The sequence below is a fragment of the Anaerobiospirillum thomasii genome (genome assembly GCF_900445255.1).
GTDB classification, from domain to species: domain Bacteria; phylum Pseudomonadota; class Gammaproteobacteria; order Enterobacterales; family Succinivibrionaceae; genus Anaerobiospirillum_A; species Anaerobiospirillum_A thomasii.
This window is the reverse complement of sequence record NZ_UAPU01000007.1, coordinates 853700-911370: the sequence shown is the minus strand read 5'-3', so window position 1 is coordinate 911370 and position 57671 is coordinate 853700. Positions and strand designations below refer to the sequence as shown.

52 protein-coding genes, 4 tRNA genes and 1 other RNA gene (2 of these 57 running past the window's edge) are annotated in these 57671 nt (G+C 42.7%); 36 read left to right on the top strand and 21 right to left on the bottom strand.

Going from position 1 to position 57671, the window contains the following annotated elements; all coding sequences use genetic code 11:
* Positions 1-250 carry the start of an ABC transporter substrate-binding protein gene (locus tag DRZ93_RS11200; RefSeq protein WP_113746624.1) on the bottom strand. 1316 nt of this gene lie to the left of the window's left edge, so 250 of the gene's 1566 nt are visible here — the first part of the coding sequence; its start codon is at positions 248-250; the stop codon falls past the left edge of the window.
* A gap of 353 nt (positions 251-603) precedes the next feature.
* Between DRZ93_RS11200 and DRZ93_RS11195 the strand changes: the two genes are divergently transcribed.
* From DRZ93_RS11195 to DRZ93_RS11175, 5 genes are all read left to right on the top strand, one after another.
* On the top strand, positions 604-1347 hold the full coding sequence (locus tag DRZ93_RS11195) for a transporter substrate-binding domain-containing protein (protein ID WP_113746623.1): 744 nt from the start codon (positions 604-606) through the stop codon (positions 1345-1347).
* A 75-nt stretch (positions 1348-1422) separates the two neighbouring features.
* Complete coding sequence (locus DRZ93_RS11190; RefSeq protein ID WP_113743550.1) at positions 1423-2094, top strand: amino acid ABC transporter permease; 672 nt, start codon at positions 1423-1425, stop codon at positions 2092-2094.
* Positions 2095-2199: 105 nt separating this feature from the next.
* Positions 2200-2769 (top strand): LysE family translocator, encoded by a 570-nt coding sequence (locus DRZ93_RS11185; protein WP_172458219.1) that lies wholly within the window; start codon positions 2200-2202, stop codon positions 2767-2769.
* A gap of 152 nt (positions 2770-2921) precedes the next feature.
* The gene (locus DRZ93_RS11180) at positions 2922-4556 is read left to right on the top strand and encodes a phosphoethanolamine transferase (RefSeq protein WP_113746622.1); all 1635 of its coding nucleotides are present in this window, start codon (positions 2922-2924) and stop codon (positions 4554-4556) included.
* A gap of 363 nt (positions 4557-4919) precedes the next feature.
* Complete coding sequence (locus DRZ93_RS11175; RefSeq protein ID WP_172458217.1) at positions 4920-6560, top strand: phosphoethanolamine transferase; 1641 nt, start codon at positions 4920-4922, stop codon at positions 6558-6560.
* A 45-nt stretch (positions 6561-6605) separates the two neighbouring features.
* Here DRZ93_RS11175 and DRZ93_RS11170 read toward each other — a convergent pair whose 3' ends face one another.
* Positions 6606-7169, bottom strand: a complete 564-nt coding sequence (locus DRZ93_RS11170; protein ID WP_281268132.1) for a PP2C family protein-serine/threonine phosphatase — start codon at positions 7167-7169, stop codon at positions 6606-6608.
* 619 nt (positions 7170-7788) lie between these two features.
* Between DRZ93_RS11170 and DRZ93_RS13900 the strand changes: the two genes are divergently transcribed.
* Together DRZ93_RS13900 and DRZ93_RS13895 are read left to right on the top strand one after the other, a co-directional pair.
* Complete coding sequence (locus DRZ93_RS13900; protein ID WP_113746619.1) at positions 7789-8157, top strand: reverse transcriptase family protein; 369 nt, start codon at positions 7789-7791, stop codon at positions 8155-8157.
* Positions 8158-8159: 2 nt separating this feature from the next.
* A complete protein-coding gene (locus DRZ93_RS13895) occupies positions 8160-9038 on the top strand; it encodes a reverse transcriptase domain-containing protein (RefSeq protein WP_113746618.1) in 879 nt (292 codons plus the stop codon).
* Between the two features lie 73 nt (positions 9039-9111).
* Here DRZ93_RS13895 and DRZ93_RS11155 read toward each other — a convergent pair whose 3' ends face one another.
* Together DRZ93_RS11155 and DRZ93_RS11150 are read right to left on the bottom strand one after the other, a co-directional pair.
* The gene (locus DRZ93_RS11155) at positions 9112-9648 is read right to left on the bottom strand and encodes a prolipoprotein diacylglyceryl transferase (protein ID WP_113743559.1); all 537 of its coding nucleotides are present in this window, start codon (positions 9646-9648) and stop codon (positions 9112-9114) included.
* A complete protein-coding gene (locus tag DRZ93_RS11150) occupies positions 9635-10762 on the bottom strand; it encodes a hypothetical protein (RefSeq protein WP_113743560.1) in 1128 nt (375 codons plus the stop codon). The genes DRZ93_RS11155 and DRZ93_RS11150 overlap by 14 nt, the downstream gene beginning before the upstream one ends.
* Before the next feature lie 271 nt (positions 10763-11033).
* On the opposite strand from DRZ93_RS11150, the gene DRZ93_RS11145 reads away from it, so the two are divergent.
* Positions 11034-11342 (top strand): EscU/YscU/HrcU family type III secretion system export apparatus switch protein, encoded by a 309-nt coding sequence (locus DRZ93_RS11145; protein ID WP_113743561.1) that lies wholly within the window; start codon positions 11034-11036, stop codon positions 11340-11342.
* Positions 11343-11381: 39 nt separating this feature from the next.
* Here DRZ93_RS11145 and DRZ93_RS11140 read toward each other — a convergent pair whose 3' ends face one another.
* The 3 genes from DRZ93_RS11140 to DRZ93_RS11130 form a co-directional block, all read right to left on the bottom strand.
* Positions 11382-12500: a S1C family serine protease gene (locus DRZ93_RS11140; protein WP_113743562.1), complete on the bottom strand. Its 1119-nt coding sequence runs from the start codon at positions 12498-12500 to the stop codon at positions 11382-11384.
* A gap of 159 nt (positions 12501-12659) precedes the next feature.
* Positions 12660-14048, bottom strand: a complete 1389-nt coding sequence (locus DRZ93_RS11135; RefSeq protein ID WP_425450904.1) for a Do family serine endopeptidase — start codon at positions 14046-14048, stop codon at positions 12660-12662.
* A gap of 32 nt (positions 14049-14080) precedes the next feature.
* Positions 14081-14821, bottom strand: coding sequence for a Z-ring associated ZapG family protein (locus DRZ93_RS11130; protein WP_113746617.1), 741 nt, complete (start codon positions 14819-14821; stop codon positions 14081-14083).
* A gap of 477 nt (positions 14822-15298) precedes the next feature.
* Between DRZ93_RS11130 and rplM the strand changes: the two genes are divergently transcribed.
* The 3 genes from rplM to DRZ93_RS11115 all read left to right on the top strand — a co-directional run bounded on the left by rplM (position 15299) and on the right by DRZ93_RS11115 (position 17193).
* Entirely contained in the window at positions 15299-15727 is a 429-nt protein-coding gene (rplM, locus tag DRZ93_RS11125; protein WP_113743564.1) for a 50S ribosomal protein L13, read from the top strand.
* Between the two features lie 14 nt (positions 15728-15741).
* A complete protein-coding gene (rpsI, locus tag DRZ93_RS11120; RefSeq protein ID WP_113743565.1) occupies positions 15742-16134 on the top strand; it encodes a 30S ribosomal protein S9 in 393 nt (130 codons plus the stop codon).
* Between the two features lie 456 nt (positions 16135-16590).
* Positions 16591-17193 (top strand): stringent starvation protein B, encoded by a 603-nt coding sequence (locus DRZ93_RS11115; protein ID WP_113746616.1) that lies wholly within the window; start codon positions 16591-16593, stop codon positions 17191-17193.
* Positions 17194-17325: 132 nt separating this feature from the next.
* Here the strand turns inward: DRZ93_RS11115 and DRZ93_RS11110 are convergent, their stop codons facing one another.
* Positions 17326-19086, bottom strand: coding sequence for a penicillin-binding protein activator (locus tag DRZ93_RS11110; protein ID WP_172458216.1), 1761 nt, complete (start codon positions 19084-19086; stop codon positions 17326-17328).
* Between the two features lie 289 nt (positions 19087-19375).
* Between DRZ93_RS11110 and rsmI the strand changes: the two genes are divergently transcribed.
* Positions 19376-20224 (top strand): 16S rRNA (cytidine(1402)-2'-O)-methyltransferase, encoded by an 849-nt coding sequence (gene rsmI, locus DRZ93_RS11105; RefSeq protein WP_113746614.1) that lies wholly within the window; start codon positions 19376-19378, stop codon positions 20222-20224.
* A gap of 52 nt (positions 20225-20276) precedes the next feature.
* Positions 20277-20639: RNase P RNA component class A (gene rnpB, locus DRZ93_RS11100), an RNA gene on the top strand.
* 1 nt (position 20640) lies between these two features.
* On the opposite strand, the gene DRZ93_RS11095 is transcribed toward rnpB, so the two are convergent.
* The 5 genes from DRZ93_RS11095 to DRZ93_RS11075 form a co-directional block, all read right to left on the bottom strand.
* Positions 20641-21150 (bottom strand): glucose PTS transporter subunit IIA, encoded by a 510-nt coding sequence (locus DRZ93_RS11095; RefSeq protein ID WP_113743569.1) that lies wholly within the window; start codon positions 21148-21150, stop codon positions 20641-20643.
* Positions 21151-21158: 8 nt separating this feature from the next.
* Positions 21159-22814 (bottom strand): putative PEP-binding protein, encoded by a 1656-nt coding sequence (locus DRZ93_RS11090; protein ID WP_113743570.1) that lies wholly within the window; start codon positions 22812-22814, stop codon positions 21159-21161.
* On the bottom strand, positions 22815-23573 hold the full coding sequence (gene cysZ, locus DRZ93_RS11085) for a sulfate transporter CysZ (RefSeq protein ID WP_113746613.1): 759 nt from the start codon (positions 23571-23573) through the stop codon (positions 22815-22817). It lies immediately after the preceding gene.
* 196 nt (positions 23574-23769) lie between these two features.
* Positions 23770-24099: an early set domain-containing protein gene (locus DRZ93_RS11080; protein WP_113746612.1), complete on the bottom strand. Its 330-nt coding sequence runs from the start codon at positions 24097-24099 to the stop codon at positions 23770-23772.
* A 321-nt stretch (positions 24100-24420) separates the two neighbouring features.
* Entirely contained in the window at positions 24421-25140 is a 720-nt protein-coding gene (locus tag DRZ93_RS11075; protein WP_172458214.1) for a DNA mismatch repair protein MutH, read from the bottom strand.
* Between the two features lie 195 nt (positions 25141-25335).
* Here DRZ93_RS11075 and rppH point away from each other — a divergent pair, with 195 nt between their 5' ends.
* The 7 genes from rppH to DRZ93_RS11040 are packed head-to-tail and all read left to right on the top strand — an operon-like array spanning position 25336 to position 32696.
* Positions 25336-25863, top strand: a complete 528-nt coding sequence (rppH, locus tag DRZ93_RS11070) for an RNA pyrophosphohydrolase (RefSeq protein WP_113743574.1) — start codon at positions 25336-25338, stop codon at positions 25861-25863.
* Positions 25864-25878: 15 nt separating this feature from the next.
* Positions 25879-28149 carry a phosphoenolpyruvate--protein phosphotransferase gene (gene ptsP / locus DRZ93_RS11065; RefSeq protein WP_113746610.1) on the top strand — a complete coding sequence of 757 codons (2271 nt, stop codon included), beginning with the start codon at positions 25879-25881 and terminating at the stop codon, positions 28147-28149.
* 22 nt (positions 28150-28171) lie between these two features.
* A complete protein-coding gene (locus DRZ93_RS11060; RefSeq protein ID WP_113743576.1) occupies positions 28172-28966 on the top strand; it encodes a thymidylate synthase in 795 nt (264 codons plus the stop codon).
* A 1-nt stretch (position 28967) separates the two neighbouring features.
* A complete protein-coding gene (locus tag DRZ93_RS11055; RefSeq protein WP_113743577.1) occupies positions 28968-29231 on the top strand; it encodes an FAD assembly factor SdhE in 264 nt (87 codons plus the stop codon).
* Positions 29231-30571 (top strand): DEAD/DEAH box helicase, encoded by a 1341-nt coding sequence (locus tag DRZ93_RS11050; protein ID WP_113746609.1) that lies wholly within the window; start codon positions 29231-29233, stop codon positions 30569-30571. Before DRZ93_RS11055 ends, DRZ93_RS11050 begins: the two co-directional genes overlap by 1 nt.
* Before the next feature lie 12 nt (positions 30572-30583).
* Entirely contained in the window at positions 30584-31750 is a 1167-nt protein-coding gene (gene nagA, locus DRZ93_RS11045) for an N-acetylglucosamine-6-phosphate deacetylase (protein WP_113743579.1), read from the top strand.
* Positions 31751-31754: 4 nt separating this feature from the next.
* Positions 31755-32696, top strand: a complete 942-nt coding sequence (locus tag DRZ93_RS11040) for a MurR/RpiR family transcriptional regulator (protein WP_113743580.1) — start codon at positions 31755-31757, stop codon at positions 32694-32696.
* A gap of 38 nt (positions 32697-32734) precedes the next feature.
* On the opposite strand, the gene DRZ93_RS11035 is transcribed toward DRZ93_RS11040, so the two are convergent.
* Both DRZ93_RS11035 and DRZ93_RS11030 read right to left on the bottom strand, forming a co-directional pair.
* A complete protein-coding gene (locus DRZ93_RS11035) occupies positions 32735-33568 on the bottom strand; it encodes a tetratricopeptide repeat protein (protein ID WP_113743581.1) in 834 nt (277 codons plus the stop codon).
* Positions 33569-33577: 9 nt separating this feature from the next.
* Positions 33578-35308 carry a DUF3413 domain-containing protein gene (locus tag DRZ93_RS11030; RefSeq protein ID WP_172458212.1) on the bottom strand — a complete coding sequence of 577 codons (1731 nt, stop codon included), beginning with the start codon at positions 35306-35308 and terminating at the stop codon, positions 33578-33580.
* A 320-nt stretch (positions 35309-35628) separates the two neighbouring features.
* Between DRZ93_RS11030 and DRZ93_RS11025 the strand changes: the two genes are divergently transcribed.
* The 12 genes from DRZ93_RS11025 to DRZ93_RS10970 all read left to right on the top strand — a co-directional run bounded on the left by DRZ93_RS11025 (position 35629) and on the right by DRZ93_RS10970 (position 48567).
* The gene (locus tag DRZ93_RS11025) at positions 35629-37287 is read left to right on the top strand and encodes a VWA domain-containing protein (RefSeq protein ID WP_172458210.1); all 1659 of its coding nucleotides are present in this window, start codon (positions 35629-35631) and stop codon (positions 37285-37287) included.
* A 288-nt stretch (positions 37288-37575) separates the two neighbouring features.
* On the top strand, positions 37576-38667 hold the full coding sequence (queA, locus tag DRZ93_RS11020; RefSeq protein WP_113743584.1) for a tRNA preQ1(34) S-adenosylmethionine ribosyltransferase-isomerase QueA: 1092 nt from the start codon (positions 37576-37578) through the stop codon (positions 38665-38667).
* A gap of 5 nt (positions 38668-38672) precedes the next feature.
* On the top strand, positions 38673-39797 hold the full coding sequence (gene tgt, locus DRZ93_RS11015; RefSeq protein WP_113743585.1) for a tRNA guanosine(34) transglycosylase Tgt: 1125 nt from the start codon (positions 38673-38675) through the stop codon (positions 39795-39797).
* A gap of 33 nt (positions 39798-39830) precedes the next feature.
* Positions 39831-40175, top strand: coding sequence for a preprotein translocase subunit YajC (gene yajC / locus DRZ93_RS11010; protein ID WP_113743586.1), 345 nt, complete (start codon positions 39831-39833; stop codon positions 40173-40175).
* A 69-nt stretch (positions 40176-40244) separates the two neighbouring features.
* Positions 40245-42122 carry a protein translocase subunit SecD gene (gene secD, locus DRZ93_RS11005; RefSeq protein ID WP_113746606.1) on the top strand — a complete coding sequence of 626 codons (1878 nt, stop codon included), beginning with the start codon at positions 40245-40247 and terminating at the stop codon, positions 42120-42122.
* A gap of 13 nt (positions 42123-42135) precedes the next feature.
* Positions 42136-43083 (top strand): protein translocase subunit SecF, encoded by a 948-nt coding sequence (gene secF / locus DRZ93_RS11000; RefSeq protein ID WP_113743588.1) that lies wholly within the window; start codon positions 42136-42138, stop codon positions 43081-43083.
* Positions 43084-43227: 144 nt separating this feature from the next.
* Positions 43228-44181, top strand: a complete 954-nt coding sequence (locus DRZ93_RS10995) for a hypothetical protein (RefSeq protein WP_113743589.1) — start codon at positions 43228-43230, stop codon at positions 44179-44181.
* A gap of 73 nt (positions 44182-44254) precedes the next feature.
* Positions 44255-44674: an HIT family protein gene (locus DRZ93_RS10990; RefSeq protein ID WP_172458208.1), complete on the top strand. Its 420-nt coding sequence runs from the start codon at positions 44255-44257 to the stop codon at positions 44672-44674.
* 189 nt (positions 44675-44863) lie between these two features.
* Entirely contained in the window at positions 44864-45217 is a 354-nt protein-coding gene (locus tag DRZ93_RS10985) for an ArsR/SmtB family transcription factor (protein WP_113743591.1), read from the top strand.
* Positions 45218-45226: 9 nt separating this feature from the next.
* Complete coding sequence (locus DRZ93_RS10980) at positions 45227-46423, top strand: cysteine desulfurase family protein (RefSeq protein WP_113746605.1); 1197 nt, start codon at positions 45227-45229, stop codon at positions 46421-46423.
* A 10-nt stretch (positions 46424-46433) separates the two neighbouring features.
* Positions 46434-47762, top strand: a complete 1329-nt coding sequence (locus DRZ93_RS10975) for an aminopeptidase PepB (RefSeq protein ID WP_172458206.1) — start codon at positions 46434-46436, stop codon at positions 47760-47762.
* A 55-nt stretch (positions 47763-47817) separates the two neighbouring features.
* Positions 47818-48567 carry an NAD-dependent deacylase gene (locus DRZ93_RS10970; RefSeq protein ID WP_113743594.1) on the top strand — a complete coding sequence of 250 codons (750 nt, stop codon included), beginning with the start codon at positions 47818-47820 and terminating at the stop codon, positions 48565-48567.
* 44 nt (positions 48568-48611) lie between these two features.
* Here the strand turns inward: DRZ93_RS10970 and DRZ93_RS10965 are convergent, their stop codons facing one another.
* From DRZ93_RS10965 to DRZ93_RS10940, 6 genes are all read right to left on the bottom strand, one after another.
* Positions 48612-49943 carry a TolC family outer membrane protein gene (locus DRZ93_RS10965; protein WP_113743595.1) on the bottom strand — a complete coding sequence of 444 codons (1332 nt, stop codon included), beginning with the start codon at positions 49941-49943 and terminating at the stop codon, positions 48612-48614.
* Between the two features lie 189 nt (positions 49944-50132).
* A tRNA-Ala gene (locus tag DRZ93_RS10960) sits at positions 50133-50208 on the bottom strand.
* Between the two features lie 17 nt (positions 50209-50225).
* Positions 50226-50301: transfer RNA gene (locus DRZ93_RS10955), tRNA-Ala, on the bottom strand.
* Positions 50302-50313: 12 nt separating this feature from the next.
* Positions 50314-50389, bottom strand: a tRNA-Ala gene (locus DRZ93_RS10950).
* 17 nt (positions 50390-50406) lie between these two features.
* Positions 50407-50482, bottom strand: a tRNA-Ala gene (locus tag DRZ93_RS10945).
* A 260-nt stretch (positions 50483-50742) separates the two neighbouring features.
* Complete coding sequence (locus DRZ93_RS10940) at positions 50743-53175, bottom strand: penicillin-binding protein 1A (RefSeq protein WP_146741117.1); 2433 nt, start codon at positions 53173-53175, stop codon at positions 50743-50745.
* Positions 53176-53565: 390 nt separating this feature from the next.
* Between DRZ93_RS10940 and DRZ93_RS10935 the strand changes: the two genes are divergently transcribed.
* The 4 genes from DRZ93_RS10935 to ispG form a co-directional block, all read left to right on the top strand.
* A complete protein-coding gene (locus DRZ93_RS10935) occupies positions 53566-54555 on the top strand; it encodes a bile acid:sodium symporter (protein ID WP_113743598.1) in 990 nt (329 codons plus the stop codon).
* A 244-nt stretch (positions 54556-54799) separates the two neighbouring features.
* Positions 54800-55906, top strand: a complete 1107-nt coding sequence (rlmN, locus tag DRZ93_RS10930; protein WP_113743599.1) for a dual-specificity RNA methyltransferase RlmN — start codon at positions 54800-54802, stop codon at positions 55904-55906.
* 2 nt (positions 55907-55908) lie between these two features.
* Positions 55909-57270, top strand: a complete 1362-nt coding sequence (locus DRZ93_RS10925) for a helix-turn-helix domain-containing protein (RefSeq protein WP_113746602.1) — start codon at positions 55909-55911, stop codon at positions 57268-57270.
* Between the two features lie 13 nt (positions 57271-57283).
* Positions 57284-57671: the 5' end (the start) of a flavodoxin-dependent (E)-4-hydroxy-3-methylbut-2-enyl-diphosphate synthase gene (ispG, locus tag DRZ93_RS10920; protein WP_113746601.1), read on the top strand. 716 nt of this gene lie beyond the right edge of the window; only the first 388 of its 1104 coding nucleotides appear in the window; its start codon is at positions 57284-57286; the stop codon falls past the right edge of the window.

The window sequence follows — 57671 nt, the reverse complement described above, 5'->3', positions numbered from 1 at the left end:
GAGGTACAACTTCAGTGTTGTCCTTCTTAAAGCCCATAAGACCTTCGTAGATGTTTGATGAGACGTTGCCTGAATCAAAGTCATCAACTAAGGCTGGATCAAGACCTAGCGGATCGGTTGATGTTGCATAGAAAATATTGTCCTGAGGCTTTCTTGACAGAGCTGCATTGGCTGAAAATACAGAGGCGCCAAAAGCTACTGTCATGGCAGCTACCATCATCTTGGTTTTGCTGATATGTAAAAATGACATCGTGCTTTCCTTAAAGTAAGAATTATCAAAATAAACACATATGGTGCATTAGGCTAGATTTTGTGTCACGCAAAGTAAAATATCAATAAGTTACGCCCAAAACTGGACATTTTTCTGCAAAACTGTAAATAAAAACGATATAAATGTGCAAGTTTGATGATTATGTACTATTTTTAAGCAAAGAGCACTATAAGTGTGCAAAGCTATAGTCCAAAGTGGTGTTTGTATAGCAAAAGCGTTAAATACCTAGCTTTATAGATGGTAAAAACATTCAAACATGAAGCTCTTTGATGCCTGTATGTTATATTGAGGAGTATTGTAGATTTAATGCTTTAGCACATTAGGAGAATTTTATGAAAGTTAAGCAGATTTTTGGCATTACAGCCCTTGCCTCTGCAGTGTTCTTTTCATCATCAGCCATGGCCGAAGGCGAGTTTATAATTGCCTGTGATGCTGCCTATGCCCCATTCTCATGGGAGGAGAACGGCAAATACCGCGGTATCGATGTTGAGGTGCTAGATGCTGTAGCTGAAGCTACAGACTTTGACTATGAGTTAAAGCCAATGAACTTTGATGCTGTAATTCCAGGTCTTATCTCAGGTCAGCTCGACGGTGCCATTGCCGGTATCAATATGAATGACGAGCGCAGAAAGATTATGGATTTCTCTGAGGGCTATTTTGACTCAGGTCTGTCCGTCATTGTGCGCAAAGGCTCAAATGTAACTAAAATTGAAGATTTGCAGGGCAAGAAAGCCGCTGTAAAGAAAGGCACCACAGGCGCTTTGTTTGTAGAGCAGAACGAGTCCAAGTATGACTTTGATGTTGCCTACTATACATCATCTCCAGAGACCATGATGGCAGTTAAAAACTCCAACGCCGACTTCCTTTTAGAAGATTATCCTGTAATAGCCTATCAGATTAAGATTGGTGTGCAGGAAGGTCTTGAGATCGCTATTCCTCGCGTGGCCGGTACTCCACAGTACGGTTTTGCTGTAAAGAAGGGAGCCAACCAGGAATTACTCAAGAAATTCAATGCAGGCCTTAAGAAAATCAAAGAAAATGGCACCTACGATAAAATTGTAAGTCAATATCTCTAAATTTTATTGTAAAATAACTGCCCGACAAATGTCGGGCTTTATTTATGCGCTAAATTAAAGATACTGTGGTTTAACATGAGTGACTATTTTGAGCTTTTAATTGAATGTCTGCCTGATCTGATGGCAGGTCTTGGAGCTACACTGCTTGTGGCTGTGGCGTCCATGTTCTTTGCTTTTATTATAGGTATGGTACTGGCATTGATGGGGTTATCAAACTCTATTTATCTGCGCTCAATCTATCACTCCTATGTAGCCTTTATCCGTGGCGTACCAGTTCTGATCTTTGCTCTGTTCTTATTCTTTGGTGTAGGCGGCCTTTTAAATATACAGTTCAATCCTATAGTTGCAGGTATTATTACTCTGTCAATCAATGCCTCAGCTTTTCTTGCCGAGATTTTCAGAGGCGGTATTCAGGCTGTTGACAAAGGTCAGGTTGAAGCCTCACGTTCGCTGGGTTTTGGCTATTTGAACACCATGCGCTATATTGTGCTGCCTCAGGCTCTGCGCATCATGGTCCCGCCAATTATCAATCAGTTTATCTCAACTTTAAAAGACACCTCTATTCTGTCTGTAATTTCTGTACGTGAGCTGACCATGAACTCTCAGATCATTATTGCCCGAAACTTCAGACCTTTTGAGGTATATTCATACACTGCCATTATCTATTTTATTGTTATTCTTATAATTGCACTGTTTGCCAAATATATTGAAAAGAAGCTCAACTCATCAAGAGCACGCAGCAAATAGCAAGAGCGCATAAGAGTAGGGCGGCACAGGATGCTGCAGGATTAAAGACGGATCATGCTCTCTGGCATAATTTTTTATAAGACATTTGTCGTATCGTCTACGCTTATGTCTTTAACCCCAGGTATTGATACTGCTGTTGCTACACGTATGGTCGTAGCAGGAGGCAGAAGCGCCGGCATTGCTGCAGCCTTTGGCATAGCTCTGGGGGTGCTCTGGCAGTCAACACTTGCAGGACTTGGCCTTGTGGCCATTTTTACGGCCATGCCCTATGTCTTTAATATTGTTAAATATGCAGGTGCAGCCTATCTTATCTATCTTGGTATACGCGCTCTGTATGACAGTGTAAGACGTATTCAGGCAGAAGATAATCTGCCATCTGTCAAAGCCTCCCGCGCCTTTGCAGCCGGCTTTTTAGGTGATGCTCTCAATCCTAAAATCACTATCTTTATAGTTACTTTTTACCCACAGTTTATAGATACAGCACACCTTGATGATCTGCTGCCATATGTGCTTTTAGGCGCTACCTATGCCTTTATAGCTCTTATCTGGTATATCATCTATGCTTTTATAGCTATGAAGCTTTTAGGTCGCCTTGGCAGAAACTTTGGCATTATCATGACACGCGTGTCAGGCCTTGTGCTTTTGGGTATGGGATTGCTTTCATTTTTTAACTGATAGGCATCTTCTTTATAAACATCGCAATATCAGCATTTTAAAAACATATGATTAGCTAAAAAATATCAACAAGACAAAAAATAGCACAGACTTAGGAACTTTTAGACTAAGGGTTCAGTCATACTTTAAAATTAAAAAATAAGGATATACAAATGTCTTTTATCAATTTTAAAGCTATGAGCCGTAACTATCTGTTTATTGCTGTTGCGGCGGCTATTGCCTTTGCCACGGTCTATAATGCGCAGTTCTGGATGCATGTAAATCAGATCTACACTGACAGTGACAATCTAAGTCTGCTCTTTAAACTTTTAACCCCTGTGGCTATAAGCTCTCTTGTAGCTATAGCCTTTATTACACTTTTTTCCTACAGATACGTGCTAAAACCTGCACTTATTATTTTATGTCTTGTCAATTCAATGGTTACCTTTGCTGCTGTTAATTACGGCGTAATCTTTGATACAGACATGATAGCCAATATTTTTCAGACTAATGTCTCTGAGGCCTCATCATATTTTTCATTATCTGCTGTGCTGTATTTTATCTTTTTAGGTCTGCTGCCTGCTATTTTTATCTACAGACTTAAGATAAATTACGGTCAGTCAGTTTTAAAAAATATGGCTCTGCGCATAGGTACTCTTGCAGTGCTGTCAGTACTTGCTTTGTCAATAGTGCTGCCAAATTATCAGCTTTACTCATTTATAGGCCGTAACAACAAGATACTTATAAAAGAGATACAGCCTTTTTCCTATATTATTGCCAGCACCAAATACGTAAAGAACACTTATTTTCCTCAAAAGATGGAATATGTAAGTCTTGGTGACGATGCCAGGGTACTCTCAAGCTCTGACAGGCCAAAGCTTATGTTCTTTGTGGTTGGCGAGACTGCAAGAGCGCAGAACTTTGGTTCTCTGGGCTATGAGCGTAATACCAATGTGTATACACAAAAAGAGCATGTCATTAGCTTTGCAGATGTTAAATCCTGCGCCACTGCCACAGCTAAATCTGTACCATGCATGTTCTCTGATTTAAAGCGTGAGAGCTTTGATGATGTTCAGGCTCAGTATCGTGACAATCTGCTTGATGTTATAAAAAAGGCAGGTATTGATGTAACCTGGTATGAAAATGACGGTGGATGCAAGGGCGTGTGCAAAAATATCAAGACCATTGAGATACAGGCTGACGAGAGCAGGGAGCTGTGCACAAATGGGACCTGCAAGGATGAGGTATTTTTAAAATATGCCCAGGATATTACACAAAATGTACACAAGGATACAGTTGTAGTTTTTCATCTTATAGGCTCACACGGTCCTAAATATTATGAAAGATATCCAAAGAGCTTTAAGAAATTTACTCCTGACTGCAACAGAGCCGATGTGGAAAACTGTTCTTTAGAGGAAGTTAAAAATGCCTATGACAATACAGTTTTATACACTGACTATGTTTTATACTCTCTTATCCATGAGGTTCTTGAAAAGAATATAGATAAATATGATCCTCTGCTTTTGTACATATCAGATCATGGCGAGTCATTAGGTGAAAACGGTCTGTTTTTACACGGCACACCTTATATGATAGCACCTGAGTATCAGACAACTATTCCAATGCAGATCTGGATGCCTCAGCAGACAGCTTCTGACCTGAGTCTTGATGTTAAGTGCTTAAGAGAAAATACAGCAGGCAGAGATCTTTCCCATGACAATCTCTTTCATACAGTGCTGGGGCTACTGCAGGTACAGACAGAAGTGTACAACTCAGATCTTGATGTCATGAAGATGTGCCGGGGCTAGCTTTTGTTACAACAGGACTTTTAACATAGTCTAAGGCCTGTTTTACAGCTTTGTGCAAAAGGCAGTATAAGTCATATAAAACAGCCTGTTTTGTCATTTTACAGACATGGCAATACATATTTATAGCTCTGTCTGTTATATAATTACCTTTATAGCTCTGTCTGTTATATAATTACCCTTGATTTTAAAGTCTGTTTTTTAAATAGCTAAGCTTTTGCGGCTATCTGTCTTGGATAAAGTCATAGTTATATGCAGTATGTACATCATAAATGTATAGCAGCATAAAGCTATGAGCCTTATTTGAGTATATGCTCGATGCGGCAGTCATGTCAGTCAGACATTAAGTTTACAAAGGATAAATTAATGGTAGCAAGAAAACTAAAAGGTTTGACCCGTCACTATCTGTTTATTGCTCTTTGTGCGGGTATTATCTTTGCAACTGTCTATAATATACAGTTCTGGACGCATGTAAGCTCTATCTATCAGAGCAATGATAATTTAACCACAGCGTTTAAAGCTCTGACTCCATTTGCCATCTTATCATTAATAACTTTGATCTTTGTGGCTGCTTTCTCCTACAGACTGATACTAAAGCCTGTTCTTATCATACTGTGTCTTGTCACATCTCTTGCCACCTATGCTGCTGTAAACTATGGTGTGATCTTTGACAATGACATGATGGTCAATATTTTTGAGACTGATTCAGCTGAAGCCACAGCATATATTTCAGTATCAGCTGCCCTGTATTTTATCCTTTTAGGTCTGCTGCCTGCCATTTTCATCTTTAGACTTAAAATAAATTATGGCACATCCATTATAAAAAACATGCTGCAGCGTATTGCGGCTGTGATTGTGCTTGGCGTTGTCGCTGTGGCCATTGTGCTGCCCAACTTTCAGATCTACTCTTTTATCGGCCGTAACAATAAGATCCTGTTAAAAGAGATTCTGCCTTTTTCCTATATGGTGGCGAGCACCAAATATATAAACAATACATATTTTCCTGAGAAGATTGAGTATGTCTCCTTAGGTGATGATGCCAAGGTGGTCTCAAGCTTTGACAAGCCAAAGCTTTTATTTGTGGTGGTAGGCGAGACAGCCAGAGCTGAAAATTATGGGGCTCTTGGCTATGCACGTGATACCAATGCCTATACACAGCAAAAAGATGTAATCACCTATGCAGATGTAAGCTCCTGTGCTACAACCACAGCCAAATCTGTACCATGCATGTTTTCTGATATGCAAAGAGAGAACTTTGATGACAGTACTGTACGTTATCGTGACAATGTTTTAGATATTATGCAAAAAGCCGGTATTGATGTCACCTGGTTTGAAAACAACGGTGGCTGCAAAGGCGTATGTAAAAATGTCAAAACCATCGAGATAAAGAAGGATGAGAGCAAGGAGCTGTGTGCAAACGGCTACTGCAAGGATGAAATCTTTATAAAACATGCTCAGGATCTTGCCTCCAGGGTCACTGAGGATACTGTAGCTGTCTTTCATTTTATAGGTTCACATGGCCCTAAATATTATGAAAGATATCCAGAGCACTTTAAGAAATTTACTCCAGACTGCAACAGGGCTGATGTTGAAAACTGCTCGCTTGATGAGGTGAAAAACGCCTATGACAATACCATTTTATATACAGACTATGTTTTATATTCATTAATCACTAAGGTTCTTGAACAGCACATGGACAGATATGATCCTGTGCTTTTATATATCTCTGATCATGGCGAGTCATTAGGTGAAAACGGTCTGTTTTTACATGGTACTCCATATATGATAGCACCTAAATATCAGACTCATATTCCTATGCAGATCTGGATGCCAGAGCAGACAGCATCTGATATGCATATTGATTTAAAGTGCCTTAAGGATAAGTCAAAGGATCAGGAACTCTCTCATGACAATCTGTTCCACACTCTGCTTGGTCTTATGCAGGTGCAGACTGGTATATACAAAACAGATCTTGATGCCCTTGAGCTTTGCAGAGAGCACAATTAAAGATATAAACTGCTCCAAAGCCTTTTATAAGGCTTTGGGGCAGAGCTATTTTAGTTTAAAGCATAAGGCTGTAATATCATCTGACTGATAGGCAGTGCCGCGGAATGAATCAATCTCCTTATTGATGGCATCTAGCATATCCTGAGGCATGAGCTTTTCATGTTCTCTGACTGTTTTTAGAATATGCTCGACACTGAAAAACTCTGCTTTGCTGTTCTGCGCCTCTGAGATGCCGTCTGAATAGATAATAAAGCTATCACCTGATTTTAAATCAAAGCTGTATTTTTCATAATGCACATCTTCAATGGCGCCAATGGCAGGACCTGAGACAGTATCGAGCTCATATAATGTGTCATTGTTGTAGACAATAGGGAAACAGTGACCTGCATTTGCAGCCTCGCAGTGACGTGATCTCGCATCAACCTTGACCACAAATAAAGTTACAAACATCATGTTGGGATTACGCTCAGCCAGGGTGTTGTTGATGTGATACATAACCTCCTCAAGAGGCAATCCCTGACGCAGAGACAGACGCAGAGTGGTCATGGTCATAGACATGAATAAGGCAGCAGGTATGCCTTTGTCAGAGACATCGCCTACAGTAAAGATGTATTTGTCATCACCCAGGGCAAAGGCGTCAAAAAAGTCGCCGCCAACTTCTTTTGCTGGAATAAGATAGGCTGCAGATATCAGATCTGCTGTATTGTGCGCGAGGCATGCACACTTTCCAATGGGTGAAAGTCCCTAGACCGGTAGCAGAGACAAGGTCAAAGCCGAACGCTAGACGGACACCGTGAGGTGTTGGTCGGAGGGAGCGGGCTAGCATAACTCAACGAGCTGACGAATAAAAATCAGATCAGGCATCAATTCGTAGGTGATTTTGCAATACAAGAAGTAGCCTAAATTCTGCCGTAAATTTTGGTGTATATCCTGCGGTGATAAGTTAAAGGAAGATATAGCTTACCCTTGGAGGTCTGTATGGTGAAAGCCATGGAGAAGTTGTATGAGGCCATAGTATGTCGTGAGTATCGACGAAGGGCTAAAGCATCAAATATGTCAAATGAAGTAGAACCCAATCTAGTTGAAATCTGAAAACACGGACACCACGAAGCGGAAGTAGCCTTAGTAATGGCAAGATAAGCTGGTGGAGACTAGCTAGGCAGGGATATAGCAACAAAGTAGCAGAAGGACATGGTAACTTTAGAGCAAATACTTTTCGTATGAGAACATGCTGAATGCCTGTAAAGCTGTAATCAGAAATAAAGGATCAGCAGGTATAGACGGGGTCAAATGCCAAGATCTTGTTAAATGGTTTTACGACCATCCATACATTGTCTCAAAGTCCATAGAGGATGGCTCGTTCAAGCCGTCACCAATAAAAAGGGTGTACATACCTAAAGACAATGGGGAAAAACGCCCACTAGGCATATCAACGACTGTTGATCGTACTGTGCAAAACGCCATAGCAAATAAGCTCATAGAGCTATATGACCCGAAATTCTCGGACAGTAGCTTTGGCTTTAGGCCGGGGCGTGGATGTCACGGTGCAGTAAACAGAGTTCTCCAATACGCCAATGAAGGCTACATCTATGTGTAGACATGGATTTGGCAAAGTTCTTTGATACAGTAAATCACAGTAAACTATTGCAGGTCCTATCCAACGAGATAAAGGACGGAAGGGTAATATCGCTAATTCACCGCTATCTGAGGGTGAAAATAATAGACGGAAACAAAGCAATCAAGAACAAAGTCGGACTCCACCTGGGCAACAATTTCTCACCGGTCTGTGCAAACATCCTCCTAAACGAACTCGACCAAGAGCTTGAAAAGAGGGGCGTCAAATTTGTAAGATATGCTGATGACTGCATGTTGTTTGCCAAGAGCGAGAGGGCTGCTAGGAGAATACTAGAAAGCACAACTAGGTTCATAGAGAAGAAACTCTTCCTAAAAGCAAACCTGGATAAAACTAGCGTTGGAAAGCTTGGTTATGACACAAAATTCCTAGGCTTTGAATTTCGCAATACAAAAGACGGATGGACCACTGTGCTTCACAAGAAGAGCAGAAAGAAATTCGTGGAAAAGATGCGGACTATCCTCACTAGGAGGTGCCCCAAAGGAATCGAGAAGACACGCAACACTTACAATACCTTTTTGAGAGGCTGGTATCAGTACTTTAAACCTTGCATTAGTAAGTCCACTATGAAAACCGAAGAGCAATGGATAAGAAGGAGAATATGTCAGATACTCATTGTGGCATGGAAAAGGAACTACACATGCTACAAGAACCTGCTCGGGTACACTAAAGGTAAACAAGAGGAGCGCTGTCGTATGGTAGCTTTCTCCCACCTAGGCAAATGGGCAAAGGCGAAGCACTCTAATTATATACTGACAAACAAGCTCCTACATAGGGAGCTTGGATGGCAGTGTGTCGCTGACCTTGTAGAGGGATATACAGTACAAGATCAGTATTTTGTTTAATGGGAAAGCCCACTGCTATGAAGTGGCACGGTGGGTTTGACGAGAGGGGCGAAAGGGCCTAAAGCCTATCCCCCTACTCTACTCCCATTCTGTAGAGTATGAAGATAACAAGGGCTATAAGAGGGCCTTCGGCTATGGCCTCATACAGCTGTGAAGGGTGGCGTGGAATCTCGCCGCCACCTTCAAAGATAAAGGCAAAAGGCAGAGAGCTGGGCCTGCCATAAAGCTCGCCGTTTAAAAAATTAACCACACGTCCTGCAGGAAGCAGCAACATGGCAGTTAAGGCGGAGCGGTCAAGATTTTTTAAAAAAGCTTCGCGATCTAGCACATAGATCATGACTATACACAAAACCAAGGCACCATGAAAAGACATGCCCCCTTTGTAGAGCTCTAAAATCTCAACAGGGTTGTTTATATAGTATACAGGCTCATAGATAAGGGCATAAAAGAGCCTGCCACCTACAATTACAGCAATAGCAGTATATAGGGCTATAAAAAAACGGTAGGCAAGAGATCCTGCCTGCAAAAAAGGATGTTTTACAAGAGCAAATACTATAAAGCCTGCAGCATAGATAAGACCATATACTGACAGGGCATTAAACAATAGCATTTTTGTACAGATAGGTATTAAATACCATCTGACCTAGAATTTCAACATCGGAGCTGTAGCGCATTTTAAGATTACGCAACAGTGTTGATCTGTTCTGAAAATTCTGCAGCGGTGTAAGTTCAAAAACTCTTAAAATATTGTTGATAAGGCCCATATAAGGACAGGCATGCTTTATATACATTATCTTATCGGCATTTTCCGGATCGATAAGCGGAGTGAGAAGGGCATGACCTAAAGCGTCCTGAATGTCATCAATTTCAACATCAAGATCAAGCCGCTCTTTAAGACGGCGCTTTATAATCTCAAGCATGGCCTTGGCTATGATACTCTCAAGCACCATGAGCATTCTGAGCTGATAATTGCTCTGCTTTCTCTGAATAAGCTCTTTTATCATATCAAAGTTGATACTGCCTGTATTCTCAGAGTGCGAGATACTTATATCAAGATCATTTAAAAAGCGCTCATCAAGGGAGAGGGGCAGAAACTGTAGCCAAGGCAGATTGGCTTTTTTGGCCATTTTATTAAAGATATAGAAATAAACATCGTCATTTATTTCAGTAAGCATTTTTTCATATTTTCTGTAGGCCTTCAAATCCTCATAAGGTGAGTAGGTATCACACAGAAAATACAGATATCTGTCAGATTTGTTTATATATTTGCCTAAAGCTTTTTCAAGAATTCGGTGAAAGAAGACATCAAAACACTGAGGGGCGTCTTCATCTACAGTATCACTGTAATGACTCTGCTGCAGATAATTGATTCTGTACTGCAGTTTGAATATATCTTTGAAGATTATGCGTAAGACAATATTGGCATAATTGTACTGCGGAAAGCCGTTGTATACAGTATCAATATCAATTTTAGATGATATGCTCTCATCATTGAGCATTTCATTGACACTGATTTTGGCTTTTTCCTTTTTTTGAATTTTGGTGCGATTTTTGGCGTCAGCTTTAAGTTTTGAGAGAAAATCAGGATCCTTTTGTAAAAGGATATCGTAGCGACCCACTCTTTCAACGGTGCGATGCTGAATCTTGCCTGTCTTTTTATTACGATAGGCTTCAACTATATAGACATATTTACTGTTGCCGGACTGTCTAATATGTACGTACATAATTTACCATTCGAAAAATAAATAAAGGAAGAACTCAATGCTTAAAAAAAAAGAAACCGGGTTAATATTTCAAAGTTTTTTGTCATTTTAAGAAAAAAACAATAAAAAATACAGAAAAAAATATGCTGATATTTAAAAAATTAGGGAAAATTCAAATAAATTCATGCACTATGTTAATAAAAATATGATCTTATGTAACAAAAATTAAATTAATCAAAAAAACAATTTTTGATTATAATGCATACAATGGGGGCATCAAGAGACATAGGTCATGAGTGAAAAGATAGAACAACCCACCTCCAAACGCCTGCGTGATGACCGTGAAAAAGGTGATATAGCCAAAAGTCAGGAAATACCCTCAGCGACAATAGTTCTTGCCGTTATTGCCTATTTTATTGTCAACAGCGACAGCGTTTTTACCAAGCTTATAGACTGCTGCAACTATACATTCACCACTGCAACATCAATACCTTATGATAAGGCCCTGCCACTTATAGGAGCAGTTGTTGTAGATACATCTGTTGCAATTAAATGTGTGTTAAATGGTATATTAAAAAGATTTAGAATATATTTTATTTGATAAAACTTAGCCTTTACTTAGAATAATCTAATATAAAGCCTAATCTATGTTGGCCTTGTCTTCAGTGAGCGTTATATCAACAGTTTTTATTTTTTCCTCACCTTTGTCATTTTTGCGCAACACCTTAAAGGTCATGACAGTACCGGGGCGGGTGCTTGAGATGCTATCGATTAAAGAGCGCAGATTGCCTATTTTCTTGCCATCAACCTCAATTATGACATCACCAACTTTAAGATCGGAGGTGGCGGCAGGGCCCAAAGGATCTATATAGCCAATTCTGATACCAACTGAAAACTGCTCTGATAAAGGCTGTGTACCATCATCGCTGATGCCAAGATAGCCACGTATAACGCGGCCGTGTTTTATAATCTCATCAAGAACATAGACCACAAGTTTGGTAGGTACAGCAAAGCCTATGCCATAGACTCCATACTGATAATTGTTAAAGGAGGCTGTATTGATGCCTATAAGATAACCTTTGGAGTTGACTAGGGCTCCACCTGAATTACCCTGATTGATAGGGGCATCGGTCTGAATAAGATCCTGCAGACCTTCTCTTATATTCATTTGATCGCGTGTTAAAAGACCAGAGCCTGTTCTTGCTGTAGCTGAGACTATACCATGGGTTACAGTCTGACCGAGGTTGTTGGGATTGCCTATGGTCAGAGCAATATCACCAACCTGCGGAGTCTCTTTTAGATTGATGGGAATTGGCGGCAGGTCACTGGCATTAATTTTGAGTACTGCAATATCGGTGCGTCTGTCATAGCCTACTACAAAGGCCTGATGTATTTTTCCATTGTGCTGCTGTGCCCAGATTGAGGTATTAGGTTCAATGACAGATGGTATAACATGATAATTGGTGACTATATAGCCATTTTCAGTCATGATGACGCCTGAGGCAGAGGTCATGATCTCTGCGGCATCTGCTGTAGCTGATGAGTAATTGTTGTTAAGCCTCTGTACGTAGATATTGACAACACTTGGAGCCGCCTTGGCCACGGCATAGGAAAAACCTTCTGTGTCCTGGCCTTTGGAGTAGATAATCTCTCCTATATTGCGACCGACATTGGGATTTATGATAAGTGTGGCTATGCCAGCAGTCAGACCTGCAGCTATAGGAATAATGCCAAAAAGTAGTATATTTCTTTTTTTCATAACGTAGCCTTACCCATGTCAGCTGTGTAGAGAGTCAGAGATTGTGCTTTTATTTTAACATTGTTTGTAAAGAGCTTAAAAAAATACTGCCACCTTCTGTCTTGATGGCAGTATTTTATCAAGGAAGTCAGAGACTAAAGTCTGACATAAAAAGTGAGCTTATCTTACTGTGATAAATACAGTGGTTGAGCCTCTTTGTACCCTGATGGCACTTACTTTGCCTTTGGCAGAACCAAGATACTTTTTAAGATCGGCAATATTCTTTACAGTATTACGGTTGACGCCTGTAATGATATCGCCCTGACGCAGACCAAGGGCTGCAGCCTGTGATCTCTTGTCAATCTTGGTAATCTCAACACCGCTGTTATCATCAGTGTTGACAAATTCAGCTCCTTCAAGGGCCTTTGAGATTTCCTTTACAGCCTCAGCTTCCATTTCCTGAGCCTGTGTGAGTTTGACATCAATCTTGATATCCTTGCCATCTCTGAAGATGCCAAGAGTTAATGAGGTGCCGGCCGGCTGTGTGGCCACCTTGGCGCGCAGTTCACCAAATGATGAAATTCTCTTGCCGTTGACAGAGGTGATAATGTCACCTGGCTTGATACCGGCCCTGTCAGCAGCGCCATCTTTTACCACTTCATTGACAAAGGCGCCTGAGTTTTGATTAAAGCCAAAGTTCTTGGCCAGATCAGATGTAAGCTCAGTGCCTGTAATTCCAAGCTGACCGCGTCTTACCTCACCATAGTTTTTAATTTGATCAACAATGGTCTTTACCATGTTTGATGGGATGGCAAAGCCAATACCTATATTGCCGCCGTTAGGACCTAAAATAGCAGTGTTGATACCTATAAGCTTGCCGTCTAAATCAACTAGGGCACCGCCTGAGTTACCTGAGTTGATGGCGGCGTCGGTCTGAATGAAGTTCTCAATATTCTCAATATTAAGACCTGATCTGCCAAGGGCTGAAACAATACCTGAGGTTACAGTCTGACCTAAACCAAAAGGATTGCCTACAGCTACAGTAAAGTCACCTACCTGCAGAGTATCTGAATCTGCAAATTCTAAAGCTGTAAGGTTGTCAAATTCCTTGAGCTCAAGCAGAGCCAGATCGGTGTGCGGATCCTCGCCTATCTTTTTGGCATCATACTCGCGGCCGTCAGATAAGGCGACACGGATTTCATCGGCGCCGTCTACCACGTGGAAGTTGGTGACAATATAGCCTTTTTTAGAGTCGATAATAACACCTGAACCTAGGGCTCTGAACTCACGCTGCTGCGGGGTCATGAGCTCTGGGAACATAAAGCGGAACTCTTCTGGAATATTAAAAGATGGTCCTGCTATTTCTTTTTTTCCTTTGATTACAATATTTACCACACTTGGCAATACTTTCTGAAGCATAGGGGCTAGTGTGGCTCGACCCTGTGTGCTGGTGCCTACAGCATCAATGATGGCTGATGAGGTCTGGGCACTTACTGTTGTACTTAATAAGGCACCACTTAAGGTAAGGGCTAGGGCCATTGCTCTTAAATGCTTAGAATTTTTAATCATTTATGTTCTCCTTAAAGAGCGTACGTAGTTTATTAAATCTTTGGCTGTTCCTTGACTTCAATCTCTTTATCCTCAGCAGTGGAGCTGCTGTCACCTTCTGTCTCAGAGCTTGAATCTTTACCCTGCGATGGTATATCTAAAGATTTTGAGGAGGCAGCCATCTCGGCAACACGGGCAACATTTACATCATCGATAATATTGTTGATACCGCTGTCTACGCCTTTTGTATCTGTGGCAACATCAGTCTTTGACTCTATCTCTGCACTTTTGGTCTCAACATTGTCGTTAATCTCTTGTGTGCCTGTATCATCAGCAGTGCTCTGTACCTTAACAGAGGCAGTCTGTGTGGCAGTATCTGCACTGTCCTTGTCAAGCTCTGCCTGTACATCAGGAATGAAAGACTCTTTTGTTTCTGTCTCAGGTACAAAGGCCTTTGTTTTGTCTGATGATTTCTTCTTTACTTTCAATGCTGCTAAATCCTGCTCATTGTCATCATCTAAAAACTCTGTTTCCTGAGGAATGAAACGTTCGGCATTGTTCTGCATAAATTTGGCATAATTAATATAAACCTTGTTTAAAAGTGAGAACTGTTCCTGGGCGTTTTCAAAGAACTCAACGATCATTCTGTCTTTATTGGCGTTGGCTCTTTTTATTTTGGTCATCTCATCTATAAGTTTATGTTTAGCTGAGAATTTGGTCATGGCCACAAAGGCAATTAGACCACCTAAAATAAATCCAACAACAAAAGCTAGTGATATAAGCATCATATCCATGGTGTATTTCCTCTTCCTGACTATAAATATATTATCTCATCAAACTTAGAAAAAAATTAGTAGCTCAAATCAAATAAACTATTTAAAAATTAACGGTTTTCACGCCTACTGACTAATATTTATACATGCACTGCACTGTCTGCAGAAAATAAGACTGCAAGGCCTTCTGGACAAAAGACAAGGCTCTTATCAGCCTGTGATGGGCACACAGCTCTTAAAGACACATAATTGAGTACAGGATACAGCTGTGAATATGCAAGACAGATCAGTAAAAAAATGTCTTCATAGCGTGCAAGATTTATAAAAATTTATGTAACTTAATGTTAAAAACGTGTATAATATTTGCGCCCCTCTATGTTGTATTTTTGGCTTCCCACCCAAACATACAAAGCGGATGTAAGATTGCTTATATCTGTTAGGTTAAGAGACCAGATTTATCTGGATGTTTAAAGGATTTTTCCTTAAAAGGGTTTTTTAATGAGAACTTATGTAGCAAAGCCATCAACTATTAAGCGTGATTGGTATATTGTCGATGCCGAGGGTCAGACCTTAGGTCGCATCGCAACTGAAATTGCTTTACGCCTACGCGGCAAGCACAAGCCAGAGTACACTCCTTTCATGGATACTGGTGATTATATCATCGTTATCAATGCTTCAAAGGTAAAGGTAACTGGCAACAAGACTGCTGATAAGATGTACTATCGTCACACTGGTTATCCAGGTGGCCTGAAGTCAGAGTCATTTGAGAAGTTAATTGCACGCAAACCAGAGCAGATCATTGAGACTGCTGTTCGTGGCATGCTTCCAAAGGGCCCATTAGGTCGCGCTATGTTCCGTAAACTCAAGGTATATGCTGGTGAGACACATAATCATGCTGCTCAACAGCCTCAGATTCTCAAGTTTTAAAGGAGCAATAGCAAATGGCTGATACACAGTTTTATGGCACTGGCCGTCGTAAGAGTTCAACTGCACGTGTTTTCATCAAGCAAGGCACTGGCAAAATGATCATTAATGGCCGCACAATTGAGCAGTATTTTGGTCGTCCAACATCTCGTATGGTTGTATATCAACCATTAGAGCTTCTTGAGGTTCAGGATAAGTTTGATCTGTACATTACTGTAACCGGTGGTGGTATTTCAGGTCAGGCTGGCGCTATCCGTCACGGCATCACCCGTGCTCTTATGGAGTACGATGAGAGCTTCCGTCCAGCACTGCGTAAGGCTGGTTATGTAACTCGTGATGCTCGTTCTGTTGAGCGTAAGAAGGTTGGTCTTCACAAAGCTCGTAAGCGTCCACAGTACTCAAAGCGTTAATTTTCGTTTTAAAGTATTTTATAAACCTCTGGGAGAACCCGGAGGTTTTTTTTATTAAGATTTTAATAAAAAGTACCGTAAAAATAAGGTTTTATATTTAAGCATTTTTAAATATAATTAAAGTATAAAGCTATAGGCTATGACTTTGGCCCTGTGTGGCTTGAGCAGATTAACTATGCTTTAGCATATGTTCTAAAGCATATTGTATTGTTATTCGTATTTAGAATCTTTTAAAATTATCAGTATTTGACAGGCTGGGTTGTGCCTTAGTGTAGTGACCCCAATCCTTTTAGACAAATAAGGCTGTATAAGCCTTGCAGCACATGACCTGTGACAGGGGGAAGATAAAAGGGTTTGAGCTTGAGACTTTGTATAAAAGAACATCATACGTCAGTCTTAAAGCTTATTGTCAGACTTTGCGATGAGAGTTTTTTACAGGACTTATAAAGGAGGATAGTGCCATCCTTTGCTGTGCAGCAGATTGTGTATGGTGCTTTGTTATCGATGAAAGTAAGAAATATAAATACCTTATGTCCTTATATTTTCAAGGCCTTTTATGACTGGCTTGTAGACAGTGATGTCACTCCACACCTTTTAATCAAGGTACAGACAAAGGGTGTAATTGTCCCATCGCAGTTTAGAGAACAGGATGTTATGGTTCTATCCATCTCTCCATCAGCTGTGCGCAATTTTGATATAGGTCCTAAATATCTGTCATTCAACACCCGTTTTTCAGGTGTGGATGAGTATATTGTCATTCCTTACAAAGCCATGTGCGATCTTATTGCCCATGAAGATCAGGTGGCATTCCCAATCAATATGTGGATGCAGCAGGATCTTGAAGATGATGAGGAAAATCAGGAAGACTCATATGAAAATGAGTACATGCAAGAGGAAGATGAGAACTGCGAGGATAGTGCAGATGACAGTGCTATCTTCAGAACTGTAGATGATATCAATGATGCAGAAGATAGTGCCGAGAAAAACAAGAATAAAGATAATAGCACTGATGGCGCATCTGATGATGGCTCCATGTTTACAATTGTAGACAAGGATTAGTTAAAATTTGTCTTAATGCCATTGATGTGGCGTAGAAAAAGGCCTGTTTTCATTATGAAGACAGGCCTTGTAGTTTTTATGTTAAGAGCATTTGTACAGCCTGCACTTTATAATGCGCAGGCAGTTTTGTTATTAAAATCTGCCTTTGACATCAGATCCAATCTTGTACCACATTAGTGATCTTTCAAGCAGGTTCTTATCGCCTACTATAATATCGCCAGTCAGACCATGGAGTAGATCCTCTTTTGATGAGGTAAGCTTGTCAAGGTTGAAGGCAACATTGATGGCATCATAGGCTGCAGCAAAGATCTGCAGAGTCAGGGTATCAGCCTTTGGCATATTCTTGGTGGCAGAGGCTTTTAACTGACTGTCAGTAATAAGCCATGGCATCTGACCTATGGTGGCACCATTTAGAGCAATTTCAAGACCTGTGTTATTAAGGCCATCATAGCTCTCAGAGCTTAGGTAGACAGGCATTTTAGATGGCAGCATAGCCTTGATGACATTAGCCTCACGTGAGCTTGCATTTATATACACACTGTCAGCCTGATTATAGGCACAGGTTCCAAGATCGGCCTTGGCGCTTTCCTGATTGTTAAAGCGGCAGGTATTGGCCAGTGAGTTGCCTGTACTTGCAAAGGTGCGGTTGAATCCTTCAATTACACGCTCGGCACGTGATGAGTTATTGGTAATAAGCAATGGCTTTTTATAGCCGTCAGAGAAGATCTTAGCGGCGGCATTGGTAGCCTCATAGTCAGGGCCAAGATCAAAGTAGTACATATTGGCGTTATAAGTGCCAGGCTCATTCATGGCAATGGTGGTAATTGAGTTGCTGGCAGCCACTAAAGCTTCTACCTCTGGCTTTAATACAGGGCCAATGATATAGGATGTGCCATTGGTCTTGAGCTTGGCCATAATCTCCTGCATAGACATGATATTGGTGTCATACAGATCAACATAGACCTTGGCCTCACGATCCTGCAGTGCAGCAATTACACCAAGTTTGGCAGGCTCACCGACATTTTTGGCAAAGCGGCCGGTAAGAGGTACAAGCACAGCCACTCTTTTACCATCGGCAAGCGGAGCTACAGCAGAGGCACTTTGTGTCATCTGCACAGGCTCTTTACTGTCTGTTGCAGCTGGGGCTGAGTTGATGGCAGTTAATGGGTGATCTGCATAGGTTGTAGCCCATGAGGCAAAAAGCTGCTGTTTTAAATTGGTAGTTCTTGAGCTGTTGATAAGAGCATACTCATAATAGCCCTTTTCAAGCATATCATCACTGGTGGTGGCAAGTTCGGTGAGTGTCTGTGCATCAAGCATATTTAAAATAGATACAGCTTTTTTAAGTACACTGTTTTTTTGTGTGCCATCAACAAAATTGTACAGATCTTTTTGTGCATTAAAGCCTTTAATCAGATAGCTGTTATCTTTGCTCTGCTTGTACTGTGAGATAGCAAGATTTGAAAAAAGCTGATAGTAATAGACTGCAACCTGCTTTGGCAAAGACAGGGTATTGACCTTATCCATGGTATCAAGGCCCTTTGTATACTGACCTGACAGTGAGTATACAAGTGACTGCATAATCATTATCTGATCCTGCTGCAAAGGAGTTATGGCTTTGGTTAAAAGCTCATCTATGGTCTGTCTGGCAGCAGTAAGATCGTTGTTTACAGCATAATAGCGTGTCTTTAAAATTAAGGCTGCAAACTGCGACTGTTCATCGGCTCGTGAGGCCAGATCTACATAATTCTCATTTGGATTTAGCTGTGAAAAGGCCTTGGCTGTACTGATGGAGACCTCAGGTTCAGTAAGATTTGATACACAGCCTGATAAGGAGGCGCACATGGCCAGAGCCACAATACTGAGTTTAAACTTCTTTGAGTATGATTTCACGACAAACCTCATAATTATATAGTCCTTGTGTTCATGTGATTATATCAAAACTAAACAGGCTTAATCTTTAAAAATATACCAATGCACACTTACTGATAAGAGCAAAATTTGCAAATACAGTGCAAAGAATGGTCTATGGCATAATTTTGCATGGGCTAAAAGAACTTGGGGCCTTGGTTTTAGACAGCAAAAAGCTTTGGCAGGAAGCTTAGATATACCTGCAATGACATACACTGCTTTAATTTGTTAGAATGCAAAGTAGATTTATTTTGTAAGTTAAGAGTCTGAAATGGAAAGCGCACTGTATATTGTTCCTACACCTATAGGCAACAGAGATGATATAACCAAAAGAGCCATTGACGTGCTAAATGCGGCAACTTTAATTGCAGCAGAGGATACAAGACACTCACGCAGTCTTTTAGATATGCTGGGCATTGGCCATAAAAAGATGATCTCCTGTCATGATCACAATGAACAGGAGCGCGCCAGCATGATAATTGATGAGGTGCAATCTGGCGGTGTCGTGGCCCTTGTCAGTGATGCAGGCACCCCTCTTATTTCCGATCCTGGCTATAAAGTTGTATCCATCTGCACCAAGGGTGGCATAAAGATCATACCGCTGCCAGGCGCCTGTGCCGCCATCTGCGCTTTATCTGCAAGCGGCCTACCTACAGACAGATTTTTATTCAGAGGCTTTTTGCCTGTAAAGAACAAAGAGCTTGGTGAAACTCTTTTGGATATAAAGGCGCAGAGTGTCACTGTTATAGTCTATGAATCACCGCGCCGCATCAAGGATACACTGACAGTAATACATGAATTAATGCCAGATCGCCCACTATGTGTAGCCCGTGAGATAAGCAAACTCTTTGAGACTTTCTACAGAGGCACAGCCTGTCAGATTTTAGAGGTTCTAAACAGCTCTGATAATCATGTCAAAGGTGAGTTTGTGCTTATGTTCGGTCCTGATAAAGAGCAAAGTGTAGATGATCTTACAGACAGTATAAAAAACTCTGTTGCAGAGCTTATGCCTTTTGTTCCTGCCAAGCTTTTATCCAAGGTAATAAGCGATATAAGCGGTGTCAACAAAAAGAGTCTTTATAATTTTATTATCGAAAATAAGGATGGCAATAAGAGCTAAAGTTAAAAGCTCATTTGCCATTGTCATTTATTTTACTTATAATCGTCTAATGTAAGTTGGCAAGGCAATCGCTGCTGTGTTCACGTGTTTTAACATACGGGCACAGGGGAGGAAAGTCCGGGCTCCACAGGACATGGTGCCAGGTAACGCCTGGGAAGCGTGAGCTTACGACCAGTGCAACAGAAAGTATACCGCCAGCAATGGTAAGGGTGAAATGGTGCGGTAAGAGCGCACCGCGTTTCTAGTAATAGAAATGGCAGTGTAAACTCCACCAGGAGCAAGATCAAATAGGCCCTCTTTATGTGGTCCGCATAGAGGGCGGGTTGATTGCTTGAGCCAGTAAGCGATTACTGGCCTAGAGGAATGATTGCCACTGCTTTGCAGTACAGAACCCGGCTTATTGCCAGCTTACTGACTTATTTTGCAAGTGCTACCCATAAGGCAGGGGTTTTACCTGCTGTACATTTACCACTTGCAGCCGTGACCTTGGTTATGTGTGCTGATGAATTGACAGTAATCATGGAGGTCATGGTTGATTTTATCTTATCCTCAATTCTTTTAAGATCAACATTTAAAATTTCATCACCACGTTTTACTCTCTGACCTACATTGACACATGAGACAAAGCCCTCACCCTGCAGATCAATGGCTCCTACGCCAAAGGTTACATAAAGCTCAAGCCCGCAGTCGGCCTTGATAGCAAAGGCTGAACTTGTGGCAATAAGGCGTGAGATGACGCCGTCAAAGGGGGCTACAATTACGCCGCTGTCAGGACAGATGGCCACACCATCGCCCACCACTTTTTCTGAGATGACAATATCTGGCACTTCAGTTATAGGCAGCAGTGTGCCTGACACCACTGCACTTACCTCTAAATCATCTCGTGTCTGACTGTTTGGATGGAACAGATTTGACAAAAAAGACATGCTATCCTCTATACTGATTTGTTCAGATTGTTAATCAATTCTGACAGCTCGGCTGCTGTGGACAGACTCATAACTCTCTCATAGAGCTTTTGTGAGAAGGTAGGTGAGCTGTCACGGCAGAATTTCTCTGTTGCAGATGCAATCTTGGCAATAGAGTAACTGTCAATGGTTATATATGTTACACCTAGTTTTAAGAAAAACGGCATAAGCTCTATGCGTGTTGCAAAATAACCTGCAATACCAGATGGCACATTCTCCTCATGGGCGGCGCGGCAGGCAACTGCAATCATTTTGGCTAATGCCGGAGTGAAAGACAGATCTGGTGGACGCGGAGCTGAGGCATATTCGGCAAGGGAGCTGGTGCCAATGATAAAGAGTGATGACAGACGGGCAAAGGCTTTGGCAGAGAGCACAGCTGCCGGGGTCTCAATCATAAGTACAGGCTCTATTTTGCCATGTTCGATATTTTTTTCATCAAGCTCATCGACACACATGGCAGCCAGATCATTGATGTATTTGGCCTCTGATATACGTGAGATTAAAGGATAGACCACTCTTATGGTGCGGCCCACAGAAGAGCGCAGCAGTGCTCTTATCTCCTTTTTCAAAAGTCTGGTGCCTACCTTGGCGCCATAACCCTGCAGCGGTCCTTTGCTGTCAAGCTGTACTGAAAATACAGGCTCCTTGTCGCCAGCAAAGTCAAAGGTTCTTGCTGTAATAGGAGCCTCGTTTGGCACCTTTGAGAATAAGGTGGTAAAGACTTTGACCATCTCATCTTCACTTGGCTCGTGAGGGCAGCCAAGGAATAAAAACTCAGAACGCAAAAGTCCAATGCCGTGACGCAGATAGCGATTGTCGCTTATCTCTCTCATGGCTCCTATGGAGCTTGCAATGGTTACATTGAGCAGTGAATCATCTTCTGTAAAGTCAGTAAAGCTTACGCCTCGCTGCAGAATCTTCTGGGCAATATCTGATGGCGGATCGACAAGAATCTGACCTTCTGTTGCATCAACAAGCACATTGGCGCCATCTTCAATGTTCAGGGCACCTACAGCTGAGAAAATAGATGGAATGCCAAGCTCGCGCAGCACTGTACCTAAATGGCCAGAAGACAGCCCCTCCTCAAGAATTACAGCCACAACCAGATCTGTTCTTAAACATAAAAATGAAGCAGGAGTTAGATTGGTGGCAATGATTACAGAAGGCTCTTTGAGCTGAGGGATCTGTGTCTCTGCAGATTTATCCTGATTGATGGTGGCTATAAACTCGCGGGCTAGGGCTAAAAGTTCACGGCCCTGCTCTTTAATCTCAGGATCCTCATTGTTGGCAAAGACAGATAGTTTGTCTATAAGAACATTGTTACAGGCTACAGTTGCCGAGCAACCATCATAGATAAGATTTATAATATCCTTGTTATTATCCTGTGAGGATAAGAAGCCGGCCATGGCACCAAAGAGATCTCTTACTGTATCAGGGGCAGGACCTTTTGATACGCTGTAAAGACGGTTGATAAAGGCAGAGCAGGCTTTCTGATATTTGTCAATCTGAGCCTCTGCATCAAAGCCTGTATCGATAATATCGCTGACAGCTGTAGTTTTACTAAGTTTTAAGGCACGTCCTGCAGCCACACCTTCGGCCACGGTCATTCCAGATAAAGTATACATTTACTCCTCTCCTTTATTTTTCTGCATGGCAAGGTAGTACTTGGTACCTGCACATACGGCACTAGCTGGCACAAAGAGATTGACAACAGGTATGCTGATAAGCAGTGATACTATAAGTCCGAAAATAAATGAGCTTAGGCGGTTGGCCTTAAGATCATCCTTCATATAGGAAAATTTGGTCTTGTGATTGTCATAGGCATAGTCGCAGTACTGAATGGTAGCCATCCATGAGGTTAAAAGCAGCCACAGCACAGGACTTACAATATTGATCACAGGTATGAGCATGACAATGATGCAAACTAAAAGACGAGGGATGTAATACATCATTTTCTGAATTTCACGTTTGAAAATACGCAGCACGTCTTTGAGTATATCTGTAAGCGATGAGTCAGGAACACTCACACCTGTATTTAACATTTCAACGCGCTCAGCAAGCAGACCATAAAAAGGCGAGGCTATAATGGTGGCTACAGTTGAAAAGACATACAGACCGCCAAATATTATAACAATTGCAATAAGATAGGATAAAAGGCTTGCAAGGAAGGACAGCCAATCAGGCAGTGACTGTGTCAGTGGAATTACATATTCAGTAATAGCAGAGTAGATAAAATAACAGGCGCCGCTTAATACAAAGATATTGATGATAATAGGGATAATGGTAAAAATGCGGCATTCTTTGGATAAAGAGGTTTTAAAGCCATCTATCAGCATGCTGATAATACTGCCAATAGAAACCTCTTTGCGTGCAATGTTGCTCATGTCTTATTTTTTCCTAAATAAATGATTAATCACTGATAGTATTAAAGTTTATAACTAAAAAGGTGCCTAAAAAAGTCTCTTGATGAGTTTTATCTGTAAAAAGAGATATAGCTTTAAAAAGTAGGATCTAAATTGGAAAATTACAGGCAGGCATAGGATTGCAGGGAGCAATGTGCTCCCTGCTTTTTGGTTTATATTATTTGGCTTTGTTGTTCTCGGTGGTAAAGACAGAGTTGTCACCGCCAAATGGATTTGGCTGATAGAGCTCTGCATCCCAGTCATTGTCAAACTTGACAGAGCCATCTGGCATAGTCAGCTTGAAGCGGTACTGATAGCTTTTCTGTCCTTCTCTGTCAACGGTGATTGAGCCTCTGAAGGTACCGTTTTTCTGAGGTTTCATGGCAACAGGCTGCCAGCCGTTGTGCTCGCAGAGCAGATCAATCCGTGTAGCCTGTTGAGCAGCTTCCTTTTTTATATAAAATGAAACAGTTAGTCTTTTTTCTGTAAAACGTTTGGAAATACTCATTGTGTCCTGACCTCATGTGCCTCAGAAATTATTCTTATAACGCTCTGCACAATACAGGCGCTTATATTTTTCTGATTAAATTCAAGATAACAGCCATAATAACTGTGTTCCTGGCTCTGCTCAGGAGGTTTTAGGTATACATTTTATTTTATGTACGCCACATTCAAAGACTGGCTGTGTACAGTTTTACACAAAAGCATAAATAAATTTTAACACAGCTTTAATTTTTGCAATTTTTTGAGCGTTTAATATCTTTGTAACCCGATGTGCATCGCTTGTGTACGATTTTACAGCATTTTTCACAAGATTTGTGAATTATTTTTAACAAAGAGGCTTTAAATTGCCTTGTAACTTGATACACATCGCTTGTGTAAAGCTTCTGCGCATATAAAAACCACGTGGCCTTGTGTAGGCTATCTGACCAAATCTGTCTACAATCTGTGTCAGCTCTCTGCCGCTGGCTGCCTTTGGGCGCATCTGCACAATAGTTCCTATGCGCGCGTTGATTTCATGGGCCCGCCCCTGACAGACCATATCCATAAGCTCATCATAATCTGCCTTTATTGTCTCAAGCTCATCTTTATCCGGCATAAAAAAGTAATAGCCCAGGATGCGTCTGTGCCCAAGCTCTTTATCTTCAGGGGATAAAATAAATACAAAGAGCATGCACCTTGTTTTTTTATACAGGGCTGATTTTTCAAAGGGTATATGAGTTACAGGATTAAGGTTTGCATGACACAAAAAGGTAGACTCAAGAGGCTTTAGATTTTCATCTACAGGCAGGGTTTTAAGCTCAAGGGCAAAATCTCTAAAATCTGGCAGTGGCAGGGTTTTGGCATCGGCCCCAAGCACATATTCAATCACCTGTCCTGTAAAACCCTTGCCTCTGGTGCTGTTCTCTGGCATGGCAATATCAAGCTGTCTGCAGATATCCTCAAGAGAGACCCCCTTTATAGCATCAAGGCGGTGTTTAAGCTCAGCAAGGCTTTTAGGCGCAGCAATGCTTACAGAGCTTTGCAGATGGTGTTTTACTTGTGACACGATAACTCTTTTTTGAATTTGTAAATAATATGGTGTCTGTGATAATAGCCATATTTTATGTGTTTTGTTAAAGAGTTTAAATTTTTTTAATTTTTTAGACGTTATTAGATACATGACTAGTTAAAAATATTTTATATATGAGATAATTATTTTTTAGAAAATTTTTTATCAGATATTAAGTACCAGGCGGTTTACGTGATTGATAGGGATGGGTACAGACCCAATGTTGGAATAGTTATATGTAACCGCAAAGGTCAGGTTCTCTGGGCAAGGCGCCTTAGACAGAACTCATGGCAGTTTCCCCAGGGAGGGGTAGATCTGGGCGAGAGTCCTGTAGATGCCATGTATCGTGAACTGTATGAGGAGCTGGGACTTGAGCGGAGTGATGTTACAGTCCTTGCCAGTTCAAGACACTGGTATCGCTATAAACTGCCCAAACGACTTATACGCTGGGATGTGGATCCTGTGTGTTTTGGTCAGAAGCAGAAGTGGTTTTTATTAAGGCTAAACTCAGAGAGTCAGTCTGATATAAAATTCAACTCGCGCGGCGAGCCTGAATTTGATGACTGGCGCTGGGTCAATTACTGGTATCCGGTAAGACAGGTGGTGGCTTTTAAACGCGATGTATACCGCCATGTTTTAACTGAGTTTGCCCATGCTGCCATGTTTTCACGTCCTAACAGGTCGTACGGTGGCTATAGACATAATAATAAGAATTATTAAATAAGGAGTACTAAGATGGACGATAGACAAGGTCAGATATTGCAGGCTCTTTGCAGCATCACCAGGGAAGTAGGTGCCAAAAACTCTCTGGAGACAGCTATGGCTACTCTGGTTGAGCGCATCAGACAGACCACCCTGGCAGACTGCTGTTCACTGTATCTGTGCGATGAGCTGCGACAGCGCTACAGACTGGTGGCAACTGACGGTCTGGCCCCATCGGCTGTAGGTAAGGCCTCCTTGAGCTATGGTCAGGGTCTTGTAGGTGTTGTAGGTGCAACCCGTGAGCTTTTAGATCTGGCCGATGCCCCTTCACATCCCAACTTCAAGTATCTGCCTGACGTGGGCGAGGATGAATACAAATCATTTTTAGGCGTACCTGTTATCAATCAGGGAGAGTTGCTTGGTGTGCTTGTTATTCAGAGTCGTCAGCAAAGACAGTTTGGTCAGACAGAAGAGTCCTTTTTAGTCACACTCTCAGCTCAGATTGCCTCAATTATTGCCGCCTCGCAGGCTGAAAAGAAAGATAGCGACATGAATTTAAAGCGCTATAAAGGCGCAAAAGGCACAGGTCATCTAGCAATTGCCAAGGCTCTTGTCTGGCAACCGTCAGTATCATTAGATGAGGTTAAGCTTCTACACAGTGATGATCCTCTAATGCAGCAGGAGCTTTTTCATCAGACTATATTTCAGATGCAGGTGCAGATGGATAAGGCCGCCCTTGAGATGCAGGAAAATGACAAGGGACAGGCAGCAAGCGGCTATATTGCAAGCTATGGCAAAATGCTTGATGACACTGCACTGCAGGATGAGGTTGATGCGCGTATTCTTGAAGAGGGACTGTTTGCAAGCTCAGCTATTAAAAAGGTTTTATCTGCCAAAATGGCTATGGCCAAAGAAGATGGCGATGAGGAGCTCTATCAGGAGCTTAAGGATTTTGCACAGATTTTAGTTTCACGACTGGTGCATGCAAGCAACCGCGACTTTGATTTTAACGAGCAGGTGATTTTGGTGGTGGAGTCACTGCCGGCAGCCATGCTTGCCGAGCTGCCTCGCGAGAAGATTGTAGGTTTTGTGGTGACCTCATTCAATACCACCTCGCATGCTACCATTTTAGCGCGCGATCTTGGCATACCTTCAGTTTTTGGTGTGGAGCTTGATCCTCAGGAGGTTGACGGCAGGGTGCTTGTAGTCAACGGCTGTGAGGCTGAGGTGCTTTTAGATCCGCCGCAGAGTGTCATAGATGAATTTGAACAGCTTATAAATCAGGACAGAGAGCAGGCCGATCTGTTCTACAAAGAGCGCAATCTTGAGCCAGTGACTTTAGATGGTGTACCAGTTGCAGTTCAGCTAAATGCCGGCATGAATCATGATGAGGCCGAACATATCTGCGATATGGTTGACGGTGTTGGTCTGTATCGTACTGAGATTGCCTTTATGCTCACACAGTCCTTCCCGTCAGAGGCTCAGCAGATTGAGTGGTACAAGGAAATATTGGGCGACTATAAAGGCAAGAGTGTCTGCATGCGTACTCTTGATGTAGGCTCTGACAAGGGTCTGCCTTATCTGCCATGTCAGGAGGTCAATCCTGCTCTTGGCTGGCGAGGCATCAGGGTGAGCATGGATCAGCCTCAGATCATGATGACACAGTTAAAGGCCATGCTCAGTGCCAATATTGAATATGGCAATCTTGAGATTATGATACCAATGGCCTCACGTCTTGATGAGGTTTTATTTGCAAGAGACTGTATACAAAAAGCCCGCAGCGAGATTGAATCGGCCACAGGAGTCAGTGTGCCTGATGTACGTTTTGGCGTTATGGTTGAGGTGCCAAGCCTTGTCTATATGCTAGATGACGTGGCACCTTATGTTGATTTCTTCTCCATAGGCTCAAATGATCTTGTGCAGTATCTTTTAGCTGTGGACAGAGCCAATACCAAAGTCAGCCGTTTTTATGATGACTTCCATCCTGCTGTTGTAAGGTGTTTGAGCTATCTTGCAAGCAGAGCCAAAGAGCTTGACAAGCCTATTACAGTCTGTGGCGAGCTTGCAAGTTCACCTTTGGGTGTAATGCTGCTTATTTCTCTTGGCTTTGACAGAGTATCTATGAACTACTCGGGTATAAGTCGTATAAAATATATAATACGCAGACTGTGTCACAGTGAGCTTATTGAGCTTGGACAAAAAGCTGTGACACTGCATGATTGCACACAGATACGCAATCTATATAATAAATATGCCAAAGATCATGGCCTAAGCCGCATCCTTGATGTAGCAGACGGTTTTTAATTTAATTTTCTAGGAGACAGCTGTGCAGAATTATCTTGATTTGATGCGAAAGATTAAGGATGAGGGCGTAGACAGAGATGATAGAACTCATACTGGCACCAGATCTATTTTTGGCACACAGATGCGTTTTGATTTAAGTGCAGGCTTTCCGCTGCTTACAACAAAAAAGGTACATTTAAAATCCATTATTCATGAGCTTTTATGGTTTCTTTCAGGAGATACCAATATTCGTTATCTTAAGGAAAACGGTGTTTCCATATGGGATGAGTGGGCTGATGAAAATGGCGATCTTGGTCCTGTTTATGGCAAACAGTGGCGATCATGGCCGCGCGAGGATGGTAGCTGCATTGATCAGATTGCAAATGTGGTACATACCTTAAAGACCAATCCAGATTCACGCCGTATTATTGTTTCAGCCTGGAATCCTGCCGAGGTTGAAAAGATGGCTCTGCCTCCTTGTCATGCGCTCTTTCAGTTTTACGTGGCCAACAATAAACTCTCATGTCTTTTGTATCAGAGATCATGTGATTTCTTTTTAGGTGTGCCATTTAATATTGCAAGCTACTCACTGCTGACTATGATGATGGCCAAAGAGTGCGGTATGGAGCTTGGTGAGTTTATCTGGACCGGTGGTGATACCCATCTGTATCATAATCATTTTGAGCAGGCAGACGAGCAGCTAAAACGCACCCCAAGGGCACTGCCAAAGATGATTATAAAGAGAAAGGCCAAAGATATTTTTGATTATAAATATGAAGATTTTGAGCTTGTAGATTATGATCCTTATCCTGTAATCAAAGCTCCTGTGGCGGTATAAAATGGAAGATTTTGGAAAAATAAAATGGCAGTCACGCCGTGGTATGCGTGAACTTGATTTAATGCTTTTACCTTTTGTTGACAAGGATTTGCCAAATATGGATCCTAAGTATGTTGACATGTATATGGATCTGTTAAATGCAACCGATCTTGAGCTGTTCCGCTGGCTGCACGGCACAGCAGAGCCTGACAGTCAGAGCAGAAAGGAAATGATTGAAATTATTATTGCCTGTCATGCCACCCGTGTCGGAGTTGAGGGCGTGTAATGGGTTTTATGCAGTTTGATTTACAGGACGGTCTTGTTGAGAAGATAAAGGAGCTAGGCTGGGATAAGCCTACTCCTATACAGGCCATTGCCATACCTAAGGCTCTTGATGGCTTTGATATTCTAGGCTGTGCTCCCACAGGCACAGGTAAAAGTGCAGCCTTTTTACTGCCTATAATCAGTGCTTTGTATACAGACACAGATGACAGGCCAAAGGCACTTATTCTTGAGCCTACACGTGAGCTTGCCATGCAGGTGTGTGCTGTAGGATCTGATTTAGCCTGCGATGTTATGCAGATAAGCTCTGTCATAGGTGGAGAGGGGCGTGATATACAGCGTCAGAAATCACCAAAGATTGTGGTGGCAACACCTGGCCGTTTGAGTGAATTTATTAAAAAGCAGTGGCTTGATCTTAGTGAAGTTGAGTATCTTGTCATAGACGAGGCTGACAGAATGCTTGATATGGGTTTTAGAGATGATGTGCTTAAAATTGTCTCTGAGCTTGTATCTGTAAGACAGGCTATGCTCTTTAGCGCCACTCTTGAGGGTTTTGGTGTCAGAGATTTTGCCAGTGAGATTTTAGAGGATCCTATTGAAATCAAGATTGGATCAGGTGAAAACTCTGATGAAAAATTGCCTGAGCTTTTATCAGCCAGAGCCTATTATGCTGCCAATTCCACACAGAAGGTCAAAATTATTATCCATCTTCTGACGACAGCCAACGGACGATCTGTGGTCTTTGCCCGAACCAAGGACAGGGCTTTAGAGCTTTTTTCCTCGCTTAGTAAAAATAAATTTAAAGTGGTGCTGCTTACAGGCGATCAGTCGCAGAATGAAAGGCAGGCCTCTCTTGGCAAATTCAAAGATGGTGAGGCCAATATTCTTGTGGCAACAGATGTGGCGGCCCGTGGCCTTGATCTTCCGGAGATTGCAACTGTCTATAATTTTGATCTGCCAAACAATGCTGCAACCTATGTGCACAGGGCAGGACGCACTGCACGTGCCGGTGCCAAAGGCGTAGTGGTCTCATTAGTTGAGAAGGTTGAGTTGCCATTGATGCTAAAGATTGAGCGCTATACACAAAAGGATATTGAAAGACGCTCTATAAAGGGTCTTTGTGCGGCATTTGTGGAGAGTGATACTCTGCAGAGTGTACAGAAAAAAGGCAGAGCCTCAATGGGTGGCAAGGGTGGCTTTGAGAAAAAGAAAAAGGGCGAGGACAAAAAGGTTCGCGTCAAGATAAGAGAGCGCCACAAGAAGAACAAAGGAAAACCTGATTTTGCATTGAAGAGAGCCAGAAAAGCAGCTTTAAAGGCAGCTCAGGAAGGAAAAGAAGTTTAAATAGGAGTTTATATGGGTGGAACAATACTGCGCAATGCAAAATTGCATCTGACTTCTGAGGATTTTGCACAGGCAGACAGCCTGGTGGTACAGAATCACCGCATTATTCCATTGGATCCGGTGCTGCTTGAGGACGGTACTTCAGAGGAGATCGATCTTAACGGTCTGCATGTGGCTCCAGGTCTTATCGATACTTTAATCAACGGCTGTGCCGGTGTGACTTTCGGTGCATCTCCCAACAAGGAGACACTTGAAAAGATGCGCCGCTATCAGACACAAAAGGGTACGCTGACCTTTGTTCCTACATTGATTTCAGGTCCGCGTGAGAATATGACACAGGCTTTAAACTCTGTGGCAGCCTTTATGGAAAAGCATCCTGGTGTCTGCCCTGGTCTGCATCTTGAGGGTCCATTTATCAATTCCGAGCGCAAGGGCTTTCATCCTGTAGGTTATGTGCGCTCCATGACTGAATCTGATGTAAGTTATCTAAAGCAGTATAAAAAATCTATTGCCTATATGACTATTGCCCCTGAATCTGTAAAACCAAAGTTCATACAGGATCTGCGCGATAGTCACATTGTTTTATCCATAGGCCATTCAAATGCCTCATTTTACGATGCCCTGGCTTCCTTTAAAAACGGTGTCAGCTCTGTAACCCATGGTTTTAACGGCATGCGTCTGATGACAGGACGAGATCCTGGCATTTTAGGTGCGGCAGTTTTAAGTGACAATATCTTTATCAGTCTGATTGCAGATGGCAGACATGTGCACCCTGCGCTGATAAGAATGATACACAAGCTTGTTGGCAACAGACTATTTATTGTTTCAGATGCCCAGGCTGTTGCAGGTTCGCCTCAGCTTATGAGTTCATTTACAGTCTCAGGCACTGAGGTCTTTGTTGATCAGGCCCGAGGCCTGATTGACGCCAAGGGCTCGCTGGCAGGATCTAATGTATGTCTTATGGACAGTGTGCGCTTTCTGGTGCGTACCTGTGGCTTTACCATTGATGAAGCTCTTGAGGCAGCATCACTGACACCTGCAAGAATGCTTGGTATTGACCATGAATACGGCAAGATTGAAGGTGGCTATATTGCCAATCTCATTATTTTTGATGATGATTTTAGAATCAGATATGTAGTGCAGAATGGCTTCTTAAAAACCAGCGCTGAACTGCTCTAGGCCTATGGCAAGTCTATTAGAGAGGATACAGGCCTCGATACCTGATCTGTCCAAATCTGAACGTAAGGTGGCATCGGCTATTTTAGACGATCCTGCCTTGTGTGTAACACAGACTATAGGTCAGCTGGCTAAAAGAGCCAATGTTTCAGAGCCTACTGTTCATCGCTTTTGCAAGCATTATGGGGCCAATGGCTTTCCTGATTTTAAACTTGCGCTTACTGCCAATCTGTCAAAGAGCTCTGTAAGGCAGGTAAGGCAGGTTGAAAGCGGTGACAGTGTGGAGGATATTGTCCACAAAGTCTGCTCAGGCCTTATCTATGCTCTGCAGAACAATGTCATGAAAACTGACAGCTCCAAGCTTGCAAGAGCCATAGATCTTATCTCACAGGCAAGGCGCATTGTAATCTGTGCCTGTGGCTTTAACAGCTCAAGTGCGCTTTTTATGCAGGAGCAGCTTTTAGCCATTGGTTTGAAAAGCGAGTATGAAGAGGACAGTTTAAAGTTAAACCTTTGTGCTGTGTCATTGCGCCCAGGAGATCTGCTTTTGTGCTTTAGTGCCTCAGGTGAGGATAAAGAGGCTGTAGCTTTGTGCAAAGCGCTCAAGGAGCAGGGAGTAAGCGTTATATGTCTATGCCCTGACAACAGTGTTCTTTATGATCTGAGTACCATCAATATAGCTATTGGTAAAAAGGAAGCGCTTGGAGAGGATCTGGCGGCTGTCTATCTTATGCACAAGGTGTATATCAAGATTCTGGTCTCAGGCGTCAAGCTGCGCCGCTCTGATCTTATAGGAGCCTACAGAGAGCGTATCAATGATATCTATATGCGATCGCTTTTAACCTTGAACACCAGGGATAATACTCTTGTTGAAAATAGAAGTGGCTCTGGCTCTGATGATCTGTTAAAGCCTGATGAGCCTATTACTACTATAAACTGGAACTTCTAAGAAAAAAACCTCTGTCAGGCAGAGGTTTTTTTATGTGACTAGTACATAAGAGTGTAGAGCTTGCGTCTGTACTCATTTTGCAGAGGGTCACCTGATATGGTGCTAAGAATATCAAGGAAGGTCTGCTTGACCTCAGCCTGTGACAGATCCTTTTTAAGATATTCATATAAAAGCTCAAGGGCAGCCTTTAGTTTGCCTGCATCCTTATAGGCAATGGCCAGAGCTGTAAGGGTGGCAATATCGTCAGGATTGGCTTTGTGCTTGTCCTCAAGCTCAAGTATGGCAGGTGAGCTTTGAGCCTTCTGAGCCAGGGTCAGGGCGCTTACAAGATCCATATACTCCTGACTTTCCTTTTCCTCACGTCCTGCAGTATCAAGAAGCTTCTGTGCCATATCAAGATTCTTGGCCCTGATGTACATATGGGCTAGTGTATGTTTAATCTCAAGGCTGTCATCTAGCTCATAGGCTTTGGCGCACAGAGTGATGGCATCTGACAGTCTGTCCTGTTCCTGAGCCTCAAGAGCCTGACGCATTAAAAGCTCAGCCTCTGATGGCATATATTTTTGCAGTATGGCTGGCAGATCATCGGCTATTTTATCGCCCTGCATGGCATCAACCGGTTGACCGTTTTTAAAGATAAGTACAGCAGGCACACCGCGCAGGCCAAGTTGCATGGCAAGAGCCTGTGAGATTTGAGTCTCAATATTGGCCATAACCAGGCTGACATAGGCATTGTTCTCGCCAATCTGTGAGGTTAAAGCCTGTGTGGTTGCAGCACACTCTGGCACGTCCTGATAGAAGTACACAAAGACGGCTTTGTGCATAGACTCTTCAAAAACAATATTTTTAATGTTGTGTTCAGTAAGTTGCATTTTAGCTTCCTATTCTTTAAATCTGTTTAAAATTATCATAGCCTGAATGAGATTTTCAAGATTGGCTTTGACCTGTATCTTTTTGTCATCCTTTTGAACATAACTCTGACCTGATTCCATATAGACAGTTATATAGTCTTTGCTTACAAGTAAAAGCTCTGGGCGGTCAAAGATTAAAAACTCACGATCAGGCAGGGCATTTAAGTCATAGCCTACGCTGTATGAGGATGAGGCATTTTCAACTAAAAAACACTCGCTAAGAATAGTAGGCGAGAGATCATAGGTAGTGGCAAGTTCACTTACAATACCTGTATGTCTGTTATCAGGATAGATGATAAACAGAGGTACACGCTGAGCCTTTCTATCATAGATGGTTCTGCTCTTTTTGACAGTCTGACCCTGCATGGCAGTAATTATGATAATGGTATTGTGGCCTATAGCCGAGTTTTTAATATTCTCAACCAAAGTTTTAATACTTTTGTCTGACTGGGCAATTCTGGCTTTAATACCGTCTTTGCTTATACCAGGCTTTAAAGAATCGTTGAGCATAATATAAAGATTATGGGTACGATCCTCATCCCATGACTGTATGTAATCTGAGGCTGCGCGTATGGCCAGATAGTCAGAGGCATAGGTTTGGGCCTGTGCCTGTCTTAAACCTGTGCTGTTGACAGCTTTTTGCAGTTCACCATATTTTGGTGATGAGATAAAGACTTTGCTTAAATACTCATAAGAGTGCATCTTGGAGAGCAGCACTGGACTGATGCTGTTTTTGATAATACTTGCTCTGTAGGATACAGGCAGACCGTAGGCTGCAGAGAAGATATTATCTGACAGATTGTTATATGGCAGATAGAAGTTATCAAAGTATAAAGACTGTGATTTGAGCGCATCAAGATATGGTGTGTTTTTAGAATCCATAAGATCGTGGGTCAGGCCATTGAGACTTATGGAGATAATATTGACAGGCTCGATTAGATCTTTGCTTTCAATTGTCTCAAGTGGATAGACGATGGCTGTGCCTGGAGCATCGTCTTTGAGCTCATTGTCCTTGATATAGCCGTGACTTAAAAGGAACGATCTGGCTGTCATTGGATAGTGCAGAGGGAAGGTGGAGCGCAGTGCTGTGATCTTTTCATAGGATCTGACATCAGCCCAGATATGCATTGAGTGTGAGGCAATAAAGGATGCGGTTAAAGCCAGCACTATGATTTTTATAGACAGATTATGTTTGCCTCTGTACAGATAGCGTGTGGTGAGCTTGGAAAAGATAAGCTGCAGCACTATGACAAGAGGAATGGCCAGATATAAAAAGTTGTAGTTAAGGCCTGTATTAAAATCAAGGCCTGTAAACATAAGATTTAAAGCAGACAGACTAAGATGGATTTTTACAGTCAGATAGAGCTTTAAATCAAAGAGCAATATGGTGTGCAGCAGTATGGCTATGATGACAGAAAAAACACGGTAGTAGCGAAAGTTGCCTATAAATGACAATGGAAAGAAAATGACCAGATAGGCAATAAAGCATAAAAAGCTGGTGTGACCTAAATAGGTTACAGCAAGATAGAAAAATGACAGAAAAGATGAAGTTGACGGAGCTGCATAGACATAGGTAAAGGAGCTTACTAGGGCCAGAATGATATTTAGGAATAAAAAATGATGGCCCCAGGCATTAGAGCGTGCCACCTGCTCTTTATATGCGGTTTTAGTAAGGAAACTTACCTTATCTGTATCTGTCATATTGCAAGTCCAAGTTAAATTTAATTTATTATAGCCTAATTTAACCTTACCTAAAAACAAATAGAACATTATAAATCTTATCTTGTATGTAAATAAAAACAGAGCAGGACATAGTGTCAAAAAGCTCTGACTTAAAGCAGTACTTTTGTATCTTTTGAGCTTGAGTGTGTAGAAAAACTTTATCTTTAAAAAAAGAATAAAAAGAAAAAAAATTTATAAAACAGTATGTTGCATTGTTTTTTTTAAATACTCTTTTGACTGTAGCTTATGGCATAGGACAGGGCTGTTTTAAAAAGAGACAATAGATGCAGGAGTTTACTATGCGCTATAAAAAACAGACACTGCCGCTTATTGTCAGCAATTATTCAGGTTTATTCGGGGTAGAGGTAAAAATGCAGGGTGACAGGGCTTTTACCGACGGCAAAAGTATAACCATTCCAAGATTACATCTTGATGATGATTATGTAAGTACCCTGGCCTTTGCCTATCTGGCCCATGAGGCCTCGCATATACGCTATAGCGATTTTAAATGCATAAAAAAGGCCCACAGGCAGGGCAGTGTGTTTTTTCATATCTTTAATGTGCTTGAGGATGCCAGGGTTGAAAGGCTTATTGGCAGGCACTTTATAGGTGTTTATGAGAATTTAAGAGATCTGCGCCTGTCTCTGCTTGAAAGTGAGTCTGACTTTGCTTTATTTGTTAAAAGATCATCTGATATCTGTGTGATTTTAACGTATCTTAGTATTTTAAGCTCGGTGCGCTTTCAGGGCTTTGATTTAAATGCCTATCTTAATATAGCACTTTCAAGTTTAAAGGACAGGGGGCTTTCTCATCTTGCCTATGATCTTGACTGCCTTGTAAGTTCAGGGGTGAAAAGCTGTGCTACAGAGGATATCTATGTGCTAAGTAAAAAAGTCTATGCGCTGTTTGGCTCTTATGCTATGGATGATGAAAGGCAGCTTACAGACAAAGATAGAGAAGAGAGCAATGCTCAGGAGAGCTGTGCAGGCTCTGCTCTGTCAGATGAGGACAGTGCAGATGGCAAAGGCGGCGCTGCCATTGTAACTACCCGGGAGCTTGATGATTTTAAAAAGTATATTGAGAGTATTGAGGATAGCAGCACTAAGAACACAGTTCCTGCTATTATGCGGCCTCTTGAGTATCTTTTAAATGAAGAGTTTGATGAGAACACCTCATCGCGTGATGATTTTGGTCTTATAGGACAGAGCATAAGTGCCGATGGTGACAGTGAATTTAAGCATAAGGTTTTAAAAAATACGGTTAAAAGCAGAAGTGCTCTTGTAAGACGCATTATGGGGCTTAAGGAGGATTTAAGAAGTACTGCACTGCGTGGGCGTAAGATAAATGTCAAAAGAGTGCCTTTTATACGCTATGGCTATCAGCGCGTGTTTTTAAAAAAGGAGTATATAGCCGATTTTGATACATGCATACAGCTTTTAGTTGATGTTTCAGGCTCTATGCTCTGTCAGGACAGCTGTGAGCAAAGCAGAGCGCAGATGGCCTGTGAATGTGCGCTCTCCATCGCTCTGTCTCTTGAGGGCTTTGAGGATCTTGATCTGGGTGTTACCTATTTTCCAGGGGTTAACAGTGAGTATGAGACAGCTTTGTCCTTTAAGGAAAGTGCAAGTGTAGTGGCCTCACGCTTTGATCAAAAGCCGCGTGGCTCTACGCCTCTTGCGCAGGCACTGTGGCATGCAATGCGGCTTTTTGATATGCAGCAGCGCTCGCGCAATATTGTCATAGTTATAACCGATGGTATACCTGACAGTATTTCACGGGCACAGGAGGCTCTTGATGCACTTGAGAAAAACAATGTTGAGATCTATGGCATAGGCATTAATGTCAATGCCATTGAGGATCTTATAAAAAAGAGTGTGGTTATACAAAAAAGCTCCGATCTGCTTGAAACCTCATTTAATCTGTTTTTAAAGCTCTTTGACAGAAAATATTATATTTAGTCCTTAAGATGTTGCATGTGTCAGTCTGCCATATAAAATAAAGGGCAGGCTGCAGGCGCAGAGTGTGTCATAGCTTTGTTGTCAAAAGGAGGGGCGCCCTTTGACAATCAATTATATGTGTGTGGTGAAAGCTGTAAAAATTCTGTACAATTGTTCATCTGAAAAGGGCCTTCCTATCTTTTGCAAAATCAAGAAAAGTGTGCATGAGAACATCTGACAGTGTATTTTATTGTCTGTAATTTTAAGTGTGAGCTCTTGAATAAATTCAATTAAATGCGGGGTTTTATTTTGCTACGCAGCGATTTTAATTTTGATCTTCCAATGGAGTTGATTGCCAACTACCCAAGTGAGCAGAGAACCATGTGCAAAATGCTCTGTCTTGATGGCAACAGCGGGCAGATGGAGGATAGAACCTTTATAGATTTAAAAGAGTATCTGAGGCCTGGCGATCTGCTGGTGTTCAATGATACAAGAGTAATTCCGGCAAGACTTTTTGGCTCAAAAGAGTCAGGTGGAAAAATAGAGATTCTTATTGAGAGAATTACATCACCTGCATCAGCCCTTGCTCATATAAGGGCCAGCAAGGCACCAAAGGCCGGTGCTGTGCTTTTTATTGACGGCAGCGATACACGTCTTGAGGTTACAGGTCGTGACGGCGCGCTGTTTTTAATTCAGACGCAAGATGGCAGTGAGCTTTTAGATCTTCTAGAGGCGGCAGGTCATATGCCTTTGCCGCCTTATATTGAAAGAGAGGATGAAAAGGAGGACAGAGAGCGCTATCAGACTGTCTACTCCAAGGTGCCAGGCGCTGTGGCAGCCCCTACAGCAGGGCTGCATTTTGACAATGAGCAGATAGAAGATTTAAAGGCCATGGGTGTTAAGACAGCCTTTGTAACACTGCATGTTGGTGCCGGTACTTTTCAGCCCGTGCGTGAGGATGACATTTTAAAGCATCATATGCACAAAGAATATGTCTCACTGCCATCTGATGTTGCCAATGCTGTTATTGAGACACACAGACAGGGCAATCGCGTGGTGGCAGTTGGCACCACAGCTGTAAGATCGCTTGAGAGTGCTGCACAGCATGCTATACAGATTGGATCTGACGATGAGATAGTGCCATTTTTTGATGACACATCTATTTTTATTTATCCAGGCTATAAGTATCAGGTGGTGGACTGTCTTATTACCAATTTCCATCTGCCAGAGTCAACACTTATCATGCTTGTCAGTGCCTTTGCAGGTTATGCCAATACCATGAGAGCCTATGAACATGCCATTGATGAGCGCTATAGGTTTTTCAGCTATGGTGACTGCATGTTTATTCAAAAGCGCACTGCTGATACAGATGATCTGCCGCCATCGGCTATAAAGGAGTGATAACAATGGAATTTAAAATTCATGCTACTGACGGCAAGGCAAGACAGGGCGAGCTTATTTTCAGACGTGGAGTGGTAAGAACTCCTGCCTTTATGCCTGTTGGTACCTTAGGTACAGTAAAAGGACTTCGTCCTGATCAGGTAAGTGAGCTTGGCGCTGATATTCTGCTTGGTAATACCTTTCATCTGTGGCTGCGCCCGGGTACAGAGGTTATCAAGGCTCATGGTGATCTGCATGATTTTATGCGCTGGGACAAACCTATACTTACAGACTCAGGCGGTTTTCAGGTCTTCTCGCTCTCAGGCCTTAGAAAGGTAACTGAAGAGGGGGTGAAATTCTCTCATCCAATCAACGGCTCCAAGCTCTTCCTCTCACCTGAGGTATCAATGCAGGTGCAGTATGATTTAGGCTCTGATATTGTCATGCAGTTTGACGAGTGCATAGGCCTGCCGGCGCCTTATGAGCGTATGGAGCAGGCTATGGAGCTGTCTTTGCGCTGGGGCCGCCGCTGCCGTGATGAATTTGACCGTCTTGGCAATAAAAATTCTCTGTTTGGTATTATTCAGGGTGGCTCAAATGAGCAACTGCGCGAGAGATCGCTAAAGGGACTTACCGATATAGGCTTTGATGGCTATGCAATTGGCGGTCTGGCTGTAGGCGAGCCTAAGGATGTTATGTACAGGTCTCTAGCCCACATCGGCCCTATCATGCCTTATGACAAGCCACGCTATCTTATGGGTGTGGGACGTCCTGAGGATATTCTGCAGGGCGTGTTAAACGGTGTTGATATGTTTGATTGTGTGATGCCGTCACGCAATGCAAGAAACGGTCATCTTTTCACCTCAGAGGGTGTGGTGAAAATCAGAAATGCCAAATATGCCAAGGATACCTCACCTTTGGATCCAAACTGTGACTGCTATACCTGCCGTAATTTCTCAAGGGCCTATCTGCACCATTTAGACAAGTGCAATGAAATGCTCGGAGCTCATCTTAACACTATTCACAATATTCGTTACTATGAGAAATTTATGGCAGATATAAGGGAGGCAATTGCAAAAGGAATGCTGGAAAAATTCGCCTCTAACTTCTATAATAACGTACTTAAGTCAGAATTTAAGTTAGATTTTTAATTTGAAACAACAAAACATTAAAGGAAACTAGATATGGATATTATTTCAAAGGCCTATGCCGAGGGTGGAGCAGCTCCTGCCGCAGGTGGCGACATGCAGATGATGATTGTAATTGCAATGTGTATGATTGCAGTTTACTTCTTTGTAATGCGACCAAACAACAAAAAGCGCAAGGAGATGCAGAATCTTTTAAACAACCTGGCTGTAGGAGATGAAGTTTTAACCGCAGGTGGTATAGCAGGCAAGATCACAAAGCTTCCTGACAACAAAGAGTATGTTCTTATGTCAGTAAGTGAAGGCTTTACCATGCAGATAAGACGCAATTACATTGCTGCTGTTCTGCCAAAGGGTACCTTGGTTGCTACTAACGACAAGTAAAAAATCAGATACAGCTATGCCACAGATTAACTGTGGCTTTTTTCTTTAAAAGCAATTGAGATTATAAAAGTGTTAAACAAATTTCCTTTGTGGAAGAATATCCTTGTCTTTTTGGTTATAGCCGTGGGATTCTTCTATGCACTGCCAAATCTTTACGGAGAGGATCCGGCTCTGCAGGTATCAGGAACAGGCAGTACAGAGCTTACAGCAGACGATGCAACAAAGATTCAGACCTTCCTTGAAAACAAGAATATACAGGCTGACTACGAATTTAACGGCAATTCACTTCTAATCCGTTTTAAAGCAACATCAGAGCAGATCCTGGCAAAAGACATGGTTCAGGATTTAATGGGTGAAAGATATATTACTGCTCTGAATCTGGCTCCGGCCACTCCAGCCTGGATGAGATCACTTGGCATGCAGCCATTAAAGCTTGGTCTTGATCTGCGTGGTGGTGTGCACTTCCTGATGGAAGTTGACATGGATGAGGCCATGAAGAAGATCAAGACACAGCTGGTGTCTGATTTTAGAACAGAGCTTAGAAATGCAGATATACGCCTATCAGGTGCCAGAGTGGAAGGTGACAGCGTAATTGTAAGCTTCCGTGATGCCGCCATTCGTGACAAGGCTCTTGAGCTTTTGAAAAATAATCACCGTGATTTTGTCATGACAGCTTATGAAAGAGGCGACAACTATTTTGTAAGAGCCAACATGACACAGGAGAAGCTCTCTGCTTTACGTACCAGCGCTGTTGATCAGAACATCAACATTATCAGAAACCGTGTCAATGAGCTTGGTGTGGCCGAACCTTTAGTACAAAGACAGGGTGCAGAGCGTGTGGTAGTTGAGCTGCCTGGTATTCAGGATACAGCAAGAGCCAAGGAAATTCTTGGTGCCACAGCCACTCTTGAGTTCCGTCTTGTAGATTCAAATGCTGATATCAATGCAGCCATGCAGGGTCGCGTTCCGGCTGGTGACGAGCTGTATCAGGACAAGAACGGTTATCCTGTAGTGTTGCAGAAAAAGGTTATTTTAACCGGTGATCATATTGTGGATGCCAGCTCATCAACTGATGAAAACGGCCGTCCACAGGTTAATATCAGTCTTGACAGCCGTGGCGGCTCCATTATGTCTGACTTTACCAAGGACAATGTGGGCAAGCCAATGGCCACCAACTTTATTGAGTACAAGGTAATTCCTGATGAGGATCCTAATGCTCCTAAAATAGGTGAGCCTGGCTACAAGCCTAAATTTAAAAAGATTGAGCAGGTAATTAACGTGGCTACCATTCAGACACGTCTGGGCTCAAACTTTAGAATCACAGGTCTTGATTCACCAAAAGAGGCTCACAACCTGGCACTGTTGCTGCGTGCCGGCGCTCTTATTGCTCCTATTCAGATTGTAGAGGAGCGCACCATAGGTCCAAGCCTTGGTCAGCAGAACATTGACAATGGTATGCGCGCCATGTTCTATGGTTTTGCCATACTTGCAGTATTTATGTTCCTTTACTATAAGTCATTTGGCTTTATTGCTAACCTGGCTCTGTTCTTTAACCTGGTGCTTTTAGTAGGTGTCATGTCCATGATTCCAGGTGCCACCATGACCCTGCCTGGTATGGCGGGTATTGTGCTGACGCTTGGTATGGCTATTGATGCCAACGTGCTTATTTATGAGCGTATACGTGAAGAGCTGCGCGGAGGACGCTCAGTGCAGCAGGCTATCAATTTAGGCTATGACAAGGCTTTTGCCACCATTGCCGACTCCAATATAACCAGCTTTATCACTGCCTTTATTCTGTTTATGGTGGGTACAGGTGCGGTTAAGGGTTTTGCCCTCGTGCTGATGATTGGTCTGGCCAGCTCCATGTTTACATCAGTTACAGCCTGTCGTGCCATTGTAAATATTATCTGGGGCGGTCGTTCTGATCTTAAGAAGCTTAATATATAGGAGCGCTTCATAAATGATGCAGTTTATTAAAGATGGAACAGTAATTCCATTTATGAAAATCAAGGGCATAGTTGAGATACTGTGCCTTATAGGTGTAATTGCCTCTATAGTCTCCATGTCCACCAAGGGTCTGAACTGGGGTCTTGATTTTACAGGCGGTATTGTAATTGAGACCAAGTACACACAGCCAGTTGATCTTGACGATGTCAGAAAGGCCTATGCCAGTGTGGGCATAGAGGGTGTGACCCAGCATTTTGGCACTCCACGTGATGTAGTTATACGTGTAGCTCCAAAAGAGGGTCTTGAGCAGCAGGTAGTGGCCGACAAGGTCATGCAGGCCTCAAAGACTATTGATCCAAATGTGCATCTGTCTCGTTCTGAGTATGTAGGTCCTGCTGTAGGTGAGGAGCTTGTAGAGAGCGGTGTTCTGGCTATTGTGGTATCACTTATAGCCATTCTGGCCTATATTGCCTTTCGTTTTGAGTGGCGTATGGCCACAGGTGCGGTTATCTCTCTGGCCTATGACGTTATTATTGTTATGGGCGTCTTCTCCTTCTGGCAGATTGAATATGATCTGACCGTACTTGCAGCTGTGCTTACTGTGCTTGGCTACTCGCTCAACGACAAGATTGTGGTGTTTGACAGAATACGTGAAAATGTCTCAAAGCTGCCGCAGACACTGTCTATGGATGAGCTTTTTGACGTGTCACTGACACAGACACTATCACGTACCATTATTACCTCAGGTACTACACTTATTACTGTGGTGTCACTGCTTATTTTCGGCGGTGAGATGATTTTTGGCTTCTCTCTGGCCTTAACTGTAGGTATTGTCTTTGGTACCATCTCCTCTATCTATGTGGCCAGTACCTGGGCCCTGCTGCTCAAGATTGAGCGTCGCAATCTTATTCCTATCAAGGTAGATAAGAAAAACGAAGATGGCATGGAGTATATGGACTAGCTCCATCAACATGATTTTGTATACAAGGCAGGGTAATACCTGCCTTTTTTGATCTTTTTACAACAAAATTCTCAAGTTTTAAAAAAATAGAACAATTGCGCTACAATAGAGAGCATAAATATATGTAATTTATGGCGGATAACTATGTTAAAAAAGTTTAATAAAAGCATCAAACTCTCCTGTCTTGCCTTATCTGTACTGCTTTGTGCCTGCAGCAGCGACAATGCATACAGGGGGATGTATGACAAGGAATTTACCATACCGCGTGCGCATGTATTTATACAGGCTGAGGATAAAGAGGCTACCATTCAAAAAGAGCTTGAGCTCTCAAAGCTCTCAACCTATCTTGACAAGGTAGCTGATGATAAGGCACAAAGAGCCTCAGCTCTTTATACACTGGCTGCAGTTTATGACAGCCTTGGTCTTGAGGCTACAGCACGCACTATGCTTGTAAGTGCTCTGATGCTGCGTCCTGATTTTGCCGATGCCTATAATCTTTTAGGTTTTTTTCTCTCGCTTGAGGGGCGTTATCTTGAGGCTGTAGATGCCTTTGATCAGGCTCTGGAGCTTGGCTCAAAATGGGCCTATATCAACAGAGGAGTATCTTTAATCTACGCTGGCAAAGATGATATGGCCATAAGAGATCTAAAGCAGTTTTATGAATTTGATAAAAATGACCCTTACAGAATAATATGGCTGTATATAGCCGAAAAAAATGCCCTGGGGAAGAGTAAGGCTCATGAACTTATGGCCAAACGTTACAGCAGTTGTACATCAGACAAGGGTGCCTTTGCCAATTCTGTAATAGAGCTCTATCTTGGTCTTATAGATGAAAATGAATATATGCAGAGGGTGCGCAATGCTGTGACTGTAGGCAAGGGCAATGCATCTGAGATCCTCTGTGATGCCTATTACTATCTGTCTCGTTTAAAGCTTGATGAGGGCTATGCTGCCGAGGCCTATGACTATTTAAAGCTGACACAGGCTACAAAGCGCTATGATTTTTTAGAGTATCGTTTAGCTGCAGTTGATCTTAAAAAGGTCAAAGACATGCTTGGCTTTAAAACCAGGACAGGATTGACACAATCTTCTAGTTAAAAGTTGTATAATGTCAGTGTTGGTAGATTAAATCTTCACTTTAGTTTTTATTAGAAGTATGAGGTTTAATAAAATGTCTGATTGTATGTACTGTGAAGAAAATGATAAGTTAAAGTCACTTATGATAAAGATCTGTGACCTGTCATTTTCAACTTTATATCTGTTTAAAGATCAGAATCATAAGGGGCGCTGCATAGTAGCCTGCAAAAAGCATGTGAATGAAATATTTGAGCTTAGCGATGAAGAGCGCAATATGTTTTTTGCAGATGTGGCCAAGGTGGCTAAGGCACAAAAGGAGCTGTTTGGCGCCAATAAGATTAACTATGGTATTTTTGGTGACAAGATGCCGCATTTTCATGTGCATATGGTTCCAAAATACGAAGGTGCACTGCAGTGGGGTGGCTTCTTCAATGATGCCGGCATCACTCCAAAGCATCTGAGCGATGAGGAGTATGCTGCTCTGATGGATAAAATTAAAGCGGCTGTGCTTTAAATAATATTCAAAAGGCTGTGTTTTCACAGCCTTTAAAGTATCTGCTCTTTGCAGCGCTCAGATAATAAAGCTGTGTTAGAAATCTATAGCAGAGCAGAAAGTTGCGTGTCTTTGTATTATTTATATCCTTTAATTTTTTGATAGAAGTTAGGTGTTATAATCAAGCGCATTGCCAGATAAGGAGTCCGTATGTCTGAGAGTAAAGTCTGCAGCAGTGAAGAGATTATAGAGATTAAAAAATTAATGCATAGCAATGACGATTTGGTATTGGCCTCAGCTTTTTTCAAATCATTTAGCGATCCGACACGCCTGACTATTGTCAATGCTCTGTATGTGCACGGCGCTTTGTGTGTAAGCGATCTGTGTGAAATATTAAATATGAGCAAGTCTGCCGTATCCCATCAGTTAAGCAAGCTGCGCAGATACAATCTGGTTAAAATCAGAAATGAAGGTCGCAGAGTGTTTTATGCTCTTTCAGACTCTCACGTCAAGCAGGTTTTTGCCATGACTATGTCTCATATCAAAGAGGAAGACTGCGATTAGGAAAATGCCATGCACAAGATAAAGTTGCCTGTTTACTTAGATTATGCCGCCTCTACCCCATGTGATCCTCAAGTAAGTGAGGTTATGCTCTCCTGTCTTACAGGCAGTGGGCATTTTGGAAATCCTGCCTCAAAGGATCATGTCTATGGCTGGGAGGCAGCCGATGTGGTTGAGACTGCACGCGATCAGATAGGTCAGTGCATAGGCTCATCACCTCTTAATATAACTTTTACCTCAGGTGCCACTGAAAGCTCCAATCTTGCAATTATAGGTCTGGCCCGGGGACTTGCCGCAACTGACAGGCGCAGGCATATTGTTACCTCAATGATTGAGCACAAGGCTGTGCTTGAGAGCTGTGCCTATCTGCAAAGACAGGGATATAAAGTAAGTTATATAAAGCCTCATGCCGATGGCTCTGTAGACTGTGCCCTGCTTGAGAGCTATCTTGAGGATGATACCTTTTTAGTCTCTATTGCACAGGCTAACAGTGTGGTAGGAACAATAAGCGATATTCATGCTCTTGCTGATATGTGTCATGAGCGTGGCATATATTTTCATTCAGACTGTGCGCAGAGTGCAGGCTGGGAGAAACTTGATCTGGATAAGAGCAATATAGATTTAGTATCACTTACGCCTGAGAAAATCTATGGTCCTAAGGGTGTAGGCGCCATCTATATAAAAAGACCTCTTGATAAGAAAATAGAGCCTCTTATCTATGGTGGCGGTCAGGAGCGTAATCTTAGATCCGGCACAGTGGCTGTACATCAGGTTGCAGCTATGGGCAAGGCCTTTGAGCTTATACAACAGCGTGCTGCAGATGATAAAAAGCATATACTGGCCCTAAGAGAGAAATTAAAGGAGGCCATGCTTGCGCTTAAGGATGTATCTATAAACGGCTCACAGGAGCATCATCTGCCAGGCATTTTATCTGTCACCTTCAAAGGCATAGACAGTCATATGCTGCTGCCTACCATGTCAGATATTGCAGCCTCAACAGGCTCGGCCTGTTCATCGGCGGCTCTGACACCATCTTATGTACTAAAGGCCCTAGGTCTTAGTGACAATGATGCAAGATCGACTTTAAGACTGTCTATAGGACGTTTTACAACTGAGGATGATATTCAAAGAGCTATTGCCGATATCACACGCGCTGTGGTGGCACTGCAGGAGGCAGGCTCCATGTGGCAGGTTAACAAAGAGCTTTGAGGAAAACACTATGAAGATAAATATTCTATCTAAAAAAGATGAGTCTGTTGCCTATGCAGATGTATACATAAAGACAGGCAGTGCACCTGCTCCATTTGAGGAGAGCATGGGTGTTGTCCCATATCAGTCAGGCCTTGCCACCTATATTAAGGACAAGGCTATACGTCCTATGCAGATGGCAGGACGCAACATGGGCGCCTATGGTGTCTTTAATATAAATTTAAAAGAGACAGATTTAACTTTAAACTGCTACAGTGCCTGTGACTTTATTATGGGTCTTTATGATTTTAAGCATGATATAAATATTGTGCTGCCTTTACCTTTGGATCATATAGAGATTGTAAAGGACAGATGTGCTCTGCTCTCTTATTATCGTGAGCTTGCCAACACTGGAGCAAGTGAGATCTGGCCGCGCAATTTAATTGAAAATGTCTATGGCAGAATCAAAGAGGCAGCAGTGCAAAAAGGTGCACAGGCCAAACTTAAATTAATTGACAGGCAAAGTGATGAATTTGATGAGCTAGCTGGTCTTAAGGCTGTAGGTAAAGGCTCATATCACAGCCCATGCCTTGGTATTATTGATTTTATTCCTGAGGGCTCTGACAGCTCAGATCCTGTGCATGTATGTCTTGTAGGCAAGGGTATAACCTTTGACAGCGGCGGTTATAATATTAAAACCGGCAATTATATGACCACTATGCGCACTGACAAATCAGGTGCTGTATATATGGCAGCTGCCCTGCATCTTGCCATATTAAACGGTCTGCACAAAAGAGTGCGTCTGTATCTGCCATGCTCTGAGAATCTAATCTCAGGAACATCCATGGTGCCTGGCGATATTATAAGATATGCAAATGGTGTAAGTGTAGAGGTTGGCAATACGGATGCCGAAGGACGTCTGATTTTAGCCGATGCTTTAATTCTAGCCTCAAAGGATAAACCAAAGGCCATTATTGATGCTGCCACTCTGACCGGTGCTGCCAAGATTGCTGTTGGGCGTGATATGACCTTAGCCTCATCCTTTGAGCACAATGATCTGGTGGATTTAGCCACGCAGTGTGCCAAAGAGGCAGGTGAGATCCTTGTGTATATGCAAAGCTATGATTTTCACAAGCGCTATATAAAATCACAGCGTGCCACCATCAATAATACCTCACATGGTGATGGAGCTCCTGGCGCTCTGACGGCTACAGCCTTTTTATCTCACTTTGTTGAGTGCGACAGATGGCTGCACTTTGATCTATCCTCAGCCTACTGTGCTGACGGGTCATTATGGTATGCCCAAGGCTCAACAGGCGAGATGATAAAAACCATTTCATCCATGCTTTTGAAGATTTAAAAATATGGGGCGCAAGAAGCGCCCTTATTTTTATGGATAAAGGATAAGGTGCATTATGGCCAACAATAATCTTTCATTATACAGAAACATTGTCATACTAACAGGCGCCGGCATTAGTGCCGAATCTGGTATTGCAGTGTTCAGATCGGAAACGGGGTTGTGGGAGAATCATAAAGTTGAGGATGTGGCAACGCCTGAGGGCTTTATGCGCAATCCGTCTTTGGTGCATAAGTTCTACAATGACAGAAGAGCAGACTGCCAAAGAGCACTGCCTAATGAGGCACACAAAAGCATTGCCAGGTTACAGGAGTATTATGCCTCACAGGGCGGCGAGGTCTTTTTAGTTACGCAGAATGTGGATAATCTGCATGAAAGAGGCGGCAGCAGTCAGGTATGTCATATGCATGGTGAGCTTTTTTCCATTTTATGCTCTGAGTGCGGTTACAGACATTATTTTGATGCAAGCTCATCAACAGAGAGTGTCTGCCCTAAGTGCTCACACAAAACTCTGCGTCCTGATATTGTATGGTTTGGTGAAATGCCATACTTTATGGATGAGATTTATGAAAAAATACAAAGATGCACTTTGTTTATAGCAGTAGGCACCTCAGGTGTGGTCTATCCTGCCGCAGGATTTTGTCAGTATGCCAAAAGTGTAGGCGCCTCTACTATGGAGCTTAATTTAAATCCAACCAATGTCACTGGCATGTTTGATTTTGTCATGAAGGGCAGGGCTACAGATACAGTAAAGGCACTTGCTAATGCACTTATTGACGGGCAGAGTCTGTCTGATATATGCAGGTAATAAAAAAGGCGGTGTATTGCTATCAACCGCCTTTTAGAGGATCCTTATTCTAGTCCTTTATTTACAGACTCTAAATCACCTACAGTCAGGGAGCCTTGATTATATAAAAGATTGAGTCTTGAGATAATGTAGTTGTGACGGGCTGCCGAGAGATTCTGCATGGCATTGTACAGATTCTGTGTGGCAGTGAGCACATCGGTAATGGTTCTGGTACCAACCTCGTAACCTGAGATGGTGGCATCAAGAGCAGACTGTGCTGACTTGGTGCTCTGCTCATAGGCACGCACTGAGCTTACAAAGGCATTGACATTGTTATAGCCTGTGTTGATATTGGCCACAACATTGCGATGAGTCATTTCAAGGCGCTCTGAGGCTGCCACGTACTGATGCTCGGCCTGTGATACCTGTGATGAGGTAGCACCGCCGCTGAAAATAGGAATATTGAGAGTTACACCGACACTACCCTGATTGGAATTGCCATCCATCTGAGCTGTACCTGCAATCTCCTTGTTAAAATCAGTATATGATGTGGACAGTGAGCCTGTCAGATCAAGGGTTGGCTCATGGCCTGAGGCTGCAAGTACAATCTGCTCCTTGGCAATATCACGGGCAATGACGCTGGCCTGCAAAGACAGATTGTTATCCTGGGCATTTTTTACAACCTGATCAAGTGATGCTGTCATCTGAGCAGGTGAAAATTTAGTGGCATTGAGCTTTTCAATATTGCGCACATCTCTGCCAATTAACTTTCTAATCTCTGAGTAGGAGTTGGCAAGATTGTTCTCAGCCGTAATAACCTGTGTAGTGGCAAGATCGTAGGCGGCCTGGGCCTCAAGCTGATCAGTCTCTGCTGTAAGTCCTACCTGGAAACGACGTGAAGCCTCCTGCAGCTGACGGTACAAGGCCTCCTGATTGGCTTTGGAATATTTGAGAGTATCTGCAGCATTGAGCACACCAAAGTAGGCATTTGAGACACGTATAATTAAAGCCTGCAGGGCATCGTTATAGACCAGATCCTGCATGGCGGCATTCTTTTCTGCAATAGTTCTCTGTTTCCAGGCAGCGTGGCGCCACAGGGCCTGAGACAGATTTACTGAGCCTGAATATGAGTTGTTATTCTGTCTTTCGTTGGTAAGACGATTGACAGAGGTATGTGTGGTTCCTGCAGTGCCTATAACATTGATCTGTGGCAGTAGTGCGGCAGTGGCCTCGGAGATTTTTTCAAAGGCAGTATCTCTCTGGGCTTTGGCCTCGAGAATTACAGGATCGCGCAGATAAGCTTCTTTGTATATATCCATAATATCTTCAGCTGCTGCACTAAAGGAGCAGGAGACAACAGCTAAAGCTAAAATACTTTTTTTTATATTTAGGCGCATTAAATAATGTCCTCGGTAAGTTTTACAAACACAGGTGTAAGTATAACAAAAAAACAGGGTCTCAAGGCATGGTGTGCAAGAAAAAATTTTCTTGAAAAACATGAGTAAAAAGGCAGTTGTGCGACTTTTAAATGTAAAAGGAAAAAGGGAGCGGCAGAAATAAAAAAAGCGACCTTAGTCGCCGTTGAATGGTGGAGGTAAGCGGGATCGAACCGCTGACCCTCTGCTTGCAAAGCAGATGCTCTCCCAGCTGAGCTATACCCCCACAGGTATCTAAAACATTGGTGGAGCTACTCGGGATCGAACCGAGGACCTCTTGCATGCCATGCAAGCGCTCTCCCAACTGAGCTATAACCCCATGCTTTAGTGATGGTGGAGGTAAGCGGGATCGAACCGCTGACCCTCTGCTTGCAAAGCAGATGCTCTCCCAGCTGAGCTATACCCCCACGGATATCTAAAACTCTGGTGGAGCTACTCGGGATCGAACCGAGGACCTCTTGCATGCCATGCAAGCGCTCTCCCAACTGAGCTATAACCCCATCGTTTTAGTGAAGCCCATTATAATCAATTTTAATGTAGTGTCAACAAAAATTTTATTTTTTTTTCATCTAAGTGCCGATAAGGGCGTGCCAGGACAGAAAACACACAGCAAAAAAGAGGATGCAAGCTATGATAGTGTCTTAACAAAATAATTTATTTAGGCTCTGTATGGGATAAGTGAGCTGTAGGTAAGTTTTTATTTATACACTTTATAAAAAAAGACCGGCATTGGGCCGGTCCTTTGTAATTTCAATAGTGTCTAGAAAATATCTGAGCTGTCAACATCTGATGTATCTGTACCTGTATTTTGCACATTAAGAACAGAGTTCCCACCATCTTCTGCAATAACATAGGTATTGGTGGTGGCCAGATCGGTAATACCTGCATTGGTTGTATATTTTATTGTGGCAGGGCGTGCAGGACGGCTGCTAGGCACACCTTCCTGGGCACGTTTTATAAATTCAGCAAAGATTGGCAGTGCTGTATAGGCGCCGCCCTCTGGACTTATATTTTGCGCATAGCCAAGATTTCTGTCATCATCAAAGCCCACCCAGGCAGTAGCTACAAGATTGGCATTAAAGCCTGAGAACCAGGCATCATGCACTTTGTTGGTAGTACCTGTTTTACCAGAGAGATCATCTCGTCCTGAAATACGTGAGGCTCTGCCGCCTGTGCCATAATAAGGACCATTGATACCCTCACCGCCATAAATGACAGAGCGCAGAAGATCTGCCATTATATAGGCGTGATCATGTGAGAGAATCTGTGTAGCCATGCTCTCATCAGCCTCAATATGATCCTTATAGACCAAAGGCAGATCATTTATCACACGATCAGGAGCTGTTGGATCAGCTCTTTTAGCCTTGGCTTCATAGACAAGCTCATCGCCTCTGTAAATTTTTTCAATAAAGTAAGGCTCAAGACGATAACCGCCATTGGCAAAGGCGGCAAAGCCTGTAGCTGTCTGTAAAGGTGAGAGCTCGACACTGCCAAGGGACATTGACTCACTTATCTGTGATGTTGGTACATCTATGCCAAACTTTTTAAGGTGCAGTGCCACATTGTCCACACCAACCTGACGGATAAGACGTATTGACACAACGTTTTTGGACTTGGCCAGACCTTCGCGCAATGTCATAGGACCATCATAACGGTTTGGAGTGTTTTTAGGCTGCCACCAGGTGTGAGAGCCCGGATCCCATGTCTTTATAGGCTCATCATACAGCACTGAGTTTACAGCTATGCCTTTGGCTACAGCAGCTGAGTATAAAAAAGGCTTGAAGTTGGAGCCTGTCTGACGTACAGCCTGCACAGTGCGATTTAATTTACTCTTGTAAAAATCATAGCCACCTACCATGGCCTCAATAGCGCCTGTCAGAGGATTGAGTGCCACAAGCGCGCCTTCAACCTCAGGTACCTGTGTCATTATGGTTTCATTTTTTTCATTGACATAGGTATAGATTAAATCACCAGGTATGATAACTTCTGATGGTACCTTGGGATTGGCGCCCTGACGAATATTGGATTTATAGGCGCGGGCCCACTGTATGGCCTTCATATCAAGTGTCTGCTGACCCTTTAGAGTATAGATGGTAAAGCTCTTGCTTTCATCATCAACAGAGGTTACTACAGCAGGCTCTATAAAGTGATAGCGGTCATAGCGGCGCAGCAGTTTATCAAGACTTGGCGCATCGGCTGTAAAGTTGTCAAGCTTGGTTACATTCAAAGAGCTGCCGCGATAGCCATGACGGGCATCATAGTCAGTAAGACCTTTAAAGACAGCATAGCTTGCATCATCCTGAATCTTGGAGTTGACAGTGGTTATAACTCTAAAGCCTTGTGTATAGGCCTCCTCACCAAATTTATCTATGACAAACTGTCTTGCATCCTCTGCAATATAAGGTGCATAGCTTTCAATAGGTGTTGAGTGGAAATAGGCCACATATGGCTCTTTGTCAGCGCTCTCAAACTCCTCCTGGGTGATAAAACCAAGGTTTTTCATGCGCATGAGCACGAGGTGTCGGCGGTTTTTGGAGCGCTCTGGATAGGAGATTGGATTTAAAGTTGACGGGGCCTTTGGCAGTCCTGCAATGGTAGCCATCTGACCTAGGGTCAGATCTTTTAGCTCTTTGCCATAATAGGTCTGGGCTGCGGCCACAACACCGTTTGATCTATGACCAAGGGCAATTTTATTGAGGTATAACTCTAAAATTTCCTCCTTGGTAAGTACCTGTTCAATTCTCCAGGAGATAAAGATTTCCTTTATTTTTCGTTCAATGGTTTTATCTCGTGACAGGAAGAAATTTCTGGCCACCTGCTGTGTAATGGTACTGGCACCCTGTGTGGCGCCCTGATTGGCAATAGCTACAACCACAGCTCTGGCAATACCTATAGGGTCAATACCTGTATGCTCGTAAAAGCGTGAGTCCTCAATGGCAAGAAAGGCCTGCTGCAGCTTTAAAGGAATTTCCTCAAGAGGAACAGGAATTCTTTTGTTTTCACCAAATTCGCCTATGAGCTTTTCATCTTTGGTATAGATTTTCATAGGTGTTTCAAAGGTGACTTTCTTTAACTGCTGAACATTAGGCAGACTCTCAAGGGTATTGTAGTAAAGAGCAGCTACAGCACCGCCGCTAAGGCCAGTTACAAGAAGACCTGCCCATATGGTAAAGCTGATAATTTTTTTAAACACAAAAACCTCTGACTTGTTGCGCTGCTGTGTAGGCCTGTGCAGCCTTATGATGAGACAGCAGATACAAGATCTGTCAATAGTGAAATTACAAATACACAGCAATTTTACACTAAATTGCCCAAAGTCAAAAAAGAATGCGCATAAATAGCCATGATGCAAAGACAAAGTTCAGGGGCAGATTGTGTATTTTATTTAACTCTAGAGTCCATGAGCTTTAACTTTGAGCTATTAAATAACAAAAATTGTGTATTTTAATGGTGCATATACATGGTCAAAAGGGTGAATTGCACTGTTTTGTAGGTCTTTGTGGTGCAAATCCCTGTAGCAGGCACTGAGCGTCGTATTATTTAAAAACTGGTTTAACTAAGTTAATAATTGTGGAGTGCAGTTATGTTGAGTATGCTTGCAGCCCTGTCAAAGGTCAGTACCTTTGTTGGTAAAACCTTTGCCGTATGGGTAGTACTGTTTGCCGTAATGGCCTTTTATTTTCCTGAAACCTTCAAGTTTTTAGCAGCATACATTTCTATTTTGCTTGGCATTGTCATGTTCGGTATGGGACTTACCCTTAAGGCTAAAGATTTTTCTGAGGTTTTAACCCGCCCATTTGAAGTTTTTATAGGTATTGCAGGTCAGTTTATTATCATGCCGCTTATGGCATATCTTTTAAGTATTGTTTTAAATCTGCCATCTGAAATTGCTGTGGGTGTAATTTTAGTCGGCTGCTGTCCTGGCGGCACAGCCTCAAATGTTATGACCTTTCTTGCCAAAGGCGATGTACCTTTATCTGTAACCATTTCAGCCTGCACTACGCTGCTGGCTCCAATTGTGACCCCGGCTTTGGTGTATATCTTTGCCAATCAGTGGGTGGATATTGATCCTGCCGCCATGTTCATGTCCATTGTCAATGTGGTCATAGTACCTATTGTGGCCGGTGTTATCATCAATGCCTTCTTTGGCAGATATCTAAAAGATGCCGTTGTGGCTCTGCCTTTAGTCTCTGTGGCCGCCATTGTTGCTATTGTGGCTGCGGTAGTTTCAGTATCACAGGAGAAAATTGCCCAGACCGGAGCTTTAATCTTTGCTGTTGTGGTACTGCACAATGCTCTGGGACTGGCTCTTGGTTTTGTACTTGCCAAGATCTTTAAACTCTCATTGCCAAAACAAAAGGCTTTATCCATTGAAATTGGTATGCAAAACTCAGGGCTGGGTGTGGCTCTGGCAATGGCTTACTTCAATCCTTTATCTGCCGTGCCATCAGCCATATTCTCAGTCTGGCACAATATATCAGGTCCAATTCTGGCAACCGTATTTGCCAATATGCAGGATAAAAAGTCAGATGAGAGACAAAAGTGTGAAGCCTTAGGTGTTCCTGTCAGATAATTTACGCACGTAACCTCATGCCCGGACATTGCTCCGGGCTTTTTTTTATAGTGTATTTTGCAGATCCTTATGGTTAAAAGCTTCGTTAAATTCCCTGCAAATTAGTTGAAAATAAAGCCCAAAGACTTTAAATATGGCATTTTATTGCAAAAGTTATGTGTTTTTTATGCTTACTGTTATAATAGAAAATTTATTTTAATAGAAAATATTTAAAGGATTATGGCCCTCAAGGGCAGAGGCATAAGTGTCTGATAATAAGATTAATTTAATGAATATGGGACCTGAGGAACTAAGTGATTTTTGTGTTTCCTTAGGAGAAAAGCCTTTTCGTGCCACACAGCTTTTAAAATGGATTTATCAGTACGGTGTAACTGACTTTAATGAGATGAGTAATATTAAAAAGGATCTTCGAGCTCATCTTTGTGAAATAGCCTGTATCAGGGCCCCTGAAATTGTCTCAGAGCAGAGATCTGCAGACGGCACCATCAAATGGGCATTGAATGTTGGTGACAATCAGCTTGTAGAAACAGTGCTCATTCCTGAGGAGGATAGAAATACACTGTGTATTTCAACGCAGGTAGGCTGTCCTGTCAAATGCTCCTTCTGTCGCACCGGCGCTCAGGGCTTTAACCGCAATCTTAAGGTTTTTGAAATCATAGGTCAGGTGTTCTGTGCCGCAAGCCGTGTGGGTTTTGTACGCGGCGGTCAGGAAAAGCCAATATCCAATATTGTTATGATGGGTATGGGCGAGCCCCTTTTAAATCTTGAGAATGTACTTAAGGTTACAAAGATTCTTCTAAGCGACTATGCCTTTGGTCTGTCAAAGCGTCGTGTCACCATCTCAACCTCAGGCATTGCCCCTGTTATCAACAAGCTTGCAGGCCGCGTCGATGTGGCCCTGGCTCTGTCACTGCATGCTCCTAATGATGAGCTTCGTGACATACTTGTGCCTGTGAACAAGAAATATAAGATCAAAGAGGTTCTGGACAGCGTCAAGAACTATCTTGACAAGAGCAATGCCAACTGTGGCCGTGTGACCATTGAATATGTGCTTTTGGATCATGTCAATGACAGCACCGATCATGCCCATGAGCTGGCCAGACTCTTAAAGGATGTGCCATGCAAGATCAATCTTATTCCTTTTAACTCGCACGATGCCTCTGACTATAAAAAGCCAAGCAACAGCAGAATAGACAGATTTTACAAAGTGCTCTTTGACTATGGCTTTACTGTTGTGACAAGAACCACACGCGGTGATGACATTGCCGCCGCCTGCGGTCAGCTTGCAGGGCAGGTTAAAGATCGCATCTTGAAAAATCAGAATGCCAAAATTGAAAGTATAACGGTATAGTTATGTCAGACAAAAAAATCAATAAGTCACAAAAAACACCGCCGCTGCCAAGAAATCTGCGTAACAAAGCCCGCGAGTCTTTACAGTCAAATCATGATAATGATCTGCAAAAGAACGCAGATATGAGCTTTAGCGCCACAGACGGCAGTGTTGATGACGAGCTTTTAAACTCACAGCTTACAGCAGGGGTAGACACAGATGACAGACTTCCAAAGCCTCCTGTTATAGATGAGGGAGGGGACAATTACTTTAATACAGAAGATGTAGAGAGCATTCCTGTAGACCCTTCTTCTGATGATGGTGTGCCTAATATGCCAGGAGCCATACTGCGTCATGCCAGAGAAAAGCTTGGTATCAGTCAAAGACAGATAGCGCAGAATCTAAAGCTTAGGGTCAATACTATTGCCGATATTGAATTTGACAGATTAAATCAGGTGACAGCAGCGCCTTTTACCAGACGCCATATCTATAATTATGCCAAGCTTGTAAATATAGATCCAAATGTCGTGGTTACTCTGTATGACAACAATGTCAATGCTGTGGCCGAGGTTATAAACAATGCCATGCCGGTTAAGAAAAACCGCTCGTATATGTATGCCCTGGCTCTTATTGCTCTTATTGCAGTATCTACAGGTGTCTATCTTGTAACAGACAACAAAGAGACAGACAGCAAACCTGTCTCAGATGAAATTGTCATAGAGCAGGCAGCCGAGCCTGTGGTTATTGAGGATACCGGCAGTGTCTCTGGCGAGATTACAGCACAAGCATCTTCAGAGGCACAGGGTGAGATAAAGGTTGATAAAAACACTCTTATGGCTCAGGAGCAGGCTAAGGCCTTAGGTTCCAATCTTATAAAAGGCAAGAGCAATGAAAGCAGCAAAGATAAAAGCGATGATGCTCTTGTTACAACTGCCATAGTCAAGGAGACACAGACTGCACCTGCAAAGAATGATGCCTCAGATAAGATAGCAGCAGTTGTTGCCAAGAATGATAAGGAGCAATCTGCTGTGGAGAAGAAAGAGCAGGTAGAAAAGAAGAGTGATGAGAGTGCCAAGGCTCCTGTGCTAAGCTCAAATTTAAAGGATATATCTGATAAGGCAAGACTTGCCAACCGTCAGGGTTTAGCCTCAATGAACTCAGCATCAATTGCCATCAAGGCCCCTGTAACCCTTATTGTCAAGGATTCACGCGGCAAGGTTTTAGCTACAGGCAGTTATGTAAAGGGCGATAAGGTCAATGTCAGCGGTATACCTCCGCTTGAGATTTCCCTATCAGATACCAAGGCCGTATCCGTAAGCTATATGGGCGGCAGCGTCAGTGTACCTGATGCCAAACAGGTTAAATATAAGTTACCAGACAGATAGGCAGGATTATTATATGGAATGGGAAGCTCCTAAGATTGTCAGAAGAAAAAGCAGACAGATTAAGGTAGGTAATGTCCTAATCGGTGGAGATGCTCCGATTTCTGTGCAGTCTATGACTACCACAGATACCAATGATGTGCAGGGCACATTAAAGCAGATAAGAGATTTGTATGATGTTGGCGCAGATATTGTGCGTGTCTCGGTACCAACCCTTGAGGCTGCCAAAAACTTTGCCCTTATATGTAAAGACTCACCTGTACCTATTGTGGCCGATATTCACTTTGACTACAGAATAGCCATTGAGGTGGCCAACAATGGTGCGGCAGCACTGCGTATCAATCCAGGCAACATTGGTGCCAAGGCCAAGGTTGAGGCTGTATGCCAGGCGGCAAAGGACAATG

Excerpts from the sequence above, each read along its gene's own strand:
- DRZ93_RS11195 (WP_113746623.1), top strand. The coding sequence starts at position 604 with ATGAAAGTTAAGCAGATTTTTGGCATTACAGCCCTTGCCTCTGCAGTG.
- DRZ93_RS11190 (WP_113743550.1), top strand. The coding sequence starts at position 1,423 with ATGAGTGACTATTTTGAGCTTTTAATTGAATGTCTGCCTGATCTGATG.
- DRZ93_RS11185 (WP_172458219.1), top strand. The coding sequence starts at position 2,200 with ATGTCTTTAACCCCAGGTATTGATACTGCTGTTGCTACACGTATGGTC.
- DRZ93_RS11180 (WP_113746622.1), top strand. The coding sequence starts at position 2,922 with ATGTCTTTTATCAATTTTAAAGCTATGAGCCGTAACTATCTGTTTATT.
- DRZ93_RS11175 (WP_172458217.1), top strand. The coding sequence starts at position 4,920 with ATGGTAGCAAGAAAACTAAAAGGTTTGACCCGTCACTATCTGTTTATT.
- DRZ93_RS13900 (WP_113746619.1), top strand. The coding sequence starts at position 7,789 with ATGCTGAATGCCTGTAAAGCTGTAATCAGAAATAAAGGATCAGCAGGT.
- DRZ93_RS13895 (WP_113746618.1), top strand. The coding sequence starts at position 8,160 with ATGGATTTGGCAAAGTTCTTTGATACAGTAAATCACAGTAAACTATTG.
- DRZ93_RS11155 (WP_113743559.1), bottom strand. The coding sequence starts at position 9,648 with ATGCTATTGTTTAATGCCCTGTCAGTATATGGTCTTATCTATGCTGCA.
- DRZ93_RS11150 (WP_113743560.1), bottom strand. The coding sequence starts at position 10,762 with ATGTACGTACATATTAGACAGTCCGGCAACAGTAAATATGTCTATATA.
- DRZ93_RS11145 (WP_113743561.1), top strand. The coding sequence starts at position 11,034 with ATGAGTGAAAAGATAGAACAACCCACCTCCAAACGCCTGCGTGATGAC.
- DRZ93_RS11140 (WP_113743562.1), bottom strand. The coding sequence starts at position 12,500 with ATGAAAAAAAGAAATATACTACTTTTTGGCATTATTCCTATAGCTGCA.
- DRZ93_RS11135 (WP_425450904.1), bottom strand. The coding sequence starts at position 14,048 with ATGATTAAAAATTCTAAGCATTTAAGAGCAATGGCCCTAGCCCTTACC.
- DRZ93_RS11130 (WP_113746617.1), bottom strand. The coding sequence starts at position 14,821 with ATGGATATGATGCTTATATCACTAGCTTTTGTTGTTGGATTTATTTTA.
- rplM (WP_113743564.1), top strand. The coding sequence starts at position 15,299 with ATGAGAACTTATGTAGCAAAGCCATCAACTATTAAGCGTGATTGGTAT.
- rpsI (WP_113743565.1), top strand. The coding sequence starts at position 15,742 with ATGGCTGATACACAGTTTTATGGCACTGGCCGTCGTAAGAGTTCAACT.
- rsmI (WP_113746614.1), top strand. The coding sequence starts at position 19,376 with ATGGAAAGCGCACTGTATATTGTTCCTACACCTATAGGCAACAGAGAT.
- DRZ93_RS11095 (WP_113743569.1), bottom strand. The coding sequence starts at position 21,150 with ATGTCTTTTTTGTCAAATCTGTTCCATCCAAACAGTCAGACACGAGAT.
- DRZ93_RS11090 (WP_113743570.1), bottom strand. The coding sequence starts at position 22,814 with ATGTATACTTTATCTGGAATGACCGTGGCCGAAGGTGTGGCTGCAGGA.
- cysZ (WP_113746613.1), bottom strand. The coding sequence starts at position 23,573 with ATGAGCAACATTGCACGCAAAGAGGTTTCTATTGGCAGTATTATCAGC.
- DRZ93_RS11080 (WP_113746612.1), bottom strand. The coding sequence starts at position 24,099 with ATGAGTATTTCCAAACGTTTTACAGAAAAAAGACTAACTGTTTCATTT.
- ptsP (WP_113746610.1), top strand. The coding sequence starts at position 25,879 with ATGGACGATAGACAAGGTCAGATATTGCAGGCTCTTTGCAGCATCACC.
- DRZ93_RS11055 (WP_113743577.1), top strand. The coding sequence starts at position 28,968 with ATGGAAGATTTTGGAAAAATAAAATGGCAGTCACGCCGTGGTATGCGT.
- DRZ93_RS11050 (WP_113746609.1), top strand. The coding sequence starts at position 29,231 with ATGGGTTTTATGCAGTTTGATTTACAGGACGGTCTTGTTGAGAAGATA.
- nagA (WP_113743579.1), top strand. The coding sequence starts at position 30,584 with ATGGGTGGAACAATACTGCGCAATGCAAAATTGCATCTGACTTCTGAG.
- DRZ93_RS11040 (WP_113743580.1), top strand. The coding sequence starts at position 31,755 with ATGGCAAGTCTATTAGAGAGGATACAGGCCTCGATACCTGATCTGTCC.
- DRZ93_RS11035 (WP_113743581.1), bottom strand. The coding sequence starts at position 33,568 with ATGCAACTTACTGAACACAACATTAAAAATATTGTTTTTGAAGAGTCT.
- DRZ93_RS11030 (WP_172458212.1), bottom strand. The coding sequence starts at position 35,308 with ATGACAGATACAGATAAGGTAAGTTTCCTTACTAAAACCGCATATAAA.
- DRZ93_RS11025 (WP_172458210.1), top strand. The coding sequence starts at position 35,629 with ATGCGCTATAAAAAACAGACACTGCCGCTTATTGTCAGCAATTATTCA.
- tgt (WP_113743585.1), top strand. The coding sequence starts at position 38,673 with ATGGAATTTAAAATTCATGCTACTGACGGCAAGGCAAGACAGGGCGAG.
- yajC (WP_113743586.1), top strand. The coding sequence starts at position 39,831 with ATGGATATTATTTCAAAGGCCTATGCCGAGGGTGGAGCAGCTCCTGCC.
- secF (WP_113743588.1), top strand. The coding sequence starts at position 42,136 with ATGATGCAGTTTATTAAAGATGGAACAGTAATTCCATTTATGAAAATC.
- DRZ93_RS10995 (WP_113743589.1), top strand. The coding sequence starts at position 43,228 with ATGTTAAAAAAGTTTAATAAAAGCATCAAACTCTCCTGTCTTGCCTTA.
- DRZ93_RS10990 (WP_172458208.1), top strand. The coding sequence starts at position 44,255 with ATGTCTGATTGTATGTACTGTGAAGAAAATGATAAGTTAAAGTCACTT.
- DRZ93_RS10985 (WP_113743591.1), top strand. The coding sequence starts at position 44,864 with ATGTCTGAGAGTAAAGTCTGCAGCAGTGAAGAGATTATAGAGATTAAA.
- DRZ93_RS10980 (WP_113746605.1), top strand. The coding sequence starts at position 45,227 with ATGCACAAGATAAAGTTGCCTGTTTACTTAGATTATGCCGCCTCTACC.
- DRZ93_RS10975 (WP_172458206.1), top strand. The coding sequence starts at position 46,434 with ATGAAGATAAATATTCTATCTAAAAAAGATGAGTCTGTTGCCTATGCA.
- DRZ93_RS10970 (WP_113743594.1), top strand. The coding sequence starts at position 47,818 with ATGGCCAACAATAATCTTTCATTATACAGAAACATTGTCATACTAACA.
- DRZ93_RS10965 (WP_113743595.1), bottom strand. The coding sequence starts at position 49,943 with ATGCGCCTAAATATAAAAAAAAGTATTTTAGCTTTAGCTGTTGTCTCC.
- DRZ93_RS10935 (WP_113743598.1), top strand. The coding sequence starts at position 53,566 with ATGTTGAGTATGCTTGCAGCCCTGTCAAAGGTCAGTACCTTTGTTGGT.
- DRZ93_RS10925 (WP_113746602.1), top strand. The coding sequence starts at position 55,909 with ATGTCAGACAAAAAAATCAATAAGTCACAAAAAACACCGCCGCTGCCA.